Source organism: Vibrio sp. 1151_11, assembly GCF_029478525.1.
Taxonomy (GTDB): Bacteria; Pseudomonadota; Gammaproteobacteria; order Enterobacterales; family Vibrionaceae; genus Vibrio; species Vibrio anguillarum.
Genome location: NZ_SHMN01000012.1, coordinates 1 through 57,671 on the forward strand (window position 1 = coordinate 1; position 57,671 = coordinate 57,671).

56 protein-coding genes, 1 pseudogene and 1 riboswitch (1 of these 58 running past the window's edge) are annotated in these 57,671 nt (G+C 44.1%); of the genes and pseudogenes, 26 read left to right on the forward strand and 31 right to left on the reverse strand.

Going from position 1 to position 57,671, the window contains the following annotated elements; all coding sequences use genetic code 11:
- Positions 1–156 precede the first annotated feature (156 nt).
- The gene (locus EXZ60_RS10360) at positions 157–1,638 is read right to left on the reverse strand and encodes a carboxypeptidase M32 (protein WP_277435663.1); all 1,482 of its coding nucleotides are present in this window, start codon (positions 1,636–1,638) and stop codon (positions 157–159) included.
- Between the two features lie 220 nt (positions 1,639–1,858).
- Here EXZ60_RS10360 and EXZ60_RS10365 point away from each other — a divergent pair, with 220 nt between their 5' ends.
- Positions 1,859–2,497 carry a LysE family translocator gene (locus EXZ60_RS10365; RefSeq protein ID WP_277435664.1) on the forward strand — a complete coding sequence of 213 codons (639 nt, stop codon included), beginning with the start codon at positions 1,859–1,861 and terminating at the stop codon, positions 2,495–2,497.
- 67 nt (positions 2,498–2,564) lie between these two features.
- On the opposite strand, the gene EXZ60_RS10370 is transcribed toward EXZ60_RS10365, so the two are convergent.
- Positions 2,565–3,944, reverse strand: a complete 1,380-nt coding sequence (locus tag EXZ60_RS10370; protein ID WP_277435665.1) for a sodium:alanine symporter family protein — start codon at positions 3,942–3,944, stop codon at positions 2,565–2,567.
- A 123-nt stretch (positions 3,945–4,067) separates the two neighbouring features.
- Positions 4,068–4,161, reverse strand: a riboswitch (glycine riboswitch).
- A gap of 358 nt (positions 4,162–4,519) precedes the next feature.
- Between EXZ60_RS10370 and EXZ60_RS10375 the strand changes: the two genes are divergently transcribed.
- Both EXZ60_RS10375 and EXZ60_RS10380 read left to right on the forward strand, forming a co-directional pair.
- Positions 4,520–4,678, forward strand: a complete 159-nt coding sequence (locus EXZ60_RS10375) for a hypothetical protein (RefSeq protein ID WP_010319274.1) — start codon at positions 4,520–4,522, stop codon at positions 4,676–4,678.
- 19 nt (positions 4,679–4,697) lie between these two features.
- Entirely contained in the window at positions 4,698–5,432 is a 735-nt protein-coding gene (locus EXZ60_RS10380) for a hypothetical protein (RefSeq protein WP_017042490.1), read from the forward strand.
- A 68-nt stretch (positions 5,433–5,500) separates the two neighbouring features.
- Here EXZ60_RS10380 and EXZ60_RS10385 read toward each other — a convergent pair whose 3' ends face one another.
- Positions 5,501–6,607: a M20/M25/M40 family metallo-hydrolase gene (locus EXZ60_RS10385; RefSeq protein ID WP_277435666.1), complete on the reverse strand. Its 1,107-nt coding sequence runs from the start codon at positions 6,605–6,607 to the stop codon at positions 5,501–5,503.
- A 559-nt stretch (positions 6,608–7,166) separates the two neighbouring features.
- Here EXZ60_RS10385 and hppD point away from each other — a divergent pair.
- From hppD to maiA, 4 genes are read left to right on the forward strand one after another with little or no spacing between them, the layout of a single operon-like run.
- On the forward strand, positions 7,167–8,240 hold the full coding sequence (gene hppD, locus EXZ60_RS10390) for a 4-hydroxyphenylpyruvate dioxygenase (protein ID WP_013856844.1): 1,074 nt from the start codon (positions 7,167–7,169) through the stop codon (positions 8,238–8,240).
- Positions 8,233–9,363: a homogentisate 1,2-dioxygenase gene (locus EXZ60_RS10395; RefSeq protein ID WP_017042493.1), complete on the forward strand. Its 1,131-nt coding sequence runs from the start codon at positions 8,233–8,235 to the stop codon at positions 9,361–9,363. The genes hppD and EXZ60_RS10395 overlap by 8 nt, the downstream gene beginning before the upstream one ends.
- Before the next feature lie 23 nt (positions 9,364–9,386).
- On the forward strand, positions 9,387–10,400 hold the full coding sequence (locus tag EXZ60_RS10400) for a fumarylacetoacetate hydrolase family protein (RefSeq protein ID WP_277435667.1): 1,014 nt from the start codon (positions 9,387–9,389) through the stop codon (positions 10,398–10,400).
- Positions 10,397–11,047, forward strand: a complete 651-nt coding sequence (gene maiA / locus EXZ60_RS10405) for a maleylacetoacetate isomerase (RefSeq protein ID WP_277435668.1) — start codon at positions 10,397–10,399, stop codon at positions 11,045–11,047. Before EXZ60_RS10400 ends, maiA begins: the two co-directional genes overlap by 4 nt.
- Before the next feature lie 40 nt (positions 11,048–11,087).
- Here the strand turns inward: maiA and EXZ60_RS10410 are convergent, their stop codons facing one another.
- The 3 genes from EXZ60_RS10410 to EXZ60_RS10420 all read right to left on the reverse strand — a co-directional run bounded on the left by EXZ60_RS10410 (position 11,088) and on the right by EXZ60_RS10420 (position 14,447).
- The gene (locus EXZ60_RS10410; protein WP_170895300.1) at positions 11,088–12,599 is read right to left on the reverse strand and encodes a M28 family metallopeptidase; all 1,512 of its coding nucleotides are present in this window, start codon (positions 12,597–12,599) and stop codon (positions 11,088–11,090) included.
- A 188-nt stretch (positions 12,600–12,787) separates the two neighbouring features.
- A complete protein-coding gene (locus EXZ60_RS10415; protein ID WP_277435669.1) occupies positions 12,788–13,621 on the reverse strand; it encodes a CPBP family intramembrane glutamic endopeptidase in 834 nt (277 codons plus the stop codon).
- Positions 13,622–13,739: 118 nt separating this feature from the next.
- Positions 13,740–14,447 (reverse strand): glycerophosphoryl diester phosphodiesterase, encoded by a 708-nt coding sequence (locus EXZ60_RS10420; protein ID WP_017044733.1) that lies wholly within the window; start codon positions 14,445–14,447, stop codon positions 13,740–13,742.
- 165 nt (positions 14,448–14,612) lie between these two features.
- Here EXZ60_RS10420 and EXZ60_RS10425 point away from each other — a divergent pair, with 165 nt between their 5' ends.
- The 9 genes from EXZ60_RS10425 to EXZ60_RS10465 all read left to right on the forward strand — a co-directional run bounded on the left by EXZ60_RS10425 (position 14,613) and on the right by EXZ60_RS10465 (position 22,461).
- Positions 14,613–15,389 (forward strand): MBL fold metallo-hydrolase, encoded by a 777-nt coding sequence (locus tag EXZ60_RS10425; RefSeq protein WP_115339916.1) that lies wholly within the window; start codon positions 14,613–14,615, stop codon positions 15,387–15,389.
- A gap of 155 nt (positions 15,390–15,544) precedes the next feature.
- Positions 15,545–16,318, forward strand: coding sequence for a DUF3450 domain-containing protein (locus EXZ60_RS10430; RefSeq protein ID WP_277435670.1), 774 nt, complete (start codon positions 15,545–15,547; stop codon positions 16,316–16,318).
- A complete protein-coding gene (locus EXZ60_RS10435; RefSeq protein WP_064625229.1) occupies positions 16,315–17,655 on the forward strand; it encodes a MotA/TolQ/ExbB proton channel family protein in 1,341 nt (446 codons plus the stop codon). The genes EXZ60_RS10430 and EXZ60_RS10435 overlap by 4 nt, the downstream gene beginning before the upstream one ends.
- A complete protein-coding gene (locus EXZ60_RS10440; RefSeq protein ID WP_013856854.1) occupies positions 17,655–18,203 on the forward strand; it encodes a MotA/TolQ/ExbB proton channel family protein in 549 nt (182 codons plus the stop codon). Before EXZ60_RS10435 ends, EXZ60_RS10440 begins: the two co-directional genes overlap by 1 nt.
- Entirely contained in the window at positions 18,200–18,604 is a 405-nt protein-coding gene (locus EXZ60_RS10445; protein ID WP_013856855.1) for a biopolymer transporter ExbD, read from the forward strand. The genes EXZ60_RS10440 and EXZ60_RS10445 overlap by 4 nt, the downstream gene beginning before the upstream one ends.
- Positions 18,604–19,224: an energy transducer TonB gene (locus tag EXZ60_RS10450; protein WP_094147900.1), complete on the forward strand. Its 621-nt coding sequence runs from the start codon at positions 18,604–18,606 to the stop codon at positions 19,222–19,224. The genes EXZ60_RS10445 and EXZ60_RS10450 overlap by 1 nt, the downstream gene beginning before the upstream one ends.
- Positions 19,221–20,411: a hypothetical protein gene (locus EXZ60_RS10455; RefSeq protein WP_277435671.1), complete on the forward strand. Its 1,191-nt coding sequence runs from the start codon at positions 19,221–19,223 to the stop codon at positions 20,409–20,411. Before EXZ60_RS10450 ends, EXZ60_RS10455 begins: the two co-directional genes overlap by 4 nt.
- Before the next feature lie 175 nt (positions 20,412–20,586).
- Positions 20,587–21,432: a patatin family protein gene (locus EXZ60_RS10460; RefSeq protein ID WP_179217571.1), complete on the forward strand. Its 846-nt coding sequence runs from the start codon at positions 20,587–20,589 to the stop codon at positions 21,430–21,432.
- A gap of 180 nt (positions 21,433–21,612) precedes the next feature.
- Positions 21,613–22,461 carry a DNA ligase gene (locus EXZ60_RS10465; protein WP_277435672.1) on the forward strand — a complete coding sequence of 283 codons (849 nt, stop codon included), beginning with the start codon at positions 21,613–21,615 and terminating at the stop codon, positions 22,459–22,461.
- A gap of 78 nt (positions 22,462–22,539) precedes the next feature.
- Here the strand turns inward: EXZ60_RS10465 and EXZ60_RS10470 are convergent, their stop codons facing one another.
- From EXZ60_RS10470 to EXZ60_RS10480, 3 genes are all read right to left on the reverse strand, one after another.
- On the reverse strand, positions 22,540–23,910 hold the full coding sequence (locus tag EXZ60_RS10470) for an MATE family efflux transporter (protein WP_026027236.1): 1,371 nt from the start codon (positions 23,908–23,910) through the stop codon (positions 22,540–22,542).
- Positions 23,911–24,162: 252 nt separating this feature from the next.
- Positions 24,163–24,366 carry a CPXCG motif-containing cysteine-rich protein gene (locus tag EXZ60_RS10475; RefSeq protein WP_010320526.1) on the reverse strand — a complete coding sequence of 68 codons (204 nt, stop codon included), beginning with the start codon at positions 24,364–24,366 and terminating at the stop codon, positions 24,163–24,165.
- Positions 24,367–24,523: 157 nt separating this feature from the next.
- Entirely contained in the window at positions 24,524–25,390 is an 867-nt protein-coding gene (locus EXZ60_RS10480; protein WP_017042505.1) for a fructosamine kinase family protein, read from the reverse strand.
- 404 nt (positions 25,391–25,794) lie between these two features.
- Between EXZ60_RS10480 and EXZ60_RS10485 the strand changes: the two genes are divergently transcribed.
- Positions 25,795–26,136 (forward strand): DUF3802 family protein, encoded by a 342-nt coding sequence (locus tag EXZ60_RS10485; RefSeq protein WP_026027237.1) that lies wholly within the window; start codon positions 25,795–25,797, stop codon positions 26,134–26,136.
- Between the two features lie 11 nt (positions 26,137–26,147).
- Here the strand turns inward: EXZ60_RS10485 and EXZ60_RS10490 are convergent, their stop codons facing one another.
- Positions 26,148–26,660 carry an NlpC/P60 family protein gene (locus EXZ60_RS10490; protein ID WP_194661834.1) on the reverse strand — a complete coding sequence of 171 codons (513 nt, stop codon included), beginning with the start codon at positions 26,658–26,660 and terminating at the stop codon, positions 26,148–26,150.
- A 58-nt stretch (positions 26,661–26,718) separates the two neighbouring features.
- Between EXZ60_RS10490 and EXZ60_RS10495 the strand changes: the two genes are divergently transcribed.
- Positions 26,719–28,794 (forward strand): methyl-accepting chemotaxis protein, encoded by a 2,076-nt coding sequence (locus EXZ60_RS10495; RefSeq protein WP_277435673.1) that lies wholly within the window; start codon positions 26,719–26,721, stop codon positions 28,792–28,794.
- Positions 28,795–28,831: 37 nt separating this feature from the next.
- Here the strand turns inward: EXZ60_RS10495 and EXZ60_RS10500 are convergent, their stop codons facing one another.
- A complete protein-coding gene (locus EXZ60_RS10500) occupies positions 28,832–29,623 on the reverse strand; it encodes a sterol desaturase family protein (RefSeq protein WP_019282162.1) in 792 nt (263 codons plus the stop codon).
- A gap of 92 nt (positions 29,624–29,715) precedes the next feature.
- On the opposite strand from EXZ60_RS10500, the gene EXZ60_RS10505 reads away from it, so the two are divergent.
- Positions 29,716–30,447 (forward strand): tRNA-uridine aminocarboxypropyltransferase, encoded by a 732-nt coding sequence (locus EXZ60_RS10505; protein WP_277435674.1) that lies wholly within the window; start codon positions 29,716–29,718, stop codon positions 30,445–30,447.
- A 156-nt stretch (positions 30,448–30,603) separates the two neighbouring features.
- A complete protein-coding gene (nagK, locus tag EXZ60_RS10510; RefSeq protein ID WP_277435675.1) occupies positions 30,604–31,515 on the forward strand; it encodes an N-acetylglucosamine kinase in 912 nt (303 codons plus the stop codon).
- 79 nt (positions 31,516–31,594) lie between these two features.
- Here nagK and EXZ60_RS10515 read toward each other — a convergent pair whose 3' ends face one another.
- From EXZ60_RS10515 to EXZ60_RS10555, 9 genes and pseudogenes are all read right to left on the reverse strand, one after another.
- Positions 31,595–31,870: a DUF2960 domain-containing protein gene (locus EXZ60_RS10515; protein ID WP_026027239.1), complete on the reverse strand. Its 276-nt coding sequence runs from the start codon at positions 31,868–31,870 to the stop codon at positions 31,595–31,597.
- A 201-nt stretch (positions 31,871–32,071) separates the two neighbouring features.
- Positions 32,072–32,581, reverse strand: a pseudogene (gene mobB / locus EXZ60_RS10520) (molybdopterin-guanine dinucleotide biosynthesis protein B); the annotation flags it as partial.
- On the reverse strand, positions 32,578–33,165 hold the full coding sequence (mobA, locus tag EXZ60_RS10525) for a molybdenum cofactor guanylyltransferase MobA (protein ID WP_026027998.1): 588 nt from the start codon (positions 33,163–33,165) through the stop codon (positions 32,578–32,580). The gene mobA and the pseudogene mobB, both read right to left, overlap by 4 nt.
- A 268-nt stretch (positions 33,166–33,433) precedes the next feature.
- Entirely contained in the window at positions 33,434–34,489 is a 1,056-nt protein-coding gene (gene fbpC / locus EXZ60_RS10530) for a ferric ABC transporter ATP-binding protein (RefSeq protein ID WP_017044718.1), read from the reverse strand.
- 17 nt (positions 34,490–34,506) lie between these two features.
- The gene (locus EXZ60_RS10535) at positions 34,507–36,603 is read right to left on the reverse strand and encodes an iron ABC transporter permease (RefSeq protein WP_029388220.1); all 2,097 of its coding nucleotides are present in this window, start codon (positions 36,601–36,603) and stop codon (positions 34,507–34,509) included.
- A gap of 109 nt (positions 36,604–36,712) precedes the next feature.
- Positions 36,713–37,747 (reverse strand): ABC transporter substrate-binding protein, encoded by a 1,035-nt coding sequence (locus tag EXZ60_RS10540; RefSeq protein ID WP_013856874.1) that lies wholly within the window; start codon positions 37,745–37,747, stop codon positions 36,713–36,715.
- Positions 37,748–37,873: 126 nt separating this feature from the next.
- Positions 37,874–39,205 carry an MFS transporter family glucose-6-phosphate receptor UhpC gene (uhpC, locus tag EXZ60_RS10545; RefSeq protein ID WP_088728855.1) on the reverse strand — a complete coding sequence of 444 codons (1,332 nt, stop codon included), beginning with the start codon at positions 39,203–39,205 and terminating at the stop codon, positions 37,874–37,876.
- Positions 39,206–39,292: 87 nt separating this feature from the next.
- Positions 39,293–40,912: an MASE1 domain-containing protein gene (locus EXZ60_RS10550; RefSeq protein ID WP_277435676.1), complete on the reverse strand. Its 1,620-nt coding sequence runs from the start codon at positions 40,910–40,912 to the stop codon at positions 39,293–39,295.
- A gap of 8 nt (positions 40,913–40,920) precedes the next feature.
- Complete coding sequence (locus EXZ60_RS10555; RefSeq protein WP_013856877.1) at positions 40,921–41,556, reverse strand: response regulator; 636 nt, start codon at positions 41,554–41,556, stop codon at positions 40,921–40,923.
- 236 nt (positions 41,557–41,792) lie between these two features.
- On the opposite strand from EXZ60_RS10555, the gene EXZ60_RS10560 reads away from it, so the two are divergent.
- The 3 genes from EXZ60_RS10560 (at position 41,793) to cobB (ending at position 45,856) form a co-directional block, all read left to right on the forward strand.
- Complete coding sequence (locus EXZ60_RS10560; protein WP_017042874.1) at positions 41,793–43,382, forward strand: ABC-F family ATPase; 1,590 nt, start codon at positions 41,793–41,795, stop codon at positions 43,380–43,382.
- A 346-nt stretch (positions 43,383–43,728) separates the two neighbouring features.
- Positions 43,729–44,949, forward strand: coding sequence for an ammonium transporter (locus tag EXZ60_RS10565; RefSeq protein WP_277435677.1), 1,221 nt, complete (start codon positions 43,729–43,731; stop codon positions 44,947–44,949).
- A 169-nt stretch (positions 44,950–45,118) separates the two neighbouring features.
- Positions 45,119–45,856, forward strand: a complete 738-nt coding sequence (cobB, locus tag EXZ60_RS10570; protein ID WP_064625196.1) for a Sir2 family NAD+-dependent deacetylase — start codon at positions 45,119–45,121, stop codon at positions 45,854–45,856.
- A 31-nt stretch (positions 45,857–45,887) separates the two neighbouring features.
- On the opposite strand, the gene EXZ60_RS10575 is transcribed toward cobB, so the two are convergent.
- From EXZ60_RS10575 to potA, 5 genes are all read right to left on the reverse strand, one after another.
- Positions 45,888–46,925 (reverse strand): extracellular solute-binding protein, encoded by a 1,038-nt coding sequence (locus tag EXZ60_RS10575; RefSeq protein WP_096036390.1) that lies wholly within the window; start codon positions 46,923–46,925, stop codon positions 45,888–45,890.
- A gap of 125 nt (positions 46,926–47,050) precedes the next feature.
- Positions 47,051–48,085, reverse strand: coding sequence for an extracellular solute-binding protein (locus EXZ60_RS10580; RefSeq protein WP_214650446.1), 1,035 nt, complete (start codon positions 48,083–48,085; stop codon positions 47,051–47,053).
- A gap of 106 nt (positions 48,086–48,191) precedes the next feature.
- A complete protein-coding gene (gene potC / locus EXZ60_RS10585) occupies positions 48,192–48,962 on the reverse strand; it encodes a spermidine/putrescine ABC transporter permease PotC (protein ID WP_013856883.1) in 771 nt (256 codons plus the stop codon).
- A complete protein-coding gene (gene potB / locus EXZ60_RS10590) occupies positions 48,962–49,819 on the reverse strand; it encodes a spermidine/putrescine ABC transporter permease PotB (protein ID WP_026027331.1) in 858 nt (285 codons plus the stop codon). The genes potC and potB overlap by 1 nt, the downstream gene beginning before the upstream one ends.
- Positions 49,803–50,939, reverse strand: a complete 1,137-nt coding sequence (gene potA / locus EXZ60_RS10595; RefSeq protein WP_010320264.1) for a spermidine/putrescine ABC transporter ATP-binding protein PotA — start codon at positions 50,937–50,939, stop codon at positions 49,803–49,805. Before potA ends, potB begins: the two co-directional genes overlap by 17 nt.
- Before the next feature lie 319 nt (positions 50,940–51,258).
- Between potA and EXZ60_RS10600 the strand changes: the two genes are divergently transcribed.
- From EXZ60_RS10600 to EXZ60_RS10610, 3 genes are read left to right on the forward strand one after another with little or no spacing between them, the layout of a single operon-like run.
- A complete protein-coding gene (locus EXZ60_RS10600; protein ID WP_026028002.1) occupies positions 51,259–52,050 on the forward strand; it encodes a membrane protein in 792 nt (263 codons plus the stop codon).
- The gene (locus EXZ60_RS10605; RefSeq protein ID WP_069212176.1) at positions 52,043–52,849 is read left to right on the forward strand and encodes a glucosaminidase domain-containing protein; all 807 of its coding nucleotides are present in this window, start codon (positions 52,043–52,045) and stop codon (positions 52,847–52,849) included. The genes EXZ60_RS10600 and EXZ60_RS10605 overlap by 8 nt, the downstream gene beginning before the upstream one ends.
- A 2-nt stretch (positions 52,850–52,851) precedes the next feature.
- Entirely contained in the window at positions 52,852–53,514 is a 663-nt protein-coding gene (locus EXZ60_RS10610; RefSeq protein ID WP_194567426.1) for a DUF2987 domain-containing protein, read from the forward strand.
- A gap of 66 nt (positions 53,515–53,580) precedes the next feature.
- Here the strand turns inward: EXZ60_RS10610 and ttcA are convergent, their stop codons facing one another.
- The 6 genes from ttcA to EXZ60_RS10640 all read right to left on the reverse strand — a co-directional run.
- A complete protein-coding gene (gene ttcA, locus EXZ60_RS10615; RefSeq protein WP_017042881.1) occupies positions 53,581–54,513 on the reverse strand; it encodes a tRNA 2-thiocytidine(32) synthetase TtcA in 933 nt (310 codons plus the stop codon).
- A 142-nt stretch (positions 54,514–54,655) separates the two neighbouring features.
- Positions 54,656–55,603 carry a universal stress protein UspE gene (gene uspE / locus EXZ60_RS10620; protein ID WP_019282274.1) on the reverse strand — a complete coding sequence of 316 codons (948 nt, stop codon included), beginning with the start codon at positions 55,601–55,603 and terminating at the stop codon, positions 54,656–54,658.
- 127 nt (positions 55,604–55,730) lie between these two features.
- Positions 55,731–56,483 (reverse strand): FNR family transcription factor, encoded by a 753-nt coding sequence (locus EXZ60_RS10625; protein WP_010320258.1) that lies wholly within the window; start codon positions 56,481–56,483, stop codon positions 55,731–55,733.
- 88 nt (positions 56,484–56,571) lie between these two features.
- Entirely contained in the window at positions 56,572–57,252 is a 681-nt protein-coding gene (locus tag EXZ60_RS10630) for a sulfite exporter TauE/SafE family protein (protein WP_013856891.1), read from the reverse strand.
- Positions 57,249–57,419 (reverse strand): cbb3-type cytochrome oxidase assembly protein CcoS, encoded by a 171-nt coding sequence (gene ccoS, locus EXZ60_RS10635; protein ID WP_013856892.1) that lies wholly within the window; start codon positions 57,417–57,419, stop codon positions 57,249–57,251. The genes EXZ60_RS10630 and ccoS overlap by 4 nt, the downstream gene beginning before the upstream one ends.
- Positions 57,420–57,671: the 3' end of a heavy metal translocating P-type ATPase gene (locus EXZ60_RS10640; RefSeq protein ID WP_064625187.1), read on the reverse strand. The gene runs 2,121 nt beyond the window's last position; 252 of the gene's 2,373 nt are visible here — the last part of the coding sequence; its start codon lies off the right edge, out of view — the gene reads right to left on this strand; its stop codon occupies positions 57,420–57,422.

A 57,671-nucleotide genomic window follows, 5' to 3' on the forward strand; every position in this document is an offset into this window, starting at 1 on the left:
ATCATTAATTATGTTTAGAGCTTGAGAAACATCCATAAAAAAATCCAAGTGCATTAAATACACTTGGATTTTGACAGCTCTGAAGGATCGTTCAACCGATCACTTTGGCCTTAACTGATCGGCATTAGCGATTTAAGCTGCTTTTTAAGTTTGGCGCTAAAGGTATCTATGCTTTAGGTGGTCTTGGAAATATTGAGCGTTAAGCACATTTCCAGTCACTTGTTTCACCAATTCATCGGTTGTTAATAGGCTACCTTTTTGCCAAATATTATCGGCAAGCCAAGTAAATATTGGTGATAAATCACCACTGCGAATGGCGGCATCAACATCCACCGTTTTCTTCATTGCTGCCATAAACTGGGCCGCATACATAGCACCCAGCGTGTAACTAGGGAAGTAGCCAAAGCTTCCATCTGTCCAGTGGATGTCTTGCATACAACCGTTTTGGTCATTTCCTTGGGTAGAAAGGCCGAGGTAAGCCTGCATTTTGTGATCCCATAGCTCAGGCACATCGGTATGTTTGATATGACCATTGATCAAATCACGTTCAATTTCATAACGTAAAATGACATGCGCTGGATAAGTGAGCTCGTCGGCATCGACACGAATAAAGCCTTTTTCAGCGCGAGTGTAGATCTTCTGGAAATTCGCTTGTGCAAATACTCTATCTTCACTACCTGAAAAATAGCGGGCGGCTAGGGTGGCTAAGTGCTCAATAAAGGGTTCACTGCGCCCCATCTGCATTTCAAAGAAGAGCGATTGAGATTCATGAATACCCATCGAACGCGCTTCTCCTGCTGGTGTACCAGCAAGATGTTTAGGCAAGCCTTGCTCATAACGTGCGTGGCCCGTTTCATGGACAATGCCCATTAGAGACTGAATAAACTCCGACTCATTATAACGAGTGGTGATCCGAACATCGGTTGGAACACCGCCGCAAAAAGGGTGAACGCTTTCATCAAGGCGACCGTGTTCAAAATCAAACTGAAGCAATTTCATGACTTCTAAGCCTAGCGCCTTTTGCTTTTCAGCAGGGTAATGGCCAGTCGGTATGATGATCTCTTCGGCGCGCTGCTTCTCTATGACTTGATCGATTAACGTTGGCAGCCAAGTTTTAACATCGCTGAAAACAGCGTCCAATGATTGAGTGGTTGTACCCGGTTCGTAAAGGTCGAGCATCGCATCATAAGGCGTTAAACCTGTAGCATCAGCGCGGATCTGCGCTTCTTGCTGTGAGAGTGTGACCACCTCAGCCCAGTTTTTCTCAAAACCGACCCAATCATTGTTTCTGCGTTGGGTACGCCAAGCATGTTCACACTTTGAACCAGCAAGAGATTTCGCTTGCACCAAAGCTTCAGGCAGTACGTTTGCCTGCTGCCAGTGGCGTTTGAGCTCACGCAGAGTTGCTTTTTGCTCGTCGTTCAATGGTTCATTTTGTGCTTTATCAAACCATTCAGCCAATTGAGGTTGAGTATGTAAACTATGAATATGAACGGACAATTGCGCCATCGCTTCCGAGCGAGCTTGAGCGCCGCCAGCGGGCATTACTGCGGCTTGATCCCAGCCACAAATAGCCGCTAAATGATTGAAATGTGAAATTTTCTTAGAATGTTGAACTAATTGATTGAATGCATCCATGGAATTAGCCTTCCGTGACGTAAAAGAGAAGTCAGTGTAGCAACCATTAAGTGTCTAACCAAGGCCATCCAAGTCAATCAAGGTGAAAGAGCGTGACCCAAACCGACAAAGCTGAGGGGATTTCATTATTTTCTTATCCAGTGAAAACTGTTAAAGACTTTATAAAAGAGCTCAGGTATAAAAAGGCAAACGATGACATTTATTTTATACAAGGACGGGTATGTATATCCAAAACGTTGAAGCCTTTCTGATCGCAATTACTATATTAACGCTAACTCCAGGGCTAGATACGGCGCTGGTGATTCGTAACACATCACGAGCAGGGTTCACTGACGGCAGCATAACAAGTTTGGGTATTTGCATGGGGCTATTTGTGCATGCGATCTTTTCCGCCGTCGGTATTTCGGCGATTTTGGCACAATCGGCAGAGCTGTTTCATGTGGTTAAAATGATTGGTGCGGCGTATTTAATTTGGCTGGGACTATCCAGCTTAAAAGCGTTGCTGAAAAATAGCCAAGGTATGCAGGTTACGGCCATTTCACACAGTGAATTCACGCTGAAGCGGTCATTGCGTGAAGGTTTTCTTTCCAATGTGTTGAACCCTAAAACGGCGGTATTTTATCTCGCATTTTTGCCACAATTTATTAACCCAGAATATTCTCCGTTGTTGCAATCGCTTTTGATGGCTGCCATTCATTTTGTTATCGCTATGTGTTGGCAGTGCGGTTTAGCGGGCGCATTGAGCTTTGCAAAAAACTTACTCAAGAATGCGTCGTTTATGAAATGGATGGAAGGGACTACAGGTGTTGTGCTCGTTGCGCTTGGGGTGAAATTGCTACTAGAAGATGAAGCGGCTTAAGAAGTTGCTCTTTAGTCACCTAAAGTTGCCGATAAGCACTGCCACATGCTTATCGGCTGGCAAACGATTAATGTTGGGTTTGAGCATCACGCGTAAAAGGTGCTGACTGTTTTTCAAAAAACAGCTTGGTCTCTTCAAGCACAATATGGCGTAATGCGATTAATCCGATCAGATTAGGGATAGCCATTAAACCGTTAACGATATCAGCAATAATCCAAATCATATCAAGGTGCAAGAACGCCCCTGATGCCACCAAACCGATAAAAATCAGCTTATAAGGCATCACTGCTTTGGTGCCAAACAAAAACACCACGCAGCGCTCACCGTAATAGTTCCAGCCTAAAATCGTCGTAAAAGCAAAAAACATCAAACCAATAGAGACCATCATCGGGCCCAAGGTTTGCGCATTTAAGCCCACGGCAAATGCATAGGTTGTCATAGCGGCACCAGAAAAATCACTTTGCCATGCGCCAGTTAAGATCAGCGCAAGCCCGGTCATGGTGCAAATAATGATGGTGTCAAAGAAAGTACCAGTCATTGAAATCAACCCTTGTTTTACGCAAGAGTCAGTTTTCGCTGCCGCCGCGGCCATTGGCGCGCTGCCAAGACCAGATTCATTAGAAAATACACCGCGCGCAATCCCTGATTGAATCGCTAGCATGATGCTCGCTCCTAAGAAACCACCAGTAGCGGCTGTGGAAGTGAAGGCAGAAGTGATAACTAAACTGATAGCCGTGAGTAATTGATCGCTGTTGCTGATGATCACACTCAAACACGCAAGGATGTAAAAAAGGGCCATGGTAGGTACCACTTTCCCAGCCACTTTAGCAATTGATTGAATACCACCGACCGTGACAAATGCGACTAACAGCGTTAGAACCACTGCTGATATTTCGCGTGACACACCAAAAGAGATTTCAGTAGCATCTAAAATCGCGTTGACTTGTGGGAATGTACCGATGCCGAAACAAGCGACGCCGATGGCAAATAGAGCGAATAAAACCGCCAAAGTTCGCGAGCCCACGCCATATTGCAGGTAATACATCGGGCCACCAACCATTTGGCCTTTGTCATCCACTTGACGATACTTTACTGCCAGTAAACATTCAGCGTATTTGGTCGCCATACCAAACAGCGCGGCTAACCACATCCAAAATAGCGCGCCCGGCCCACCGAGCTTAATCGCTGTCGCTACGCCAACGATATTACCGGTTCCAATCGTCGCGGAAAGTGCGGTACATAAGGCGGCAAAGCTTGATACATCGCCTTGTTTACCGGCGTCTTTGTCTTTACTAAACACCATCTTAAGTGCGGTAGGTAAATGTCGAAATTGGATAAGACCGAGACGAAACGTAAAATAAATGCCTGTACCGACCAATAAAATTAAAAGTGGTGGTCCCCAGACAAAATTGTCTATAGATTCAAGAATAGATTGCAGGTTGTTCATTAGTTCCCCTTAATAAAACGACAGTTAAGGAGAAGAGGGAAAGGGCAGTAATCTGAAAAGATCCCACAAAAAGATCACAGCAGGCCAGTGGTGAAGAAACCACACCTATTTATGATTGTAACTTTCCACTCCTCTGTCCTTTTGCCTGAGAGTTTCACCCCAAATAGGGTTTGCTCCTTCGGCGACCGATTAAACGGTTCTCTCCAGAGGTTCCTCCAACTACAGTCCTCGCCAGCTCTCATAAGAGAGAGCATTAGCACCTGAAAGATTTACTTCTTCGGCGAGCCTGTTTACTCATACTTTGAATAAACTAAGGCTACTCTCCTGCAGTCTTCATCGGAACTGATGATAAGTGCGCTTACCATCAAGGCGAGATATGTTACATAAAGCGTTTTTCAAGACAAGAAAAATTGTGCTTTTGATCTCAATTTGCTGCCGTTTGGTGGTTTGTTAACCATTTATAGACGTAAACGTAGGATGAGGGGTGAAAACTTTACGCTTGTTGTCGATTGTTCTACTTTTTTCTGACTTATCGCGTGTTATAAATGATATACACTACGTGAGAGGATAGGCTAATGACACGACTCATCACCATTATTTTATTGATCGCCATTGCTTTTATTTTTATTCGTTATCGTACCAACGAAAAGTTGCAAAAAGGTGTGGTGGTTTCTTTACTCACTGCTTTTGTCATTTATGCTGCCTCAATTGTGATTACTGAATTAACTCGCTGAGATAGATAGGAGCGAAAGAGTGAACAAACAGACGGACATTGATGCACAAGACGATGTCGTAGTGATTGAAGAACGAGACAAGCGCACCTACGTCTACATCGCGTTAGCAGGGGTGTTGGGGTTAGCATTAGGTGGCTTAATCGGTTCAAGTATCACCACGAATAACTGGCAAAAAACATACCATCAGCTAGAAGAAAAATATGAACAGCTCACCCAAGATAAAAGCCAATTAGCTGAAAAAGTGCAATTAAAAGTCGCCAGTGTCGACGCTGAAGTAGCAAATAAACTTCAACAAGCATTAGAAGAGCAACAAAAGCAGTATCAACAAGAGCTGGATCAAGCGCAAAGCCAATACCAAGCATTAATGGCAGAAAATAAAGCGCTGCAAGCGAAACTTAATACACAGGAAAATGCACTAGCGCAAGTTGAGAACAAAAATTCTAAATTAAATCGGCAAGCCGATATGCAGGCAACGATTTTTGAACGTTCACGCGAACTGTTCCAACGTGAATTGAAAATTAAGCAAGAGCTAGAAGCGCTGCAAAAAGAGAAAGAAAGTTTAGTACCGAAGCTAAAAACGCTCAAAATCGATTGTGATGTCTACTTAGAAGGTAAGTCGTGGGATGCAAAATCAGACGCATGTGATAAGCAAGATGAAGCGAATTCAAGAATTAGCCAAATCGATCAGATGATCCAAGTTCACCGCATGGATTTAGAACAAATCAAAGCGTTAACGGAAAATATAGGTTTATAATTTATACAAATCCCACCAATGTTTCTTTAGCAGGCCTCGCGAAAATGAGGCCTGTTTTATCGTAAGGCTTATTCGGTCAAATACGTTGTTAGGAATTCTGCAATCTTCACCATATCATTGATCGCAATATACTCTTCGGTGGTGTGAACTTTAGCCATGCCCGTTGACAAATTGACGGTCACTAATCCTTTTTCGTTAAAGTTGTTTGCATCACTGCCTCCACCAGTACGTTTGGTTTTTGGTGCAATCCCAACCGATTCAAAGCTCTTTTTGATCGCAGCGATATGCGGATGCTCTTCATCCAATACAAAGGCGTTGTAAGCACGAGTAGATTCAATCTCAACCTGCGCGCCATGCTTGTGCGCCGCGGCCTGAAAGGTTGACACCATATGTTCAACTTGTAGGCTCAACTTATCATCATTCAATGAGCGGGCTTCAGCGATAATTCTAAGATCAGGCATGACGATATTCGTTGCGCCACCGCCATGAACAAGGCCGATATTCGCCGTGGTTTCCTCATCAATACGCAGCAATTTCATTTGGGTAATCGCATCGGCTGCGACGGCGATAGCGCTAATACCTTCTTCAGGAGCAAGGCCTGCGTGTGCGGGTTTGCCTTTGATATTAACGATGATTTTTTGCTGCCCAGGGGCGGCTTTAACGATGGTTCCTATTGGACCACCAGTGTCGAGTACAATCGCCTTAGCCGATTGAATATGAGACATATCAAAGTGTTTGGAGCCTTGTAGCCCGCCTTCTTCATGGACGGTGAATGCAATTTCAATGGTTTTATGAGGTTGTTTTTGCGCTTTAATCGTTCGAATCGCCTCCATAATGGCCGCAATACCCGATTTGTCATCGCCGCCTAAAATGGTTTCACCGTTAGAGCGAATGACGCCATTTTCAATGACGGGTGTAATGCCAATCCCCGGTTTGACGGTATCCATGTGACAGCTCAGTACGACACTGTCATCGAGTTGTCCTGCTAGGCGAGCATAAAGGTTAAAGCCATTGGAAATATGTTCAGGTACGGGCAGTTTTTGGACTGAAAAACCAAGCTCACCCAATTGTTCAGACAGCGTTTCTGCAATCTGTTTTTCGTTACCCGATTCGCTGTCAATTTGAATTAGTTGTAGAAAGTGCTCAACCAAGCGCTGTTCATTTATCATGGTCATTTTGTTATCTCGTAGGAAACAGAAGCCATACCATATCGCGTGTGGATGACGCGATGTTCTGCGATAAATCAAAGAAGCACGACAAAACAACCGAATTTTTCACTTATATATAGCCAATGGCTATTGTTTTTAACTTAATGATTCACTTGTGTTGGGCTAATGTTTTGTTCGTGTAGCTCGACATATAAAAATCATGTGTGCCTAACACCTCGCCCGATTGTGTGTTTTTTGCCGGAGGCAGTGTCGGCTTTTGATAAATGTAGCTAAAATGTTACGCTGTGCTATTTATCTTACTGAGCAACTGGTTATGATTGACTTGTGATTAACGTGGTCAATTAAGTAAAAGTGCTTACTATTCAGTCAAGTAAAAACAAATCATCTCTGTGAAATTCGCTAATTTACTATCCTACTGCTCATTAATAGATTTGTGTAACATTTTAATTACATTGACACTATTTGTTCTCCGCTAAACCGTTTTTTGTTATAGGGTTCATTTTTGCTGAAAATTACGCCATGTTCGCAATACTCAACACAAGCGTTAACAAAAAAGGAGCGTGAGATGACCTCAACATTTAACCCATTGGGAACAGACGGTTTTGAATTTGTGGAGTACACCGCGGCTGATCCCGCTGGAATCGCGCAGTTAAAAGAGCTGTTTACTTCTCTTGGCTTTGCTGAGATAGCCAAACATCGCTCAAAAGAGGCGTGGTTATATCGTCAAGGGGATATCAATTTTATCGTTAACTCTCAACCCCATAGCCAAGCTGCAGCGTTTGCCAAAGTGCATGGACCTTCAGTGTGTGGGATGGCGTTTCGCGTTCATGATGCATCTGTCGCCATGCAGCATGTGCAGGCAAATGGCGGGCGAGAATACAAAACACAAATTGGCCCAATGGAACTGAGCATTCCTGCGATTTATGGAATTGGCGATAGCTTGCTTTATTTTGTCGATCGTTATGGTAGCCAGAGCATTTATGATGTGGATTTCAAGTTCTATGCCGATGCTAATCAACGAATGACCGACGCCAATGTTGGCTTGTTCGAAATTGACCACTTAACGCATAACGTCAAACAAGGCCACATGGACATTTGGTCTGGCTTTTATGAGCGGATTGGTAACTTCCGTGAAATTCGCTATTTTGATATTGAAGGGAAGCTAACTGGGTTAGTTAGCCGCGCAATGACAGCGCCTTGCGGCAAAATTCGCATCCCAATCAATGAATCGTCTGACGATAAATCACAAATAGAAGAGTTTATTCGTGAATACAATGGTGAGGGGATCCAACACATCGCTTTATCCACTGATGATATCTACCAGACGGTACGTACTCTGCGCGAGCGAGGGATGGATTTCATGCCGACACCGGATACTTACTACGAAAAAGTCAGTGATCGAGTTGAAGGGCATCAAGAAGATGTTGATCAGTTAAAAGCGCTGCGGATCCTGATTGATGGTGCACCGATGAAAGATGGAATTTTGCTGCAAATATTTACTCAAACCGTCATTGGCCCAGTCTTTTTTGAGATCATTCAACGCAAAGGCAATGAAGGGTTCGGGGAAGGTAATTTCAAAGCGTTATTTGAGTCGATTGAAGAAGATCAAATTCGGCGAGGAGTACTCAGCGATGCATAAATGGATCACATTTCCTCATCGGGAAGGGGTATGTTCAAACCAAGCTCATGCCGACTTCCCGCAAGAGGCTATCTATGAAAGAGAAGCAGGGCGCAGTGGTTTTTTTGGCCCTGCGGCCCATTTCCATCACCAACATGCACCGACTGGGTGGAGTGAATGGCAAGGTGAGTTAAGGCCGAGAGCCTTTAATTTTAATTTGATCGAGCAAGCCAAGCAAAGTTCACCATGGAGCGTGCCGCATCTATTGCATAATGCACAATGTAAAGTCCGAGTATGGAAGCTGGCTCAAGCGATGGATCATTTAGTGCGTAACGCCGATGGTGATGAGTTACTTTTTATTCATCAAGGAAGCGCTGATTTTTATTGCGATTACGGACACTTGAGCGTTTCACAAGGGGATTATGTGTTGATCCCGCGCTCAACCAATTGGCGGCTGGAGCCAAGTGAGCCGATGTTCATTCTAATGATAGAGAATACGGATGCGGCGTATGCTTTGCCAGAAAAAGGGCTAGTAGGGAACCACGCCATATTCGATCCTGCGGTTTTGCAAGTCCCGTCGATTAATCCAGAGTTTAAAGCGCAGTATTCAGAAAAGACCACCCAAGTTCATTTAAAACGTCATGAGAAAATCAGCGTCATTACTTATCCATTTAACCCATTGGATGCAGTAGGTTGGCACGGTGATCTTTCTGTGGTGAAACTCAACTGGCGAGACATTCGGCCGTTGATGTCGCATCGCTATCATTTGCCGCCCTCCGCTCACACAACGTTTGTTGGCCAAGGTTTTGTGGTCTGCACCTTTGTGCCTCGGCCGATTGAGAGTGACCCCGGCGCTTTAAAGGTTCCGTTTTATCATAACAATGATGATTACGATGAGGTGCTCTTCTACCATGCGGGTGATTTCTTTAGCCGCGATAATATTGAAGCTGGCATGGTCACTTTTCATCCTGCCGGGTTTACCCATGGCCCACATCCGAAAGCGTTCCAAGCTGGGCAAGAGCATAAGAAAAAATTTACCGATGAAGTGGCAGTGATGATTGATACGCGGCATGCATTACACTTTAGTGAGGCGGCGCAGCAGGTTGAAAATCAACAGTACGTCTACAGTTGGAAGAGCGAATAAACGAATAAGAATAAGGAAGTGACATGAAGTTAGCTACGCTAAAAAACGGCACAAGAGATGGTTTATTGGTAGTGGTCAGCCATGACTTATCAAAATGCGTTGCTGTGCCTGAGATTGCCGAGCATTTACAGCAAGCCTTAGACCGTTGGCAGGAAACCGCACCGATGCTCAGCGAAATTTATACGGCGCTGAATGAAGGCGAATTGCTGCAAGAGATGCTGTTTGATCAAACCTTGTGTCATTCGCCGCTGCCTAGAGCGTATCAATGGGCCGACGGTTCTGCTTACGTCAACCATGTCGAGTTAGTACGAAAAGCACGAGGAGCGGAGATCCCTGAAAGTTTCTGGAGTGATCCGTTAATGTATCAAGGTGGTTCGGATGCTTTTCTTGGACCGCGTGATGATATTCAAATGCAAGATGAAGCATGGGGAATTGATTTTGAAGCCGAAGTGGCCGTGATCACCGATGATGTCAGAATGGGTGCAACCCCAAGTGAAGCGGCGCAAGCGATTCGATTGGTGATGTTGGTTAACGATGTATCGCTGCGTGGTTTGATCCCTCAAGAGCTTGCTAAAGGATTTGGTTTTTTTCAATCCAAACCGTCCTCAGCATTCTCTCCTGTCGCTGTGACACCCGATGAACTAGGCTGCCATTGGGACGGCGGAAAACTCAACCTGGCATTGCTATCAACCTATAACAATAAACCATTTGGTTGCCCCAATGCTGGCGTGGACATGACGTTTGAATTTCCACAGTTAATTGCTCACGCAGCAAAAACGCGCCCCTTGTGCGCGGGCACTATTATTGGCTCTGGTACAGTTTCCAATAAACAGGGAACCGATTTTGGCAGTGCGATTGCTGAAGGGGGAGTCGGTTATTCATGCATTGCAGAAGTGCGGATGATTGAAACCATTCGGGACGGTAAACCAAGCACCGAATTTATGAAATTTGGTGACAGGATAACGTTAGAAATGCGTGATGATAAAGGGAACAGCCTGTTTGGTTTAATCGATCAACGCGTGGTGAAAGGGTCATGAGTGGCCTCAAGTTATATGGGTATTGGCGCTCTTCAGCCGCTTACCGAGTACGCATCGCACTTCACCTCAAGGCGCTCGATTACCAGTCGATTGCTATCCATTTAGTTAAGGAGGGCGGAGTGCAACATTCAGCCGAGTTTAGCGCTCTCAACCCGAGTGAGTTAATTCCGGTACTGGAAGATAACGGACATTGCATTACTCAGTCGTTAACCATCATCGAATATTTGGATGACCAGTATCCCCAAGTACGTTTGGTTCCGCTATCAGGTAAAGAGAAATATCAGGTTAAAGCACTGGCGCAAGACATTGCTATTGATATTCATCCACTGAACAATCTACGAGTTTTACAATATTTAACGCGTGAACTGGCCGTGGATGAAAGTCAAAAAGGAGACTGGTATCGGCATTGGATAGCTATCGGTTTTCATGCTTTGGAAAAGAAATTGGCGACAGTATCAGGGGAGTACTGTGTTGGTGATCAACTGAGCTTAGTGGATGTTTGTTTAGTACCACAAGTGTATAACGCGGAGCGCTTTAATCTTGATATGGCGCAGTTTCCGATCATCAAACAAATCACTGCTGAGCTTCGTGCTCATCCGGCGTTTATTGCCGCTGCACCAGAAAACCAGCCCGATGCTGAGAGTTAATCGAAAAGCCAGCCTTGCGGCTGGCTTTTCTTTGCGCTGTTTATTGAGCATTCGCCACTAAACTTGCATTGCTGTAATTGTTGTATCCATGCAGCAAAATAGAATAGCGGCCCGGTTGAGCATTGGAGAACTGACACGTTTCATTATTGCCACTGCGATAAGGACGGCAGTCGTATTGCTGTAGATCGGCATCAGTTTGATACTTAACGTATAAATCGGCATCGCCGCTTCCCCCTGACAATACAATACTCAAGTTGCCCGCTTCCTGCAGTTCGAATTGATACCAGGTTTTGCTATTTCTGCTGGCCGATAAACCGTTCACAGGTACGCCATTTTTCAGTTGATTGCTCGGTGTAGGCGGTGTTGAGGCGTTACCCATTTCAACCACATAAGCCAATCCAAGTTTAGTAAATTTCACCGCATGAAATCCTGTTGGGTCGGAATTTTGCAGAGTGTCTTGCGGGCTATGAATATTAGGGTTGTAATCATTAAATTTGGATTCAAAAGGCATCGCAGCTGGGTAACCAACCGCATGCCAAGAGGCATGATCAGAGCAGGCATAGCCACAGGTATCAAATCCATAGGTTAATGACGGTAAATATTCATCCAATAGTTGTGTCAAATACTGGGTAAAATTACTGTCGGTGTAATCGCTCATAAACACAATATCTTCGCGTGAACCTTGGTAGTTAGTCATGTCTAACTGCATCACAGACATTACTTTTTTACCTTCGGCTTTAAAACGATTGGCTAAGTCTTGTGAACCTCGAAGGCCCACTTCTTCAGCAGCGTAAGCCATGAAAGCGATGCTGCGTTTAGGACGAAAATTTTGCTCAGACAACAAACGGATGATTTCTGTCACGCCCGCGATACCTGATGCATCGTCGTCCGCACCCGGCGCAATACTGCTTTCGTTGGTTCGAGAACCAAGTGTCGAGTCTAAATGCCCGCCAATCACCACCCATTCGTCAGGTTTTTCAGAGCCTGTAATTGTGAGCATTACCGATTTCTGGTTGTAGCCTGAATGTGTGATTTGTTCTACTTTGCTTGCGGGCAGTGACGCAGAGAGTGAGCGCCAATGATCTGCAATCCAATTCGATGCTTGAGCACCAGTCGAGGTGGTATAAAAGCGATTTTTAAACTGGGTTAAGGTGGTGATGGTACTGGTGATTTGTTGCGCTGATACTGATGGCAACCAAGCGTTAACGGTGGTTTGCTGAGTTATTTCTGGTGCACTGAAAGCGTTTAGATTCAGCGGCATTGCGCTGACACTCATCGCACTTTGTGCAGAAGGGTGGACCATATAACCACCACATCGCTGATGATTTTCGTGCATTTCATGTGAAAGCGTCGCCAACTCGCTTACTGGTACTTGCCCAACCCATACTGATGTTTGATTGATAAGATTTTCAGGTAATAGGCTTTGGGCTCCAGAGCGAAGCGCCGTTTGCGTCGCGTCACCACCAATGGAAATCCACACCTTTTCTTCTGCATAAGCGGTACTGAAACAGCCTGCTAGCGCAATCGCCAATAACGTTTGTTTCTGGTTCATTCTCTCCTCCCTGGAGTATTATTATCAACATGACGTTGACCATAAACCCTAGGCCAAAAATAGGAATAATGAGAACAATTCGTTTTATACTCAGTTGTTCATAACGGTTGTCACTAAACTATCAATAAGGTATTTCATCGACTGAAAAAAGAAAAAAGCCAGCGAAAACTTCAGCTGGCTTAAAGGTTTTAACGCGGTACCCATACTGGATAAGTGAAGAAAATAAGGTGAGCAAAATTAAAGAGAAAGTGGAAGAGTACAGCCGTCCATAAACGCCCGCTTAGATGATAGATCGCGCCGTAGCCAATACCGGCTAATGTGGCAAATAGCGCCAAAGTCACGCCGCCAGAAAAATGCGCAAGACCAAATAGGATACTAGCGAGCGCAATACCTAGCCATAGACCGAATTTTTCACTAACGGCTTTTTGTAAATAGCCCCGGAAAAATGCTTCTTCCACCACACAGGTTAAAAGCAAATTATTGAGAGCAAAGAGCCACCACCAAGTCGGTAAAGATAACTCGGGCTTAATCGCGCCAAGCGCCCATGCGACAAAAAGCAAAGCAAAAAGAGGAATCGACACTTTACCGATCGCGGCCCAACGAATGGTTTGATGGTTGCCAAGGAGTGGCGGCCAAGCGAGTAGCAAAGCAAAAAATACCATAGGTTTATCTAGGTTCAAGTAGAGACGAAAGGGGGCACTATTTGCACCAGCAACCACATTATCCAACACTTTAGGATTATTAAAACCAGGAATAGCATGCAGCAGCAGTGCAATTGCCCATAATAGCAACGCACCATGAGCAAACCATTTCCAGCGGCCTTTCAGTTGTGGAATGTAATAAGCACCACATAATCCAATGGCGACATACAGCAGGGCCATTAACGATAATCGGTCTGTGAACCATCCGCCCACTAACGACAGTGCTAGCAAGGCGAATGCTGGACGTAACTGCTTTTGAAAACTGAAGATAACGGCAAAAAGCAGCGGGATCCAAATCCATAACGATGAGTCAAGTATCATAGAGAGTACCTTAGGAAATCATCCATATTATTGAGTGATGACAGAGTGGAAGAGTGGCGCATTATGAAGAATCATTCTCAATAAAGAGATTCTACCAGTCAGCTAAACGCTTGCAGGCTTACAAAAAGCACTGTGGATCGTCACTAAAAATGGCGTCAACCGAGTTGAGATGTTTGAACTTTTTCGGATTATTCACCGTGTAGCACCAAATTTGGTAACCCGCTTGATGTAACTCGGCAATGTGTTTCGCACTGATCCATTGATAGTTAAGGTTACAGCCAAAGGCGTCAATTTCGGCTAACACTTGCTTATCTTTACGCGTTAATCGCTCGCTCAACACCGCTAATTTATAACCCGGACAATGCTGATAAAGCTCGCGCATGATAGCGTGGCTAAAACTGGAGAGAACAATCTGTTCATTCGGTAATCCACATTGATCCAGTTGCGCTTTAAGCTGAGCAGCGACTTGAGCAACATCGTGTTTATCCACTTTGACTTCAATGTTTAAACCAAGGCTGTGCTGCTTTGCGAGTGTCAGCAACGTCTCTAATGTCATGATGGGTTCGCCTGCAAATTGAGGATCAAACCAACCGCCAAAATCGAACTGTTGTAATTGCTCAAGCGTATAAGAATCAATGCGCCCTTTACCATTACTGCAACGATCAATGGTGTGATCGTGGCAAACAACCAATATGTGATCTTGAGTCGGTTGCACATCCACTTCAACCCACTTTAGGCCTAAATCAATAGCGGCTTGCACACTCACTTGCGTATTTTCAGGGTAATGGCCGGCCACTCCGCGGTGGCCAATAATCATAGGCTTCATAGCGTTATCTCCACACAATTAAAACCGGCTCAGCATAGCGCGCGCCTTCTATTTTGTCTTCAAATTGATGGAAATGAGAGACGACGCGCTTTGGACATCACTTTCGCTAATGCTATGCTTATCCAACATCAGGCAGGAGGTCTGATCTGTCAAGTAGGGATAACGGTGAAGCTACATACGATCAAAGGCTATATTCAGAATATGTATCTGGCTGAATATCCAGAACGATTATTACTGCTAGACGGTGCAAGTCGAGCAGACATACCTACGTTGCAGCACTTCATTGAGAATGAACTGAACCGTCCTTTTTCTCATCTTCATACCGTTGTGGTAACTCACATGCATCCAGATCACGCTGGGGCGGCTCATCAATTGCGTGCATTAACGGGTTGTAAAATTATCTCTGCCAATAAAGATCATGATTGGTATTGTGGTTTGGACGGATTTTGTATGCATTTAGCCGATCTTGCGCTTGCGCGTTGGATGGCGAATCGCCTAGGCCGCCCGCGGCAGAATTTATGGTATCCACGTGTCTTAAAGCCTGACATTAAGCTCAACGATGGCGACACTATTCCTCATTTTAACGAATGGCAAATCTTAGAAACTCCAGGGCATACCGACCGAGATTTGTCTGTCTACCATGCACAGCAAGGCATTGTGTATGTTGCTGATTTAATGGTTGAAGTGAAAAAGCAGTTGATTGCCCCTTTTCCTATTTTCCATCCCAATCAATATCGCCAGTCACTTGAACGGATCTTCAAGCTCAACCCTGAAACACTGCTTCTTGCACACGGCAAAGAGGGGCGTTTGAGCGAAAAAACCTACCAACACCTGCTAAATACCGCACCTATACGGCCCATCACACATTGGCGAGTGGTCAAAATAAAAGTCAAAAGTTTAATGAAGTCTGTTTGGCAATTTGGGGTCAGTAAAGGTAAATAAAGGGTAGGTGGCTTTAAAACTCATCAACAAAGAGTGTTCGCCGCATACTGTGGTTGTTTGCACCGGAAAAAATCGTTAGAATGCGATCCTTGATGATAATGAGAGCTTTTATCAACAAGGTGATAACACTTCGTTGAAGGTAATGAATAACGTCTATGAATCTTTTAAAAATCAGCTTGTCCTTGGTGGCGACTACCAGTTTGTTCGCAGTAAATGCTTCTACACTCAGTGACGCGAATGCCATCCAAAATAAAACCAATTCGGCTTCAGTCGCCAGCCAACAGAACATCAATCACAGTTCTCAATCAGCGTTGCTGATGCAAGCTGATATCGATCAGTTAAAAGAAGAAGTGAAAAATCTCACTATTTATCGTAATCACTTGGCATCGCTGGTGGAAAACCAGAATCAGGAAGCGCAAAGTTTATCGTCACAAATTGATGAGATAAAACTGACTCGCCAAGGCATCGTTCCTTTGATGTATCAGATGATCGACGGGCTACGTACCCTGATCGAAAACGACAAACCATTAAAGCGCGAAACGCGTTTAGAGCGTTTAGAAAAGCTGGAATCGATGATGGTGCGATCGGATGTCAGCGATGCTGAAAAATACCGCCGTATTCTTGAAGCGTACCAAATCGAAATTGATTACGGGACTAAACTGGGTGTTTATCAAGGCGCAGTGGTGCTCAATGAAAACAAAACCATTGAAGCTGACATTTTATACGTTGGCCGTTTATCGCTGGTGGCTCGTAGCTTAAATGGCAAACAGTATTGGAGCTGGAGCCAACATTCGCACCAATGGAGCGATGTCGATAGTGGGCTATATGCCGATTTAGATACCGCTTTCAAAATGGCCAACAATTTAATCACACCGAACTTAATGACGGTTCCTGTTTCACTTGAGTTAGTAGAGGAGCAAAGCAAATGAAGATGGTTTTCTCTCTCTCATCACTCTGTTTAACACTATTGGCTTTCAACAGCTTTGCTTCTACGGAATTAGTCAGCAACGCCAAAGTGGAAAACAAACAGCAGCAGCAGCACAATATTGAACGCGAAGCGGGTTTTAAACAAACCGAACAGCAGCTACGCCGCGCCAAAGCAGAGCTAGAAGCTCAGCGCCAAGATTTACAAGCGCAAGCGGATAAGCTAAGCACGCAATTCAGTAATAATGAAAACCGACTAGCACGTTTAGAAGAGCAGCTTCGCTTAGAAACAGGAAGCCTTGGAGAGCTGTTTGGTGTGGTACGCCAAAATGCCAAAGCATTAAGCAGTGAATTGGAATCTTCCATCACTGCGGTTGATCGCCATCAGTATACATCGCGGGTACAAGAAATTGTCGCCGCAAAATCTTTACCCTCGATGCCGCAGCTGACAGGGTTATGGCACAGCTATGTTGAACAGATTATCGCCAGTGGTGAGCTAAGCCGCGTTCAGATCGCATTTATCAATGGTGACGGTGTCACGAAAAATGTGGCCGCTTATCGTATTGGAACCTTTGGTTTGGTGACAGAGCAAGGTTATGTCAAATGGAATGGAGATAAACAAGCCGCCACCGCTTATTTGAAACAACCGGACAATGGACCTATTTTCTCTGGCCTAAATACGGGGGAAATCGAAAGCTTAGTGGTCGATCCTTCGCGTGGCATCATGCTTGAACAGCTAGCCCTTACGCCAACATTAGCAGAACGGCTACAAATGGGTGGTGCGGTCGGTAACATCATTTTGGTACTGCTTGGTATTGGTTTAATCATTGCTTTCTATCGCGGCTTCGCATTGGTGATGACTCACCACAAGATCAAAGCGCAGCTTAAAGATGTACAGAAAATTGGTAATAACCCATTGGGGCGAGTACTTAGCGTCTATAACAAAGAGCAAAATCGCAGCGTAGAAGCGTTGGAGCTGCGCTTGCTGGAAGCGGTGGTCGATGAACAAGCGCATTTGGAAAAAGGTTTATCGATGCTGAAGTTATTAGCTGCGATTGCGCCGATGCTTGGGCTATTGGGTACGGTGACAGGCATGATTGAAACCTTCCAAGTGATTACACAATTTGGTAACGGTGATCCAAAAGTAATGGCGGGCGGTATTTCAATGGCCTTGGTGACTACCGTTCTGGGTTTAGTCTCTGCGATTCCACTATTATTAGCTCATAATATCTTAAGCTCTCAAGCCGAAAATATTCGCTCTATTTTAGAAAAACAGGGGATTGGCCTCGTTGCTGCGCAAGCAGAACAAGAATGCCAAGCTTCAATGAGGAATGCGGCGTAATGAACAGCGTATTGCCAAGCGCACTGCTCAGCAATGACTGGCTAACAACCTTGCAGCAGTTTATGCAGCAAGGGGGTATCGTCTTATGGTGGCTAGCTGGGGTGGTGGCACTTTATTGGTTGTTGATCATCGAACGCGTACTGTTTGTGGTATTGAGCTTTCCTAAATATCGAAAAGGGTGGTTAGAGCAATGGCATCAACGCGCGGAACACCATTCATGGTATGCCCATGCGATTCGCGAGGGTTGGCTTGGTGAAGCACAGCAGATGCTGCGCCACAACCTTAACATGATCAAACTGCTCGTTACACTTTGCCCAATGTTAGGGCTGCTCGGCACCGTCACCGGAATGATCTCTGTGTTTGATGTGATGGCAAATCAAGGCAGTAGCGATCCTAAATTGATGGCATCTGGCATTTCATTGGCCACATTACCGACAATGGCCGGAATGGTCGCGGCCCTTGCGGGCATGTTTGTGCATGCCCGTCTTGCAAAAAAGTGTCATCTACTTGAATTAAAATTAGAAAAATCGTTAAGGAGTTTGCGATGAGATTAGGCAGACGCCAGCCAAGAAATGATGAAGCGCAGATAGACTTAACATCGATGCTCGACATCGTCTTTATCATGCTGATTTTTTTCATTGTTACCAGCTCATTTGTTCGTGAATCAGGTGTTGAGGTTAACCGCCCTCAAGCTTCTCACGCGGTGAGTCAGAAAGATGCGGGTATTTTTGTCGCTATCAATGCATCCAATGATATTTACATCGATAAACGCTTGATTGATGTTGAACGTGTAGAGGCCACTCTAGAGCATTTGCTGCTCGAACAACCAGACGCGGCGTTAGTGATTCAAGCGGATGAACATGCTTATAACGGTACGGTTGTTAAAGTGATGGATGCGGCCAAAGGGGCCGGAGTGAAAAATATCGCATTGGCGGCGGAGAAGCGTTAATGGGACGTTTACTGCTTGCTTTGCCAATTGCAGGAGCGATTTCGCTGGCGTTGTTCAGTTTTATGGCGTGGATGGTGGATAACGGTAACCAACGCGCTGTAAAACCAACTCAAGCACTGCGATTTAACATGGTGATGATGGAACAAGAACACGATTTACAGCGTCGCCAACGTAGCGTTCCGGAACCTTTAAAATTGCCTGAGCCGCCACCGCAAGCACAAGTGACAGAGTCACAAACTACCGCTACGGCCGCTACATCACTCACTAGTTTACCAGCTTTGGGTTTGGATACAGCGCTTAATGGGGTGGCGATTAGCGCACCAACCTTTGGTGATTTTGGCTCAAACCAGCAAGCAATGCCGTTATATCGTGTCGAGCCGGTTTATCCAAGCCGAGCTCTAAAGCGAGGCGTAGAAGGTTTCGTTACATTAAGCTTTACCATTGATACAACAGGAAAAGCCGTCGACATCAATGTCGTCGATGCCAATCCTAAACGTATGTTTGAGCGTGAAGCGATGCAAGCGCTGAAAAAATGGAAGTATCAACCTCAGATTGTCGACGGTAAAGCCATTGAGCAGCCGGGACAAACCGTGACTGTGGAGTTTAAAATCGCCAAATGATGAAACGTATGTTGATTGGCTTATCACTTGTTATCGGCTCGCTCTCTTTAAATGCGAGCGAATTAAGTGCGACAACAGTCCTGAAAGTGCAAAAAGCACAGCAATTTGCATTAGAAGAGAACCTCACTCAAGCCATTGAGGTACTGAGCAGTGTTGAAACGTCACGTCTTTACGATAAAGCATTTGTTGCCCGGATGCTTGGTGTGTTTTATTGGCAAAGTGGTCAGCCCAAAGCGGCAGTCAAACAGATCAAGTACGCTGTAGAGAGTGGAGAGCTGCAAGATGAGCAGGCATGGACCACCGAACGTATGTTGGCTGATCTGTATGTCAATGAACAACAATTTGAAAAGGCGTTACCGCACTACTACCAATTATTGAAATCCGTTCCTCCTTCACAGAAAGTAGACGATCTGTGGTTGCGTATCGCACAAACCCACTACCAAATTGCACAATGGAAAAAAGTGCTGCATGCATTGGATAAATACCAAACCGTGACACCACTCAATACTAAAAACCCACTGTCACTTAAATTAGGTGCGCAGCTTCAGCTAGAACAATGGAAGGCGGCCATTCCAACTTTAGAAAAACTGATCATGCTGGAGCCTGACCAAGCCAGTTGGTGGCGACAGTTGGTCGGTTTACATCTGCGTTTAGATCAGCGTCGTCAAGCATTAAACAGTCTAGCGTTAGCCAAATTACAAGGTATGGAATTAACCGATAAGGATAAACACTTGCTCGCGCAGTTGTATGCGCAAAATGGCATTCCAGAACGTGCGGCGCAAGTTCTGCAAACATTATCTGAATCTGATGCTGATCAAGACTTAACTTTACTGAAAGAGCAAGCCACTTACTGGCAGCAAGCCAAAGAATGGCAATCAGCGATCAGAACATGGACAAAAGCAGCTGAACAGGATGAGCAATATTATTGGCAAGTGGCGCTGCTGTACAACCAGCAAGGGCAATTTAAAGAAGCGTTACAGGCGTTGGATAAAGTCACCACGCGCGAGAAAAAAGCCGATGTCGCGTTAGCGCGAGTTCATGCGCTGTACAAACTCAATCAACTCGATAATGCTCTATACCAAGCCAAGCAAGCTGAAAACCTAAACCCATCAAGCCATGCCAAAGGATGGATCAAATTCCTTTCTCGTTTACAAAAAGTTCAGCAAGCGCAAACTGCTAATATCTGATCATAGCGCCTCATCTGCCCGATGATGAGGCGTCTGACCTTTTACGATTTTTGAATCGTCATTATCAAGACTGACATTGGTTCGGTTTTGCCTATCTTAGTGATAAAGAGAACCTATTATTGTCTTTCTGATTTTTTCCGTACCATAACGTTTAACGATGAAGTACAGAGAGAGAATCATGATGAAAGCGTTAGTGGTTGAAGGTGGTGCGATGCGCGGCATTTTTGCCAGTGGAGTCTTGGATAGTTTTTTACAACATCAGCATAACCCATTTGATTTTGTATTAGGTGTTTCAGCTGGAGCTTCAAACTTAATCGGCTACCTTGCGCAGCAACCGAGACGCAGTTATCACGTTGTAACTCAGCTTGCCACCGACCGTCTTTTTTTTAACCCAATTCGCTTTATTAAGGGGGGAAATCTCGTCGATGTGCGTTGGCTAATTGATGAGTCCAACCGACGTTATCCGATTGATGAAGACAAACTGTTTAACTCAGTCCCTTTCTTTGCCGTTGCAACCAATATCGAAACGGGTAAAGCCGATTATTATCGAGTGACTCAAGAAAACTTGAGCACGGCCATTGAGGCAACATCCGCGCTACCGATAGTTTATAAGCACACGCCTTGTTTCCATGGTGGTTGCTACACTGATGGAGGGGTTGCTGACTCGATCCCTGTTAAAGAAGCGTATCGCCGTGGAGCACGAGATATTACGGTTGTTTTATCACATCCACTTAGCTATATCATGTCGCCTCCTAAAAGTAAGTGGATGATGAAAAAACTCTTTTCACGCCATCCAAATATGGCTAAATCAATGCTATTTCGTGCGAAACATTACAACCAATCACTTGAATTTATTCGCAATCCACCTTCTGATGCCATCATTCGAGTAATCGCGCCACCTGAAGGGTTTCCCGTTAAGAGATTGACGATGAAGTTACCTTTGCTCAACATAGGCTATGACATGGGCTTAAAAGCCGGGCAAAATCATTTGGAGTGGCTTGAATACACACGTGCAGCCTAAAAACGCTTAGGTTTAAAAGGCTGATAAAACACTATCTACATGTCGTAACTGTCTATGTAATAAGCTGTTTTTTAGAGATGATTGAGTATGAATTTCATCGCAATTTATCTTGTTTATGGTTTTCATATGAGTGGCACGTGCTAAGTATGTACCACATTTTGATTGATCGAGCCTGATGGCATGCAACTGAAACTATCGCTACTCTCCATCGCTTTATTGAACACAATTCCTGTCACTGCAACGGAAAACTCTCAGATGTTTATTCCGGTCACAGCAGCCAATAGTTACCAACATGGCATTGATGTTGCTGAGTACTGGAAAAGTGAAAAACTGGATGGAATTCGCGCCGTCTGGAATGGACAATATCTTCATACGCGCAATGGTAATAAGATCAATGCGCCTGCTTGGTTTACTGCACCATTACCTAATAAAGCATTAGAAGGAGAGCTCTGGGCTGGACGAGGTCAGTTTCATCACGTTCAACAAACGGTATTGGATACCATACCAACCGATGAAGCGTGGCAAAGCATCCGCTTTATGCTGTTTGATATGCCCGAAGCGATCGGTGACTACCAAAAGCGATACCGCCATCTCATCCACTTATCCTCACTCATGAATGCTCCGCATATTACCTATATTGAACATTCACCAATTCACTCAGAAAAAGAGCTGCTTGGGTATTTAGACAACGTAAGTGATGGGCAGGGTGAAGGGGTGATGCTGCGAAAAATTAATGCCGATTACCAAGCTGGCCGCAGTAACGATTTACTTAAGCTTAAAAAACACCAAGATGCTGAAGCTACGGTCATTGGTTATAAACTGGGGTCTGGCAAGTACCAAGGTATGATGGGATCAGTGCTAGTGCGCTTAGAAAACGGTGTTAAGTTCTATATCGGCAGCGGTTTTTCTGATGAGATCAGAAATAATCCGCCAAAGATCGGATCCATTATTACTTTTCGTTTTAATGATCTCACTGCAGAAGGAAAACCAAGATTTGCACGTTTTATGAGAGAAAGGCCAGCAATATAAATAAGGCCAGACAATGTCTGACCTTATTATTTCATCGCAACGCCTTTTCGCCACGTTGAAATTCAGAGAATCAAGCCGTTATTTCGATGCAAAATCGAGTTGCACGCTATCGGCTTGTTGATGCATCCAGTGTAAGCGGATACCCAGCATTAAAGCAGCAGAGGATAAGCCAACGATAAATCCTATCCAGAACCCACTGGCACCCATAGGTTCGACAATGAAATCTGTCATTGCTAATACATAGCCGGTTGGCAAGCCAATCATCCAATAAGCGATAAAGGTACGATTAAAAATAGCCGTCATGTCTTTATAACCACGTAGCGCTCCTGCTGCAACGACTTGAATCGCATCCATACATTGATAAATAGCCGCAAAAATAAGCAACTGCATCGCCATGGCTACAACGGCTTGGTTTTCCGTATAAAGCAAAGCCACATATTCACGAAATAGGACCGTTAACGTCGCTGTGATAATTGCAGTAGATAAACCGACTAACAAGCCAACCTGCGAAGCGATGGTTGCCCCTTCAATATTTTTTTCGCCCAGCTTATGGCCAACACGGATGCTCACTGCCGCGCCGATACTCATCGGTAACATAAAAATTAATGATGAGAAATTCAAAGCGACTTGGTGAGCCGCCACCACCAATGAACCGAGTGGAGCGACCAGCAATGCGACCACAGCAAATAGAGTAACTTCAAAAAATATCGCTGCCGCCACAGGAAAACCAAGCTTAAATAAGCGAATTTGCGCCTTCAATTGTGGTTTATGGAATTCACCAAAGATATTAATGTGCGCCATGCGTTTAGAAGTGACGACATAAAACAGCAGCATAAAAAACATCAACCAATAGACAATTGCCGTCGCCACACCACAACCCACACCGCCTAGCTCTGGTGCGCCAAATTTTCCGTATACGAAAATCCAGTTAAGTGGAATGTTAACTAATAAGCCCGCGAAACCAATCACCATGGCGGGTTTCGTCAGTGAGATACCATCCGTGAAACTGCGCAATGCTTGAAATAGTAAATAAGAAGGTACGGCAAACATCACGGCGTACATGTACCCGTTAGTTTTTTCAGCCATCAACGGCTCAATATCCATCCACCCCAAAATCCATTGAGTTTGAAAAAGAACACCAATAATGGGAATAGAGACAAACAACGCTAGCGCTGCGCCTTGCTGTATTTCAAAAGGAATTTTCTTTTGCCGCCCTGATCCGTTGAGTTGCGCTACCACAGGAACCAACGCCATTAACAACCCAACACCAAACAGAATCGAAGGTAGCCAAATACTCGCTGCGATCGATACCGCAGCCATATCAATCGCACTCACACCACCTGCCATGACGGTATCTACAAAGCCCATTCCAGTTTGAGCAATAGAGGCAATCAACACAGGTGTTGCCAATTTGATTAAATTTGAAGCTTCTTGTTTATAACGATGCACAAATATCTCCAGAGGAAGGACAAGCAAAAATCGCGACCAATAATCAACTTATCGCGTAGGCATGGATGATAAAGAAATGTCACACTAAGCTCCATGAAAAACTGATGAAATTACCTAATGTTTATTTGGAAGGTTGCTCGTCGCGCTATATGCGGTGAAATCTATTTCAGACAAAGCTTGATTAGGCTAGATAGGGGGGCTTGGCGTGTTGCACGTAACCATTAAGAAGAGCGCTTGCCAAGCGCTCACTTTTTAAAAGATTTGTTCATCATCGGCATCAACAAACAACTCTATTTTGTCTAAACGTTCATCGACCATCATATTGAGATGAATCGCATGGCAACAGGCGGGGCAATCGTCATAAAACTCTTGGCTACCATTTGATGCATCTAGGGTGATCCTAATGGAATGACCGCAGTGAGGGCAGTTGACCATTCTTTCCGTATAATTTTTCATATCTCTTTCCTTACATCCTTGGAGATACCTTAATACTAAGTCGCTAAGTTCCTTTAAGTGGCAAATTAAGTTCAAACTTTGAATTGGCCCATAAAACAACAAAAGAGCCATTTATTAAGGCTCATTTGTTGTCTATACAGCTCGGTTATTTACACCGTTAAAAGGAGAGGATTTTCTTGATCAAACTTTCCGCTTCGACCAGATAGTGGCCACCAAATTGATTGTAGTGATTGAGGACATGATAGAGGTTATAAATATTTTTACGTTCCACATAGTCCAAACTCAAAGGTAAGATACTCTCATAGCCTTGGTAAAACTCAGGTTGAAAACCTTCAAATAACTCTGTCATTGCGATATCGCATTCACGATCACCCCAATAACAGGCGGGATCGTAGCAAATTGGACCAAATACAGAGTTTGCCACATTCCCATGCCACAAATCTCCATGCAGCAGAGATGGGCGAGGGCTATGGTTAGCTAAGCGAGATTGGACAACGTCGACCAACTCGCTGATATTGAACAACTCAATTCCTTTTTCACGCAACAATTGCAATTGCCAGCCGATACGTTGTTCCGCAAAAAAACGACCCCATTTTTTGTCCCACGGATTTGGCTGCAAAGTGGAACCAATATAATTGTCTGCATCAAACCCATACTCTTTTTGTTCTCCCCATTGATGCAGTTTGGCCAGTTGTACACCGAACTCATAGCTGTTCGTCGCGTTATCTAGGGGTTTGGTTGGTAGATAGTTTAGAACAATGAAAGCATGATTTTTACTGGTTCCAATCATCACTAGCTCGGGAACCTGTACTGTTGACGTTTCACGAAGCGAACGTAGGTTTTCACCCTCAATCTCAAACTTAGCTAAAAAGTCTCGTGTGTTCACTTTAACAAAATAGCGTTGCTCACCATCGCTGATCATGTAGCAATCACTAATGTCACCACCGCTGACTTTTTCTTTTTCAACAGGGTTAAATTCAAACATGAGCGTATCGGATAACTGCTGAATGAGAGTTTGCCACATAACGACCTCTGCCTTGATTTACTTAATAATTCGTAGTTTAGGTCATGGTTACGAATATTTCAGAAGTGCGTGACACATAATTTAGCCACTTTCCTTTTGAGGGAGCACCAATGCTCATAAATGTGATTAAGTGCAAGAATTTGCAGATGCGAATACAGAAAGAGTATTAAAAATAACGCTATATTTTCCATAAGTTGATCTTGCTTAGGTGCTAGTAACCCAATTTATAGGATGGCGTATCCTACTTTGGGGAAAATAAATGCTCGTGAAATAGATGCTTATCAAGAAATCGCGGGAAATTTGAACGTCTAAACTATCAAATCTGTGAAAATGGGCTGACATGGCTTAGTATTATTGAAGGTACAGTGATTACTAGCAATTTAGCGGTAAAGCGGAGAATTAAAGTGGTTGTAGAAACCGATGGTTATTTGGCTCTGATAGAGCATCTCTCTTTTAATATGGATGTGTTCACATCAGGCGGAGATATTGGCGCTGAAAGTGTAGAAGATGTTGTGACCGACATGGTTTCAAGCAACATCATGGCTATTTTTGAACAAAACCCTGAGCTACATTCCAGTGTTCGATTCCAGTTGCTCAAAGAAGCCGATTCTGTAGTGGAAGATCTTGGTGAAGTATTGGCGGGTGTTTGGAGTAAACCTGCGACCAATGAACAGATCCTTTTTCTTGATGAATACATCGCCTTAGTGAAGAATCTGTTCGATACTGCCGTTGCGAAGTACGACTAATTGAAGTATGACTAATCAGAGTTAGGCGGGCTTATAATCCGCCTAAATTGCCAGAATTTAGAAGCCCAATAGGGGTTATCGATTCTTGAGATCATCACACCTTTAGACGTAGAGGCGTGCATGAATTTTTTGTCTCCTAGATAGACTCCAACATGATTGCTCGTCCTTGATGTTCTAAAAAAGACCAAATCCCCGCGCTGCGCATTTTGATAATTTACCTCAAACCCCGTTTGACTCTGTGAGCGTGTGGTTCGTGGTAGAGGGATCTGCCATACATCTTTAAACGCTATTTGCACAAATGCTGAGCAGTCGACTCCGTTCAACGTTTCACCACCTAATCGGTACGGCACTCCTTGCCAGCGCTGAAAAACCGTGCCTAATCCATCGTCTTTATCTTGGACAATTGACAGAACCTCTTCTTGAGTAACATAAGTAGGGCCAGAATTGGACGAAATAGGCGATCCTACGCAACCCGTTAGCACACTAGTTATTGATAATGCGAAGAGTATTGGACTTTTAATCATTTATCATCCCAATGAAATGTAACTGAAACATTTTTGAAATATTGCATTCCTACTATGGTTGAGCCTTAACACATTCTCTAATCACTTAGTTGCATTTATCATGAATTCCTCAATAAATAATCGACATTCACTGTCGTTGATTCAAACCATCAGTGCCATTTTCATCACGATGACGTTACTGGTGGTCCTTTTATCCATCACCAGTTTAAAAAGCATCGATAAGGTAGGGCTACAGTTTTCTGGATTGTCTGAACAAACACTACCTTTGGCATTAAATAATGCAAGGTTGACGCAAAATATATTAGAACAAGTACAATCTCTCGGAGATGGCATCCGCACAACGGAATCGGCAGAATTAGAAGCGGTAAACCAGCAATTAAGCCACTTAAACCAGCAGACTGACCAACTTACTGACCAGCTTTTCTCCATCGCTACTCGTATCGGTAACGCGATTACTCAAGATCATCAAGTGTCGTTACGCAGCAAAAGTGCGGCATTTCAGCAGCTCACCTATTCTATTTTATCAACGCAGGCCTCTTTGCTTGAACAGCAGAATGCTATCGATAACGCCGCCACCGCGTTTCGTTACGGATTAAGCTCCATTGGACCGGAGATGAACCGGATCAGTTCATTTCTCGCATTAGATAACCCGGAATCGATGGATGCGGCTAACCGCTTTATTGCCAGTGCAAGTTCGATGGAAAGTACCTTCTTACTGTTAATGATGCAAAACGATCCTGAACAGGCCAAAGTGCAATTTAAAGAAATCCGTAATCGCATGGCGGGAATTGAGCTAGCCTTTGATGATTTCAAAGAGTGGCATCCTGATGTTATGGAGTTTGCAAGCCTGACGGCACCTTATGAAATGGTTAAAGCGGGTTTTGTTGAGCATGGCATTTTAGCACTGATCTTAAATAAAATTGAGCAAGCACAGCAGCAGCGACAAGAAATGGCACAAGCTGCGCAGCTAGCCAAAGACACGGTAGCACTGCTAAATACGATTTCTGCCACCGCAAGTGAGTTGATCAAACATAGTGAGAACGTGGTTCATGACGCAATGCTAATGGTTAAGCAAGTACAATATACTGGCGGCATTATTCTGGTCGCTTTGGTTTTACTTGCATGGCTAGGGTTACGCCACTGGCTAAAGCTGGGGCTGAATAACTTATTGGCCAAGCTTGCATTATTAACTCAACACGATTTTTCTCAACCCGCTCGCTTGATTGGCCCGAGTGAATTTAAAGAAGTTGCTCTACAACTAAACCAAGTTATTGAATCAACAAAATATTCAATTTCTACCGTAACGCGCAATTGTGAAGTGCTCTACCAAAATGCCGAAACCAGTCACGATGCAGCCGATAAATCCAACCGCAGTTTAGCCGCACAAAATGATTCGTTGGTTAACATGGTTTCCACAGTGAGTGAGTTGGAATCGGCGATTCGGAATATCGCGCTTGTGACCAGTGAATCTTATGAAGAATCAGTGGCTGCCAGCCAGTTTTCTACGCAAGGGGTGAAAGTTGTGGAACAAAACCGTGTTCGCTTGGAATCTCTTGAAAATACACTGCATTTAAACGATGAAGCAATGCACGAGCTTGACCAGCGCGTGAAGAAAATTCGCGAGATGGTGGATATGATCAGCGGTATTGCTGACAGCACCAACTTACTGGCGTTGAACGCCGCGATTGAAGCAGCAAGAGCTGGCGAACAGGGGCGTGGTTTTGCGGTTGTAGCCGATGAAGTACGCAAATTAGCCAGCGATACATCACAGCAAACCACCAATATCCGGGACATGATGAATGAACTCACCAATGCAACGCAGCGCTCTCGTCAAGCGGTATCGGATTCGCGCCAAGAGATGAGTAATGCGCTGCAATCGAGTCAAGAAGTCAAAACAACATTTGAGCAGATAGAAAAAGCAGTGGAACAGATTCGTGCTCGAGTTGAGCAGATAAGCGTTGCAACAGAAGAGCAAGAGCGAGCGACGGCCGATGTAAGCCAATCTATCAGCCAAGTTTCATCGCAAGGTGAGCAAACTAAATTACAGCTTGAAGCCATGGTCGAAAGTTCAGAGCAGGTGGCTGAAGTTGCGGGTGAACAGCAGGCTATGTTGCATAAATATACGCTCAACTAGCTTATCCAGCGCGGATTTCTGTATTTTCATGACGTTGTCACTTTTTTCTAAATGGTTGGGTAAGCATTTTATCCAACCACTGCTCACGCTTCTCTCGAAAGAGTGGTAGGCCGATAATGACCTGCTTATGGCCCAATTCTGGCTGCGCACGATAAGTACGAAATAGCCGATCCCAACATGACAAGAAAAAACCAAAATTGGAGTGAGTTTCTCGCACAATGACTGAATGATGCACCCGATGCATGTCAGGTGTCACCACCAACCAGCGAAGCCAACGGTCCATTTTCAACGGTAATTTTGCGTTACTGTGGTTAAACATCGCGCTCGCATTGAGCACAACCTCAAATATCAATACCGCGAATGGGCTGACACCCAAAATGATCACGCAAGTGATTTTGATCCACAAAGAGAGGATCATCTCAAGTGGGTGAAAGCGCGAGCCAGTGGTCACATCAATATCTTGGTCAGCGTGGTGCATGCGATGTAAACGCCATAACCAAGGAGAGAAGTGAAAAAGCACATGCTGGGCGTAAATCACGCCATCAAGAATAATAACTGACAGTGTAATTTCAGCCACTTGTGGTAAATCCACCCAATTAAAAAGGCCAACCGAGTCTTGCTGCGCCCAATAAGCCGCTTCAATGGCTAAAACTGGCATCAATAGCGATAAGCACACACTATTTAAACCAACCAAACCTAAATTATTCAGCCAGCGAGTGGCTTTACTTTGGGTGAGTGTTTTACGTGGGCAAGACCATTCCCACAGCGCACAAAGCATAAATACAGCGAAAAATACGCTCAAACGGATCAATTCAGGGTTCAGGTTCATGCTTAATGGCTCATATTCAATGGTCTTGTACTAGGAATCTGCTTGTACTGTAAGTACAATCGGCAGCACTTTCCAGCTTGCCGCCCTGATTTATGAGAATCCACGCATTTAACCATTTGTTCCAACATCGCTTAGCGTTATCGACCAAACCTTTTCAAGCTCGTGGTGCGAAAGTTGAACGTTGCGCCTATTGTCAGGTCGCCACGCAATACTGCTTATGCAGCCATCAACCGGATATGGATACGGATATCGCAGTATTACTGCTGGTTTCTGAAAATGAAGTATTTAAACCCAGTAATACTGGTCGACTAATTGCCGATGTGATTAAAGAAACTTACGTTTATCAGTGGAATCGCACCGAACCTCACGCGGAAATGCTAGCACTATTGAATAATCCCGCTTATCAACCAGTCGTCATTTTTCCCGAAGAGTATGTGGATGAAAAGCCTCGAGTAATGCAAAGCCCTCCCAGCGCGCACGATAAACGCAAACCACTGTTGATATTGCTTGATGGAAGCTGGCGCGAGGCAAGACGAATGTTTCGCAAATCACCTTATTTGGATGTGCTTCCGGTGATGTCTATCGCACCTAAAAGCGTATCGCAATATATGATGCGTAAATCTGATAATGAGCAGCATTTATCAACGGCTGAAGTGGCGTCATTGGTATTGGCTGAAGTGGGTGAGCATCAAGCCTCTCTGCTATTAAGCCAATGGTTTGAAGTGTTTCGGGAAAGTTACTTACTGAGTAAAACCCGCCTAAAACATGATTTGAGCAGGCCAGTCTTGAAACGTTTCATCGACCAGCAGCAAAGCGAGACGTGACTCTAAAGTTGATCGATTTGGTGATGAGTAATTGTTCAATCGAACCTATAGACCAGATAAATTGGTACTTGGTCACGGATTGTAGGCTGAGCTCTGTGGATAATGCCCAAAGTTTTATTTTTAGCTCATTGATGAGCAAATTTTAGGAGAGATTGCATGTACTACGGCTTTGATGTCGGTGGCACTAAAATTGAGTTTGGTGCGTTTAATGAGAAGTTAGAACGCGTAGCAACGGAGCGCGTTCCTACCCCAACAAACGACTACAATCTGCTAGTTGAAACCATTGCGCAGTTGGTGAGTAAATATGACGCGCAATTGGGTGTGGAAGGTAAAATAGGCCTTGGCCTACCAGGTATGGAAGATGCTGATGATGCTACGGTATTAACCGTCAACGTTCCTGCTGCAAAAGGCAAACCATTGCGTGCTGATTTAGAAGCAAAAATTGGCCGCAGCGTGAAGATTGAAAACGATGCAAACTGCTTTGCGCTTTCTGAAGCATGGGACGATGAGCTGAAAAATGAGCCTTCGGTTATGGGCCTAATTCTCGGCACAGGTTTTGGTGGCGGCCTTATCTATGAAGGGAAAGTATTCTCTGGTCGTAACCACGTAGCAGGGGAGTTTGGTCATATGCGTCTGCCTCTTGATGCATGGTTACATCTTGGCGATAACGCGCCGATGCTCGGCTGTGGTTGTGGCAAGAAAGGATGCTTAGACAGTTATCTCTCTGGCCGCGGTTTTGAGCTATTGTACGAGCACTATTATGGCGAGCACAAAAAAGCGATTGATATCATTCACGCCAATGAAGCAGGTGAAGCGAAAGCCGTTGAGCATGTTGAGAGCTTTATGGAACTACTTGCCATCTGTTTTGCCAACATTTTCACAGCCAATGACCCACACGTTGTTGCGCTCGGTGGCGGTTTATCAAACTTTGAATTGATCTACGAAGAGATGCCTAAACGCGTACCGAAATACCTGCTTTCTGTCGCGAAATGTCCGAAGATCATCAAAGCAAAACATGGTGATTCTGGCGGCGTACGTGGTGCGGCTTTCCTTAATATCAAATCATAAAATCAAACAAAAAGGGCCTATAATCAAACGGGCCCTTTTTTATATCAGTCAAAAGTTAACCCTTTAACCTAAGTTCTGTTTATTTGGTGTTAGCGCCTTTTTTACCCACACCTACGTTTTCTTTTTGTTGCAGTGTTAGCTTGCTAAAACCTAACTTTTTAAAGTGGTTATCGCGGTAATTGCGTACCGCTTTTGCGTCAGAAATCATTTCCAGCTGCTGTTCCATTTTTAAAAAATCAGTAATATCAATACCTTCTGCTTCGGCTACTGCTTCTTGAATGTTGTGATGCTTTTCGTAAGAAAAAGTCAGCGTTTTATCTTCATTTTTGTAAGTGTACAAAATGGTGCGAGCCATGATCATCTCTCTAAAATCGTCATTCCCAATTTCGGGAAAATAAACAAAGGCTGATCGCTTACTATCAACCAATTGAAAATGGGGGCGTTGGCAGCGCTGAAACATGACTAACCAACATGTAATGGGCTAGATTTTGCCTTTAAGTGGGATAATTGTCACGCTTTCACCACTGAAATAGCGCAGGATATTTCATTTACAACGCTGTACATATTCAATGACAAACGCCGCTATTGCATCGAGATCATTGATGTTCATCTGTGGTAAAGCACTTTTCACAACTTCATCCGCGGCGATAGCGATGATATTTTCATCATTTGGATATAGCCAAGGTTTACCTACTTCAGCACGGTGCAATTCAATTTTTGGAAAGGTGAGGTTTTTACACCCTTCAACTAAAATTACGTCGAGTTTATCGCAATCAAAGCGAGACAAAAGATATTCGAAATCGGGTTCGGCTTCTGGCGTCTCAGTCATCATGGCATGACGATAGCGCGATGCAACTAACATCTGGCTTGCCCCCGCTTTACGCAGCCGATGGCTATCTTTACCTGGTTTATCAATATCAAAATCGTGGTGCGCGTGCTTAAGTACGCCTAATGTTAGGCCTGCTGCCCTTAACTTGGGCAACAAGGCTTCAAGCAGGGTTGTTTTTCCTGTGCCAGAGTAGGCCGCAAAGCCAAGCAAAGGGCATGAAGGCGCTTGATATTTCATGATGTCAAAGTTCCAAATTGTGCCAGATCTTGAGGCGTGTTGAGGTTCAAAAAGCAGTTTGGCGAGTCGCTAAAGTCAACGTAATCTGTGTGGCATTCTTGATAAAGACGGGTGATTTTTCTCTCGCCACGTTCTAAAAATGCAGTCAGTGTTGGCAGCACACGTTGGTGAATAAGGGTGAATACGGGTTGAGCGAAGTGACCATCATGGGCGACTAAAATATCATGCGAGTCTTGAGCAGCATGGCAAAAACGCGCAACAAGATCGTCATTGATCAACGGGCAATCGCAAGGGACAAATCCGACCCAATCGGTTTGTGCATGGGTTAACCCTGCCTGAATTCCAGCGAGTGGACCGGGATAATCAGCCATGGTATCGGAAATGACAGGCGCAAACTGACGATACTGTGCATGGTTACGATTAGCGTTAATCGTCAGGTTAGTAGATTGCGGCTTAAGCTTATTCATGACATGTTGAATCAAAGGTTGGCCATTGAGTTCAATCAGCCCTTTGTCTTGTCCACCCATACGGCTGGCTTGCCCACCCGCTAAAATAACCCAACTTGTTTGTGTGGGAAGTAACATGAAATGTCTCTTAATTGTGCGATGAGAAGAGCGCCGTACAGACAAGTTAAACTCATTGATTGAGCATCACTCGCCCATTTTTAGTGGCGACAAACCAAGGTAAGGATGATAACCCAACTCATGTCTTGGTGCTAACTGGCTGATGATTATAACCAATCTCACTTGCGCGGGTGGATCTTTTTCATTGCTCTCGTTAAGTTGTTCATTGCTCTCACTAAGACACAAACGCCTCCATTAGTTTGGAGGCGTTTGGTCAAGCTAGGCAGTATTATGCATCTTCAGGTAGTAGGAATAACCCCACGGGGTTGATCGTCAGGTAAGGGTGATCAGCGTAACTGGGGTCAAATTGTGACGAGTTGAGTTGCAGTAACAGCTCTTTGTTGTGCCATTTAACCAACACTTCATACATCGACCCCATGTAAGCAATACTGGTAATTTGACACTGTTGGCAGGCATCACCGTCCGCGCAGAGCAAAATAGCTTCTGGTCGAACACCAATTTGATAATTTCCCGCAGGCAAAGCCGTGACACTGTCATCATTAGCGGGGATCTTATAGCCATTGATGATCAAATATTCACCATCATATTGACCCTCAAAAATATTGGCTTCGCCCATGAAGTTGGCCATGAACATCGAGGTTGGGTGCTTATACAGTTGAGTTGGTGACCCCTGCTGCATGATGTCGCCATCTTTCATCACAATCACAGTATCAGAAACGGCAAAGGCCTCAGCCTGATCGTGCGTCACATACAAAGAGGTGATATTAAAACGCTGTTGCAACTCTCGAATAGTTTCACGCATGCTGCGTCTTAAATTGGCGTCCAAGTTACTGAGCGGTTCATCGAATAGCAATACCTTAGGCTTAAGCACCAACGCGCGAGCGAGCGCTACTCGCTGTTGCTGACCTCCTGAAATTTGGTCAACGTAACGTTCCCCAAAGCCTTCTAAATCAACCAATTTCAAGGCTTCATCCACTCGCTGTTTCACTTCATCTTTACTCAAGCCAATCATTCTTAGGCCATAACCTACGTTGTCATGTAAGGAAAGGTGAGGAAACAGAGCGTAAGATTGAAACACCATGCAGATGTCACGTTGCTGGATGGAGGTACTCGTGACATCTTCACCATCAATAAAAATTTGGCCGCTGGTTGGTTTTTCGAGCCCTGCGACCAAACGCAGCACGGTCGTTTTTCCACATCCTGAAGGGCCGAGCAGTGTTACAAGGCTGCCTTTTTTGATTTCTAAATCCAAATTACCAATGACGGTTTTATCGCCAAAACGCTTGCAGACATTCTTTAAAACAACAAAGTTTTCATTTTCCATGGTGATATCTCCAATGGTTATTCTTGGTTATTGGCTTTAGAACGAGAAACACGTGCCTCGCCAACGATAAAATCAAAAATTAAAATAATAGCCAACATCACAACAATCAAAATCGAGCCATATGCGATCGCAACGCCATACTCACCATCTTCTACACGATTCAGGATGTAAGACGTTGCCACCCGTGTTTCTGGTGTCACCAAGAAAATAATGGCGCTGACGGTCGTCATTGCTCGAACAAAGCTGTAAATCAGTGTTGAGAGAATTGCTGGTCGTAATAACGGCAACAGAATATGAGTAATGGTTTTAAAGGAGTTAGCCCGCAAACTAAGTGACGCTTCATCGAGCGATTTATCAAGTTGGCCTAGCCCTGCAATACCTGCGCGAATACCTACTGGCACGTTACGCATCACCATGGAAATCACAACAATGGCCGCGGTACCGGTGAGGTAAATAGGCGCATCATTAAATGCAAGAATGTAAGATACCCCCGCAACCGTGCCCGGAACGGCGAAACAAAGCATGGTTGCAAACTCAATCACTTTCTTACCGTAAAATTGCTGACGAACAACGATATACGCAATCAACAGACCAAAGAAGGCGGTCAATGGCGCTGCAACGCCAGCATAAATCATCGTCGTGATGAGTGATGGCCAAGCACCTTCACTCATTCCCATGCCAAACAGATGAATATAGTTTTTAAGCGTTAAACTGTAATCTACACCCCAGTTCACGGTGAAGCTGCCGAAGATGATGCTGCCATAAAGCAAGATGTTAAATGCCATCCAAAAATAGAGCAGTGCCGAAACCGTATGTTTAAGTAAGGTAGGCAGCGCTTGCACATCGCCACGATATGATTTGCCGGAAATGGTGACGTATGAACGCTTTCCTATCCACAGATATTGGACAACAAAGATCGCCAACGAAAATAGCAACAAGACGGCCCCAAGTGTGCTGGCGGAAGCGTAATCTAATTGAGCTCCTGCGATGTAGAAGTAAATCTGAGTGGCTAACACATCGAAACTGCCCCCAAGTACAAGCGGGTTACTGAAGTCGGCCAGTGATTGGACAAAGATGATTAAGAAACTGTTGGCCAAAGCAGGCTTGAGCAATGGCATGACAATTTTAAAAAAAGTTTGATAACGATTAGCACGCAGCGTGTAGGACGCCTCTTCCAATGATGGATGTAGGGATTTCATCGCGCCATCTAAAATCATGAATGACATAGGAGCAAAGGCAAGCACTTGTGCCATCCAAATGCCTGTAAAACCATACAGCCAGTTTGTCTGTTGTAACCCAAACCAATCCACCATGAGTTCGGTGATATAACCGGAGCGCCCAAGCATTAAAGTCACCCCAAGCCCAACGACAAAAGGGGGAGTCACAATGGGAAGAATAGAAAAAATTCGCGCAATGAAAGCGGAGCGAGTGGCAATGCGTGTGGTATAGATAGCAAAGATCAAACCAAAGAAAGTGGCACCTATACCCACAGATACGCCAAGCAGTACGGAGTTCCAAACAATTTGTATGATCTGCGCTCGGCTCAAAATTTCAATGAATTGCCACGCAACAAAGTTCCCCATTTCATCTTGGAACATCGGTACAAAGATGGCGATACTCGGAAAGATAATAAAAATCGTGATCAAGAGAACAATCGAGATCAGAGCACCAATCACGAAGCTGTCACCGCCCAAAAACTCAAGACGAGCCAATGCCAATGTCATGACAGCACTTAAGGCAATAAATAGTGCAATGGTTGAATAACCTAAACCTTGCTGGGTATACCAAGAGCTGACCAACACGAAAAACATGCATGCCGCTGAATAACCGATATCAAAATAGTGACGGTGTTTGGCGTACTTATTACCTGCATAGCAAGGGCGAATGAGAAGTACACCCGGAAGCGCAAACCATAACCAAGAAATATTGGCACGGCTCCAACCCATAGCGGCATAAAACTCTTGCGATGTTGAATCAAACACTCCGTAATCAAGTGCAAAAGAGGGCAACAGCACAAACGCACACAATAACGTCAGGATCCAATAAAAAATCGGGTCCCTATGCGAGGTTTTTAGCGGCCGATGTGGTGCAGTGCCTGCTGTAAATTCATTCATTTTTCTGTACCAAAGTTATTTGTAGCCACACGGTGATAAGCCTGGTATTGGCTTTATAAAAAGGGCAGTAGGCACTGCCCATCGAGGCTAAGACAAGGGAATGCGTTGGCTATTCGCCCATTTTTACAACATTAACCCACTTATTAATCAATCGCTTACGTTCATCAGAGGATCCATAGGTATCCATGTCATAATCGATCAAGGTTAACTTTTTAGGGTCGAGGGCGTTGGGGGATTGTTCCGCTTGAGTGTTAGTTAAAATTTGGAAAGATTGACCTTCTTTCCATGCCAGCTCTTGTCCTTCTTTTGACATGACCCAGTCAACAAACCGTTTCGCGTTATCAAGGTTACGCGACCCTTTGATAATGCTCACACCACCAATTTCATAACCTGTACCTTCACAAGGCGAAATCAGCTCCAGCGGTGCTCCTTTCGATTGTTCGAGTGAGTAGTCATGCAAAAAACCAATACCAATCGCAATTTCACCACGCGCTGAGTTACGTGAAGGGGTAACACCTGATTTGGTGTATTGAGAGACGTTTTTGTCGAGTGCTTTGAAATAATCAAAGGCTTTATCTTCATCCCAAAGTTGAATGAAGGTGGCTAATGCGGTATAGGCAGTCCCCGAACTTTGTGGGTCAGAGATTTGAATCTCTCCTTTGTATTCAGGTTTGGTTAAATCATTCCAGCAGCGCGGGATCGGTAATCCTTTTTCAGCCAAACGTTGAGTATTCACCCCAAAACCTAAAATACCCATATAAACGGCCGAAGAGTAGTTCCCTTTGCGTTTCGCTGGATCTTTAAATCCATCCATAATGAATTCAAGCTGCGGGGATTGGTAAGCGTGTAAGAGATCCATTTCACCCGCCTGTGATTGAGGATCCAACGTGCCGCCATACCAAACATCCGCGCGTGGGTTCTTCTTCTCTGCTTCGATTTTGGCCAGCGTGCTGCCAGAGCCATTGCGAACAAAAGAGGTTTTTACGTCATATTTATCAGAAAATGCTTTAGTCGCTGTCTCGCACATGGCGTTAGTGGCACTGCAATAAACCACGAGTCGGCCTTCAGCAAATGCTTGAGGCGCGGCAAGCGAAGCACCGAGAATGCAGGTAGCAAGTACACTGCGAGGTAATCTATCTTTCATGTCTGTTTCCTCTTGTTATTTTCATTACTTAACGTAGACGTAGGGCAGCGTTAAGTTTCATCACATTCCTGTGATTTCGTTTTTGCTGCATGACACAGCGAAATCAGAAAACAACGTGAGGAAAGGTTATGACATAGTGACGGCATTCCCTGCACGCTGCTGCGCTTTTAAAAAGGGCAAAATCAGTAATCCAATCAGTGCGGCTGAGAGGGTAATGACACTGAAAAATCCTTCCCAACTAAATTGTTCAATAATGACAGCCAATGGGTAACTGGCTAACGCTGCACCAAGATAGCCAAATAAGCCGACAAAACCGGTCGCGGTTCCAGCCGCATCCTTGTGCGAACATTCAGCGGCGGCCATTCCTATCATCATTTGCGGACCAAAAATAAAAAATCCGATGGAAAAGAAGCAGCCCGACAACACCACAAAGTTGTCAATCGGTGTTAGCCATAACGCGGCCACTGAAATGAAAATGCCTAGCGCAAAAATCAAGTTCATCGGCGCTCGATTGCCTTTAAAAAATTTGTCCGAGCCCCAACCACCAAATAGCGATCCTAAAAATCCTCCGACTTCAAACATCGATACGGCAGCGTTGGCCGAAAAAAGCTCATAACCATGTCGTTCAGTGAGGTATAAATTACCCCAATCATTTAGCGCGATACGCACCACATACACCAGTAGATAGGAGCTACATAACAGCCAAACGTACTTATTCCCTAGCACGTAACGACTTAAAATTTGGCGAAATGGAAGACCTTTACCCTCAGACTCATGGCGCTTTTCTAATTCATCGTTACGCCACTCACCCACTGGGGGTAACCCTAACGTTATGGGCTTATCTTGCATGCGAAAGCAGAGCACTAAACCAACGATGATCGCCAAGCAACCCGGTGCAATAAATCCGTACCGCCAACCAAAAGTCACAGCGATAAAACCAATGCTGATCGGAATGAGCGCGCCACTTAAATTGTGGCAAGTGTTCCAGATAGACCACCAAAACCCACGTTCAGATCGGGAATACCAAGTAGTGAGCAATTTAGCGCACGGCGGCCATCCCCAACCTTGGAAAAAAGCGTTCAATGTCCAAAGCACGGTAAATGCGGCTAGGGAAGAGCTCAAACCAAACAGCACATTAACTACGCCTGTTGCAACCAGCCCCAAACCCATGAAGTAACTCGGTTTTGATTGGTCGCTGACCATGCCAGAAACAAACTTTGACAAACCGTAAGTCATGTAAAAGAGCGTACCAAGCAGACCAACATCGGAATGTTCAAGCCCGAGATCAGTGAGCATCGCAGGCATGGCAAAATTGAGACTTTTGCGTGTGAAATAAAACACCCCATAGCCGACGTACATCGATAACATTAAATGCAAGCGCCAGTAACGATAGGTTGCATCAATGTCCTGTGGTTCTATAGGTGCTGATGTCGGTTTTGAAATCAGAAAACCCAGCATGCTATGTTTCTCCCTAGTGCTAAGAGATGGTATCGGAGTGATTCACCAAATGAATGAGACAAAGTTATAAGTGACTAGGAAATTTTCCTAGTTTGTTGATGTTGTGAGCGGTTTTGTGGGCAAGTTAACAGTTATGCGCGTCCCAAGCGGTATTTGGCTACGCTGCGATTCAATTAAAAATGTGCCACCCAGTGCGCTGACGCGTTCTTCGATGCCGAGTAAGCCTTGGCCTTTGCTGCGCCAATCGGAAGCTAAACCAATGCCATTATCACGCAGCTCGACACTGAACATGTCACCGGGAACAAGGCTTAATTGCACGGCTGATGCTTGTGCATGTTTGCACACGTTATTAAGCAGCTCTTGAATAATTCGATACAGTGTAACGGCCGTAATGTCATCTAAACGCTCTGCAAAAATTCCGAAATTCAGACGAAAATCGACGTGTCGTTCCGCAAATTTCATTTCACTTGCAAGCTGCCGAATTGCGCTCTCAAGCCCCAATTCATCAAGCGCATGAGGGCGAAGCTCGGTTAATAATTGACGTGTCGATGAGTGAATTCGTAGCGCGAGCGTGTTGATCGTCTCAGCGATGTTGGTTTGTTTTTCATTTTGTGCCAAGCGACTAGCGAGCATGGATTGGATCTGTATCGCGGTGATATTTTGGCCAATTTCATCATGCAGTTCGCGTGCAACTGATTTTCGGATTTGCTCTTCAACCTTGACTAATTGCCGAGCCAGTTGCTGTTTGTTCGCGAGTTCGATTGCCAGCTTTTGGTTAATTTTAGCTAAGCGTTGCGCCAAGAAATATTGACGGCTAATCGCGATACCAAGCCCTAAACCAACAAAAGCCTGCGTCGCTATAAAACTTTGTAGTTCAATATCGGATTCAAATGAACCTGTCATTTGCCGTGCCGTAGCAAGCAAAATACTGTTCATTAGACTAGCCAATACGCCGCCTTGCCAACCGTATTTATAAGCCATAAAAATATTGGGAAGCAGGAAAATGAGCAGGGCGATCGGTTTGAGCTGCTCTAGCAAGGTTAACTCCGCGATCAATCCGCCACTAAAAAAAAGCAAACACCACAGCAACGCAGAGGGGCGAAGTGTTACGTCTTGATGAATAAGATCGGGTGACAGTGGTCTCCAGATCTGCTGATGTAAATAATCGTACAGGAGAAATAAGAACGGAGTGAGCAGTATACCGCCGGTCAGAGCTGAAACGGTCGCTTGTGCCACGTAATGCAGTTCGAGGTTGAGCGGTTTGACCAACAGCAAAACCGAGCTTCCACATAAGATGCCGTAAACGACCGTCAACCCGGTAAGCGCCAACAGTTTTTTCCAATAAACGTGTAGTGATGTCCAGAGAGATTGAAAGGCAATCGCCAGCCAATAAGCGATCAATGCAAACAGCAGTAATAGATATTCATGAGCTGCGATAGCCAACACATGCCCGAGCAACACCACTATAGCCATTTCGCATAAAGTGATCCCAAGCCAAAAACGACGTGGTGCAAGAGCGAGTGTGGCCAGCTTTAAGCCTGTGGGCAAAAACAGACCAGCCAGCAATAAATCAGGAGTTAAGTAGCGGCTGATGTTCCATAAACAAAACCAACCAATTGAATACAAAACGCATGCAAATGCATAGCTAAAGCCAGAGGAGAGAGACAACCGAGGTAAAGCTTCAGAAAATCGATGATGAAAATGCATAGTCGCTTCTATAACGTCTCGTTAACCAACAGTTGGTGAGTAATAGCAAAGCGGATGAGATCCACATTGTTGGTAAGCCCTAGTTTGCTTAAAATATTTGCCCGATGCACGTGAATCGTTTTGTGGCTAATTGATAAATCGTAACCAATCTCTTTAACGTCTTTGCCTAAAATCAGGTGATCAAACACCTCTCTTTCGCGTTTAGTTAACCCTTCAAGGACAGATGGCGTACCTGAAGCATTGCTTAGGTTAATTAAGGCATCGGCACACAAATAGCGATCACCATTAGCCACGGTACGAATGGCACTCACTAACTCTCCAGGCCCACAACGTTTTGATAAATAACCACAAGCGCCAGCTTCTAGCGCTTTACTGACAAAGGACGCTGAATCATAAATAGAGAGAATGATGGCTTTAAAGTCCGGCTGAGCGCGGCGCAGTTTCTCTAACAACACAAGCCCACTTTCGTCGGGCATTGAAATGTCGATAACTGCCACATCGATAGAAGCGTTCACCAGCGCACGAAATGCTTCGCGCGCGCTACCATACTCACTGTGGACATGAATGTCTGGTTCAACCGATAACAGTTGTGCAAAACCAGAGCGAACCATGAGGTGGTCATCCACCAAAGCAACTGAAATCATACGGGTATCCTATAGGTTTGCAGTGATAGTCGCAGATGTATCAATAAGTATCAAAAACCAGCGCAGGGGATGTGATTGCTCTCTCGAAACTTATGATCAGTGGCAGGTAGGCATTAAATGAGCGAGTTACTCGCACTACGAGGGCAGTGAAACAAAAACATCGCTTGCAGTTCGAGCCTTGAACAAGTAACGTTGCGCAGTTTTTTATACAATTCACATTTATTAAGGTACTGGTTTTGATCTCCACCGCGAATATCACTCAACAATTTGGCGCAAAGCCTCTGTTTGAAAACATTTCCGTTAAGTTTGGCGAAGGTAATCGCTATGGCCTGATTGGCGCTAACGGTTGTGGTAAGTCAACATTTATGAAGATTCTAAGCGGAGAGCTTGAACCTTCGAGTGGTAACGTTAGCTATGATCCTAACGAACGCGTGGCGAAACTGAATCAGGATCAATTCGCTTACGAAGAGTTCACGGTTATTGACACGGTAATCATGGGCCACAAAGAGTTGTGGAAAGTTAAACAAGAACGTGACCGTATCTATTCTCTGCCTGAAATGACCGAAGAAGATGGCATGAAGGTTGCGGATCTCGAAACTGAATTCGCGGAAATGGACGGCTACATGGCCGAGTCTAAAGCCGGTGAATTGTTGCTTGCGGTGGGCATTCCTCTTGAACAGCACTTTGGTTTGATGAGCGAAGTGGCACCAGGTTGGAAACTGCGTGTGCTACTGGCGCAAGTTTTGTTTGCTGAACCACACATCATGCTGCTTGACGAACCAACCAACAACTTGGATATGGATACCATTCGCTGGCTAGAAGATACGCTAAACCAACGTAACTGCACCATGATCATCATCTCGCACGACCGTCACTTCTTAAACAGCGTATGTACACATATGGCTGACTTGGATTATGGTGAACTACGTCTGTACGCGGGTAACTACGACGAGTACATGACAGCGGCATCGCAAGCGCGTGCTCGTCTGCTCTCTGATAATGCCAAGAAGAAAGCACAGATTGCTGAACTGCAAACTTTCGTTGCACGCTTTTCTGCGAACGCATCTAAAGCGAAGCAAGCAACGTCACGAGCTAAGCAGATTGACAAGATCCAATTGGACGAAGTTAAAGCGTCTAGCCGCCAAAACCCTTTCATTCGTTTTGAACAATCGAAAGAGTTGTTCCGTAACGCGTTAGAAGTTGAAAACCTTAGCCAAGGTTTTGAAAACGATCTGTTCAGTAACTTCAACGCCATTTTTGAAGTGGGCGAACGCGTAGCGATCATTGGTGAAAACGGCGTCGGTAAAACGACACTGCTTAACACCTTAGCGGGTGTACTTGAGCCTCGTAGCGGCAGCTATAAATGGTCTGAAAACGCGAACATTGGTTACTACGCTCAAGATCACGCGCACGATTTTGCCGAAGATATGAACCTGTTTGACTGGATGAGCCAATGGCGTCAAGAAGGGGATGACGAGCAAGTGATCCGCAGCTTCTTAGGGCGCATGTTGTTTGGCCAAGATGACATCAAGAAATCCGTTAAGGTCATATCTGGTGGTGAACAAGGTCGTATGTTGCTTGGTAAACTAATGATGCATAAGCCAAACATGCTGTTGATGGATGAGCCAACCAACCACATGGACATGGAATCGATCGAATCACTCAACACGGCTTTGGAGAACTACAAAGGGACTCTGTTCTTCGTATCTCACGACCGCGTATTTGTGGACTCACTGGCAACGCGCATCATTGAAATCCGTGATAACAAACTGACCGATTTCAAAGGCACTTATGCTGAATTCTTGAAATCTCGTGGCGTAAACTAATCCACAGTTTACTCTTAAGAAAAGGCTTCCTGCGGGAGGCCTTTTTAATGCCTGCAATCTGGAACGAGCCAAAAAATAGAGTGCATTAAAATGGAGCGCACGTTCCAATTTGGTGCGCTTTTTATGAATGCGTTTATTCTTCCATCATGCAACAACTCCCTTGATATTTATATAATTCACTCTATTTCAATAAGTTATTTGATATTGAAAAGTTATTGATTCATTTGTTTATTTTGGAATGTATTTTGCTTTAAGGCTGTTCAATACCAATAACTCACTATATTGGTGAGAAAATAATCAAGTAGCACAGGATTGGTGCACAACATTTCAATGGAGAATCACTAAGATGACTCAAACCGTAAGTCAGGTTCAAGGTACCGTACAAGCCCTGACTCAAAGTTCTGATACGCTATTTTTGCTGCTCGGTGCAATCATGGTGTTTTTAATGCACGCTGGATTTGCCTTTCTTGAGGTGGGGACTGTGCGTAAAAAGAACCAAGTGAACGCGCTGGTAAAAATTCTCGCCGATTTCGGTATTTCTACGATCGCCTATTTTTTTATCGGTTATTGGATAGCCTACGGCGCTCATTTCTTTGCTGATGCACAAACCCTTGCCCAAGGGAACGGCTATCATCTAGTTAAGTTCTTTTTTCTATTGACGTTTGCCGCCGCTATTCCTGCTATCGTTTCTGGAGGCATTGCCGAGCGCGCTCGGTTTTACCCCATTCTCATTGCTACTTTTTTCACAGTTGGGTTTGTTTATCCGCTGTTTGAGGGAATGATTTGGAATGGCAATTATGGCGTGCAAAGCTGGTTTGAAGCTCAATTCGGTGCTGCTTTTCACGATTTCGCTGGTTCGGTGGTCGTGCATGCGGTCGGAGGATGGATTGCACTCATCGCTGTCATGTTTCTAGGAATGCGTAAGAGAAGAGTACGTGCAGGAAAGCACACCAACTTTGCTCCATCCAACATTCCGTTCCTAGCACTGGGCGCGTGGATCCTTTGTGTGGGCTGGTTTGGTTTTAACGTCATGTCAGCGCAAACATTAAATGGAATTAGTGGATTAGTCGCGATGAACTCTTTAATGGCCATGACTGGTGGTATTTTAGCAGCGTTAATTGTCGGAAAAAATGACCCTGGCTTTATCCACAATGGTCCTCTAGCGGGATTAGTCGCGGTGTGTGCAGGATCGGACTTGATGCACCCACTGGGTGCCTTAGTGACGGGAGTAGTTGCGGGTGCTTTATTTGTTTGGTTGTTCACTCAACTGCAAAACCGAACGAGAATAGACGATGTATTAGGTGTATGGCCATTACATGGTGTTTGTGGTGCATGGGGCGGGATTGCCGCTGGGATTTTTGGCCAATCATCACTCGGCGGCCTAGGTGGTGTCAGCCTCGCCGTTCAACTACTAGGAACCTTATTGGGTATTTCAGTGGCAGTATTAGGCGCTGCAATCGTTTATGGCTCTCTCAATGTATTGACTGGATTGCGTTTATCTGAAGAAGACGAATTTAACGGCGCGGATTTGGCTATCCATAAAATCTCCGCCATTAACGAAGATTGATTACATATAGACCGAAGTCGCGGGGTACTTCGGTCTATTTCGTAGCTCGGTTTATGTCACAGAAAATAAGCAATCAATGGCTATTTTATACTATGGTCTAACCCTCAAAACTACTGTTGTTATTGCATCGGTGCTAAGCTAGCAAAAAAGCGGGCAATAAGGACATAGTATGAATTTCCCTTACAAGAATATCGTGATCCTCACGGGGGCAGGCATTTCAGCGGAATCAGGCATCAAAACATTTCGTGCTCAAGATGGGTTATGGGAAAACCATAAAATAGAGGATGTCGCGACCCCTGAAGGTTTCGCACGTGATCCCGATCTCGTACAGGATTTCTATAATCAGCGTCGTCGAAAACTCCAATCTGAATCAATACAACCTAATGCCGCCCACATCGCGCTTGGTAAATTAGAGCAAGAGCTAGAGGGAAACGTAACGATTATTACGCAGAATATTGATAACCTTCATGAGCGGGGTGGTAGCAAACAGGTGATTCATATGCACGGTGAGCTGCTTAAAGCACGCTGCAGCGTTTCTAACCAAGTAATAGAGCATAAAGACGACATTATGAGCGGAGAGCTTTGTCATTGCTGTCAAATTCCAGCTCAAATGCGACCTCATATTGTTTGGTTTGGCGAAATGCCACTGCGCATGGGCGATATTTATTCAGCACTCGAGACGGCTGATCTTTTTATCTCTATCGGTACATCGGGCGTTGTTTATCCTGCTGCAGGCTTTGTTCATGATGCCAGAATGCATGGCGCGCACACCATTGAGATCAACTTAGAACCGAGTGCCGTTGAAAGTGAGTTTGAGGAAAAACGCTACGGTAAAGCCAGTATTGAAGTTCCGCGGTTAGTGGAAGAGATATTAGGGTTAGAAATGCCAAAAAAGAAACACGCCTAGAGTAGGCGTGTTATCTAAACATTGAATATGATCAATTATTTACTTTAAGCTTCTGGAAGTATTCGTCGTACAACACATTCGCTTCTCCCACCTCATCTTGCCAAAACCCGCTGTCCATCACAGATTGTGGAGGGAAGATATTAGGATCATTGGCGAAAGATTTGGGTAACAGTGAATAGGCTGTTTTAACGGGAGTTGGGTAACCAATTTCTAATGCGATTTTTGCTGCATTCTCAGGGCGCAATAAGAAATCAATCATCTTATGAGCCGCATCAACGTTTTTGGCCCCGGCCGGAATGGATATGCTATCCATCCAGAAAATCGCACCTTTTTCTGGCCAAATAATGTCAATTGAAGCGCCTTCTTGGCGGGCCATATACGCCGAGCCATTCCATAACATACCTAAAGAAACTTCACCCGCTAAAAAAGGGTTTGCCGGAAAGTCGGAGTTGAACACTAACACGTTTGGAATCAGTTTTTTAAGCTCTTGATAGGCTGCTCTAATTTCGTCAGGATCCGTCGTATTAGGTGAGTAACCAAGCTTACTCAGTGCAATATGGAACACCTCACGAGCATCATCCATCATCATCAACTGACCTTCCCATTTGGCATCCCATAAGTCGCCCCAGTTTTTGATCAGTGATTTATCAAGCATATCGGTATTAATACCAATCCCCGTTGCGCCCCAGATATAAGGGATAGAAAATTTGTTGTTTGGGTCGAACGATTTATTGAGATAGTTAGAATCAAGATCAGCAAAATGAGAAAGCTTAGCGTGGTCAATCTCCTGCAACATGCCTTCTTTACGCATTTTAGAAACAAAGTAGGTGGATGGCACGACAAGATCGTAACCGGAACCTTGAGTCTTTAACTTGGCATACATGCTTTCATTAGACTCATAGGTTGAGTAAATGACTTTAATTCCTGTCTCTTTGGTGAAATCTTCGAGAACGTCGTGGGGGATATATTCAGACCAGTTGTAAAAATAAAGCTCTTGATCTGCAGCCATTGCAGGCGTAGTGAATAGAGTTGCTGCGCAAATAGCGCCAGCATACAGTGTGCTTTTCATTACGTTTCCATTTTAGTCGGTGCCAAAGCTTAACTAGGCAAGGGTGCGTGATACGAAAGTGCAAAGTATACCAGTTTTAACGAAAATAGGCAGCTAGTGCTGCCTATTTCATACTTTTTGCGGAATTATTGACCCGCTTTTAACTTCATAAAGTAATCTTCATACTGCACGGTTTTTTCACCAACGGCAGATTGCCATTCAACACGATCTAAATCATCTTGAGATGGGAAAAGAGCAGGGCTGTCTTTAAATTTCTCATTAGACGCTTTCACGCCGGTTAAATAACCCGTGTCGCGAGAAATTTGTTCTGCAATTTCTGGACGTAGCAAGAAGTCGATCATCTTATGTGCGGCTTCTACGTTTTTGGCACCAGAACTGATAGCAAAGTTGTCAACCCAACCGATACCGCCTTCTTTAGGGAAAACAAGCTTAATTGGCAAACCTTCTTTTTGCGCCGCTGCTGCAGAGCCATTCCACAGCATACCTAAGCCAACTTCACCAGAGAGGTAAGGAGCGGCAGGGTTATCTGAGTTAAAAACCAATACATTAGGCATTAGTTTTTGCAGCTCAGCGTAGGCCTCATTAATTTGCTTTTCATCCGTAGTGTTACCTGAGTAACCTAACTTACGAAGGGCAATGTGAAATACCTCACGAGTATCATCCATCAACATTAGCTGGCCTTTCAACTCTGGGTTCCATAGGTCACCCCAGCTTTGGAAATCATTGGGATCGTACATATCGGTATTAACCGCAAGCCCAGTGATAGCAACCACATGTGGAATTGAATAATCATTATTTGGATCGTAAGGTTTATTCAAATAGTTGTTATCAAGGTTTTTAAAGTTGCTTAATTTAGACTTATCAATCTTTTGTAACATACCTTCATCGCGCATTTTAGAAACGAAGTAGGTGGATGGAACAACAAGATCATAACCTTGGTTGTGTGTTTTTAGCTTTGCATACAAAGTTTCATTCGACTCATAAGTTGAATAAATCACTTTGATGCCGGTCTCTTTAGTAAACTGCTCCAGAAGACCACTGTTAATGTACGGCCCCCAGTTCATGAATACTAGTTCCTTGTTTTCGTCCGCTGTTACTGCTCCAGAGAACAAAGAAAGCGCACATGCACTACCAGCTAATAGAGTAGCCCATTTTTTCATTGACGTTAGCTCCAAACCAAACGTTGCCTATTTTTAGGCGTTAGATAGAAAAACAGAATGACGATTTGTCATTCTGTTTCGCGTAATGTATTACAAGATGTCGATTCTACTTCACTTTTTCCCTTGCTAACAACTGTGATGTGATTACTAGAGCCAATGAGACAACTAACATCACGGTCGCCAGAGCGTTAACTTCTGGGGAAATGCCAACTTTAACCATAGAATAAATCTTCAATGGTAAAATTTCGTAAGTAGGGCCGGTTACAAACGAGCTAATGATCACATCATCTAATGACAGTGTGAAACTCAGCAACCAACCAGCCGCAACCGCCGGTTTCGCTAATGGCAAAATGATTTTGGTCAAAATCACCCATTCGCCAGCACCGAGATCTTTGGCAGCTTCGAGCATCTTTACATCAAATCCGTTGAGACGACTGTAAACAGTCACAACAACGAAAGGTAAGCAGAATGTAATGTGTGCAATCAACAAAGTCAGAAAACCTAGCTGAGCACCTAACACTAAGAATAGCGCAAGTAGCGAAATTGCCATGACAATATCTGGGGACATCATCACAACAAACAACATACCATTAACTGCACGTTTACCTTTAAATTGATAACGAAAAAGGGCTACAGCAGTTAAACTGCCAATCAGCGTCGCTGCTGTGGCTGAAAAAACCGCTACATTCAGCGAGTGCCATGCGGCCTGAACTAAGCTGTCGTTTGCAACTAGCGCGTGGTACCACTTAGTAGTGAAACCGCCCCATTTAATACCAAATTTGTTGTCATTAAATGAGTTTACAATCAGCACTATGATCGGTAGGTATAGAAATACATACACTAAACTCATAAAGCTAAATCTAACTGTTTTGCCCATTAGTCTAGCTCCACTTTCTTATTCAATAACTTACCAGCACGATAGTATGCATAAAGCATTACAGCCATCGCCAGAGTCAAGGCAATGCTGGTCGCGGCGCCAAATGGCCAATCACGAGCATTCAATACTTGGCTCTTAATCACGTTACCAATCAGCAGGTTTTTCGCGCCACCGAGTAAGTCAGCAATGTAGAACATACCTAATGCTGGCAGTAACACCAATAAGCAGCCCCCGATGATACCCGGCATGGTCAATGGCAATACTACCTTCAGTAAAGTTTGAAGCTTATTTGCCCCTAGATCTCGCGCGGCTTCAATGTAGGTATCGTCCAATTTTTCAATAGCAGAATAGAGCGGAAGAATCATAAAAGGCAGCAAGATGTAAACCAAGCCAATCATTACCGCTGTCTCGGTGTACATAATACGCAGTGGTTTGTCTATGATGTCTAAAGCCATTAAAGCTTGGTTTAAGATGCCTTGCGTGCCCAGCACTATTTTTAATCCGTAGGTACGGATAAGAGAGTTGGTCCAAAAAGGAACAATCACCAAAAACAGCATAATTGGACGCCATTTTTGTGGCATTTTTGCGACAATGTAAGCAAATGGATAACCAATAACCAAGCAGAGAAGGGTAGCCACAATTGCCATATAGAAAGAGTGCATGAGCACTTTGGCGTAAAGTGGATCCAATAAGCGTGTATAGTTATCAAGCGTGAAGGTCATTTCAATTAAGTTGGCTTCATCGCGAGTCAAAAAGCTAGTACCAATGATCATAACGTTAGGGATTAGCACAAACAGCACTAACCACCCAACAATCAATGTGATAATAGCATTTTGAAGATTAAGCTTCTTGCTCATCATCAAGTACTACCTCCCAGCTTTCAACCCAAGTGATAGCGACTTTCTGGCCGAGAGAATGGTCCACATCAGGATCATCTTCGTTAAAGAATTCGCTAACCGTCACGCGCATGCCTGATTCTTCCAGTTCGACTACAGATTCTAGAGTCATGCCTTTGTAGGTACGTTCTGTCACGTGTCCAACAATGCCTTTTTCTTCTGACTCTTTAATCTCTTCGATGCGAAGATCTTCAGGACGCAGCAAAACTTGTAGTTTGTGTCCGGGTTGTACATTTTGATCGTGGTAAACCACCGCTTCAACACCTTCGATATGTGCACGAATACGCTTATCATCAATTCGTTCAATCGTTTCAGCATTAAATACGTTGATCTCACCGATGAAGCGAGCAACAAATAGGTTTTTAGGGTCTTCGTAAATTTCACGTGGAGAGCCATCTTGCTCAATTTTCCCTTCACGCATAACAATAATGCGATCCGACATTGATAAGGCTTCTTCTTGATCGTGCGTAACGAAGATAAAGGTGATCCCAAGCTGACGTTGAAGCTGCTTAAGCTCCATTTGCATCTGCTTACGCAGTTTATAGTCAAGCGCGGATAAAGATTCGTCTAGCAACAGAACCTTAGGTTTATTAACAACGGCACGCGCGATAGCGATACGTTGTTGTTGACCACCAGAAAGTTGACTTGGTTTACGCTGGGCCATCGCGTCGAGACGTACCATCCGCAGTGCTTCCATCACACGGGGTTCAATGTCCGCCGTTGGCACTTTTTGCATACGCAAACCAAACGCGACATTTTCAAATACTGTCATATGTGGGAAAAGTGCATAGCTTTGAAAGACGGTGTTAACGTGTCTCTGTTCAGCAGGAACTTTTGTAACATCTTGATTATCAAGAGTAATTGAACCTTGATCTGCGGTTTCAAAACCTGCAATCATTCTTAGTACTGTTGTTTTACCACAGCCAGAAGGACCAAGTATCGTTAAGAATTCGCCATGATTAACATCAAGGTTTAGGTTGCCAATGATTTCCTTACCATCGAAACTTTTACTGATACCAGAAAGACGAACTACTGGTTTTCCTACTGATTTTTTTACGTTCAACGTCTGTTTTTCTCCCACCTTGGTCTATAGGGATGCCTATCTTACGACCTGTCGCTATACACAATTGAGGCGCGCATCATAATCACCAAAAGAGTGAATTCAAAGCGTTTTCTTATATTGATACAGAAAAAGTTTTGTAGGTAGCAGTAAAGATTGATTACCATACAGAACTAACTAACTGTTCAATGCTTTCAAGTGGTTAATTATCAACCAAACACATAATAATGCAAGATCAGTTTAGGCTTCTGATTTTGGACTAGAGTGTATTGCAGTATAATGACAATAACTTTGTGACCCAAATACAGGCAACTTGCTTTTCCGTTGCCTAGGACATTTTATGAATAATGATATTGAAAAAGATTTCAATTTAGGCGGTAGTGTAGAGCATGCGCTCAAGGGAGATTACGAGCTAAAAGTCAACGCCGTGCTCAAAGAGGCATGGGATTGTACGATCAAGCAATTTATCTCCTTTTCTCCTTCCATCGTGATTCTTTTATTTGTGCAGCTTGCGATCTTCTATATTGCTTTAAAATTGCAACTGGGTGATCCATCACTAATCTTGGATGCGTTAGAAACACCAGAAGCTTTCACAGGCAATATTGTACAAGCTATTTTTGTGGCTAATTTTAGCTATGAGGTCGTTAGTGCACCTATTTATGCTGGCGTGAGCTTAATGGCGATGAGTCATGTCGCTGGGTTAAGAACACAGCCAAGACATATAGGTAAGGGATTACAGTTCACCATCCCAGTGATTTTAGCAACGCTATTCAGCTTATTACTGCAAGGTGTAGCAGGAATGATTTTCCCATTGCTATCAATGTATTTGAGTATTGCGTTTAGCCAATCCATCTTATTGATCTGCGAAAAACGGGTTCCACCTATGCAATCACTGCTATTATCCTTACGCGCAGTCAATAAAAAAATCGTTCCTATTGCCGTGATTTATTCCGTGATCATGCTAATGTTCGTTGCCGCCGCGCTCTTTTATGGGATAGGTTTCATTTTTGTATTACCTTTCTTCTTCCATGCTAAAGGGATTATTTATCGTAATATGTTCGGCATCAAACTAAAGATCATAGCGACTAATCAATCCGACAATAATCCAAATTCTCAGGTGTTCAATGCGTAAAATAATCTTACTTACCGCCATCTTGCTCGTGGTTGTGAGTTGCAGCGTTTATTACGTCAAGCAAACCTCAACCGAGACGACTTATAAAAGCGACATTCCATCTTTACAAGGTGCTAGAGCTGTTGGAAAAGCGCCTGACTTCTCAGCCATCAATGATGTGAATGAGAAAAAGCATGCTTTTTTTTCTTTCTTAAAACCAGGTATCGCGTGGGAAAATAGACGTGTTTTGCAAGAGCGTGAGATATTAGAGAGGATTGCACAGCATCATTTAAGCAATCAGATAGCCAAAAGTGACTATAGTGAGGCGCAAAAACTCTCTAAGCGATATGAAGTACCGATTCCTGCAGAAGGCATCACTAGCGCATGGCTAGAAAACATGCTGCATCGAGTTGACGTTTTACCCGAAGCGTTAGTCTTGACCCAGGCAGCGAATGAATCGGCTTGGGGAACCTCTCGCTTTGCAACTGAAGGAAACAACTATTTCGGTCAATGGTGTTACAGTGTAGGGTGTGGGTTGGTACCTTTGCAACGAGTGGAAGGTATGACTCACGAAGTGGCGAGTTTTGGTTCTGTTCAAGAGTCAATCCACGGTTACTTCATGAATGTTAACCGCAACTCCGCTTATCATGATTTACGAGAGATTCGTTTTCGATTAAGAAAAAATAATGCCGATTTATTGAGTGCCGACAGTGCCATGGAGATGACCAATGGCTTACTGAAATACTCAGAGCGCGGAGAAGCTTATGTGCAAGATCTTCAATCTATGATGCGTCACAATCAGCCTTTCTGGACAGAATAATAATGAAAAAAAGAACACTTACCTTATTACTGACAACGCTATGCCTTGCTAACGCATTTCCCGTTAACGCTCAAGAGTATATGTTTACATACTCCAAGTTGTTTTCAGCAATGAAAAATAACGTGAAAGAAGAGTACCCCAATGTCAAAGTCGCTTATTATTTCCTTAATGCCAATACCAAGCAGCTCTGCCCAATAGAGAAGGCTTGGATGGAAAAAGAGAAGCACTATGAAGCGTTGAAAGTCAGTAGCAACCACGAGCTACTACTTCCTTTAGACGATCATTTACGGCAAGCGAATCCGTTAGTGTTTGTCGATACTCCTGAAGATATGCGTTGTGACTTTTCGACTGTTGTTATGGCAAAAGAGCAGTTCAAAGGGGAAATATCTTACCAACAGGTCGCCATCTTATTACCCCAGATGCAAAAATTACTGGAAGAGCTCGGCGGGATGTTTGCGAGTTGGTTCACACCCGATGTTTCTGGTGTCACACTCGAATTTACCAATAATTTGAATTCGGTCATTCAGTTGAGTAACGGCGAAACCATTAACATAGAAAATGGCAAAGCCCAAGTGGACCTCAGTCAACTGGGTGAAGGTGGATCGATGCAGTTGCCACAAGAAACGGTTCGCGTGTTACCTTATCTTCCCAAAGCGAAACATTAGACATGTTGGGCTAATATCAATAGGGCTGCATTCGCAGCCCTTACTCGTTTTATCTTTGTAGGAACATCAAAGATTGGTGACATCCAACTTCAACCTAGGATCAAACTCCATCACGCTATCCTCATCTTCGAGCGCTAGGATTGGCATCTCTTCTTTATCAAAACCAATGTCGCCGCCATTAATAACGCCTGAATCACGGTTAATCGACTTAAAGTCAAACAACTTGAAATCAGCCAAATGGCTAGGCACTACATTTTGCATTGCACTAAACATGGTCTCGATGCGCCCAGGGAACTGTTTATCCCAGCCATTTAGCATTTGCTTAATGTTTTGACGTTGCATGTTTGGCTGAGAGCCACATAGATTACATGGAATAATCGGATACTCTCGCATGTTCGCATATTTGATAATGTCTTTTTCACGACAGTAGGCGAGAGGGCGAATTACCACATGTTCACCGTTATCAGACACAAGTTTAGGTGGCATTCCTTTGATCTTTCCACCATAAAACATGTTCAAAAATAGCGTTTCTAGAATGTCGTCACGGTGATGGCCTAACGCAATTTTCGTCGCACCGAGTTCTTTGGCTGTACGGTACAAAATACCGCGGCGTAAGCGTGAACAAAGTGAGCAGGTGGTTTTCCCTTCAGGGATCTTATCTTGAACAATAGAATACGTGTCTTCTTCGACAATTTTATATTCAACGCCTAGTTGCTCTAAGTACTGCGGCAGAATGTGTTCAGGAAATCCGGGCTGTTTTTGATCAAGATTCACGGCAATAAGCTCAAAGCTAACAGGGGCACTTTTCTGAAGGCTCATTAGAATATCCAGCATGGTAAAGCTATCTTTACCGCCAGAAAGACATACCATAATACGGTCGCCATCTTCAATCATATTAAAGTCAGCAATGGCTTGACCCGTATTACGACGGATACGCTTCTGAAGTTTATTGAAATTATATTGTTGAGCTTTGGTGCGCTCTTGAATTTGCTCAGTCATCAGTGTCTGGTCTTTAATCTTTAAAACAAAATAGAGTGCGTATGATACGGATAAATAGCGCAGATGCCAGATCTAACAAGTAAGGAAGATAAAAAATCCCCCTCGTCTATGACAAGGGGGATCGATGATAGATCGGGCCATTTTAAATAGAGGTTTTAGGATCTAAAGGGCTCACGTAGCCATGCGGCTTTAATGCTAAAACATCACAGTTAATTTTATCAATGACTTGTTCTGCCGTGTTGCCAATAAATACCGCAGATAACCCTGTACGCCCCGTCGTACCAAGAATAACCATCGCCGCATTGAGCTTTTCAGCTGCTTGAGGAATGACGTCTTCAGGCAAGCCTTGTTCTACAAGTGTTTGAGATTCATCTATACCATGCTTTTGTCGCAATGCTTTCATTGCCATCAAATGGTGACCACGAACAGCATCAGTGTAGGTCATTGGATCAAACTCGGGCAGCTCAATGGTAATATTCGCTGGCGTAATAGGGTATGAATTCACCAGATAAGGCGTCGCACCTAAACGAGTGGTGAGGCTTTTTAGTTGTTCAACCATGCAATCATTTAAATCAACATGAGCCGGATTTTCTGATCCCACATGTACCGAAGCGATTATATTCGCATTCTGTGGCCAATCTGAATTTTTGACCAATAGCACTGGAGTTGGGCATTTACGCAATAAGTGCCAATCTGTCGGTGTAAAAATAACGGATTCCAGGACATCATGCTTACGCGTCCCTTTGATCAGAATGTCATGTTCTCCGTAAAATATCTCAGCAATAATCGCTTCATAAGGGCGGTTATGCCACACCACTTTCACTTCAAATTGGATCGAACTATCAATATACGGTTCAGCTACTTTCCTCATCCATTGCTCGCGCTGATGGATAACACCACGTCGCATAGCATCACGTTCATCAACAGAGAGCATCGACGTCATGTCATAAGAGAAATCATAAATAGATAGAAAAAATGTAATGTGGCTAGAAGACGTGCTTTGCTGCGCTAACTGTATGGCTCTGGCAAGGGCGGGTTGTTCATCGTGGTTGATGTCAGCAACTACCAGAATCTTGCTATAAATACTCATATCGACTCCTTAATTATGGAGGAGGGCGTTAGAGTTACTTTAGCTCATAACCAGCGAGAATTTTAGAAAAAAAGAGAGTTTTTAACAGAAGTATGACGTAGCTCATTTAAGAGCTACCTCATTGAAGTTACTTAGTTTCTTTAGATACGCCTGCCAGTTCCATCAGTTGGTCATGGTCAAGGATTGTGATGTATTTGCCTTTAACGCTAAGGATTTCAGACTTCTGAAAACGGCCGAGTAGACGACTGATCGTTTCAACAGTGAGACCAAGGTAATTACCGATATCACCACGAGTCATTGTCAGACGAAACTCTCTAGGGCTAAAGCCGCGCTGAGAGAAACGAGTCGACAAGTTATAAAGAAAAGCCGCCAATCTTTCTTCTGCATTCTTTTTAGATAGCAGAAGAATCATCTCTTGGTCGCCCTTAATTTCATTACTCATCAAGCGCATAATTTGCTGACGTAACTTAGGCATTTTACCCGAAAGATCATCAAGAATTTCGTAGGGTATTTCACATACCATTGATGTTTCTAGAGCCTGAGCAAAACTAGGATGAGAATCATCAGTGATCGCGTCAAAACCAACTAAATCACCCGCTAAATGAAACGCAGTGATTTGTTCATCACCTTGCTCAGTAATGGTATAACTTTTAATTGTACCTGAGCGAATAGCGTAGAGAGACTTAAGGTCGTCACCAGCTTTAAATAGCTCTTGGCCCTTTTGGATAGGTTTTTTACGCTCAATAATTTGATCAAGTTGATCAAGTTCAGATTCATTGAGAGTAAAAGGAATACAAAGCTGGCTAATGCTGCAATCTTGACAGTGAATTGCACAACCACCAGATTGAATGCGCTTTGCCGCTGGCTTATCAGAAATCATAACAACCTTTCACTTTTTGATGTACATCAATATTTTAGCACCCATTACCCCTAAAGGATAGCGAAAAAAGATGCCATAAATCAGACAGCTACCACGTAGATGATAAAATACTCACTGCTCCATAACCCGTGTATAGACCATAGAGTATGATAAAAATCGCAGCAAAATGACGAAATATGAATGATTGTTGAATGTTCTTCAAACGGGTCGCTCCGTAACCAACAAGAAGCATCGCAGGTAAGGTTCCCAAACCAAAAGAGGCCATAACCAATGCCCCTGACAGCGCACTACCGGACACCACAGACCAAGTCAGTACCGAGTAAACTAGCCCACAAGGTAACCACCCCCAGATAAACCCAAAAGGGAGAGCGAACCACGTTTTCCTAAGCGGGAGCAATGATTGCCCAAAAGGCGAAATAAAACTCCAGATTTTTTGCCCAACCTTCTCCAGCTTCAACAGGCCAAACCACCAACGTCCAACATACAATCCAAGTACAATCATTAGGCCTGCCGCAATGAGCCGCAACCAAATCAACGCATGATTAAGTGTAGAGAATTCGGATAGCGAGGCGGCGAGGCCTCCTAATAAACCGCCAAACAGCATATAGCTGGCAATACGCCCAAGGTTGTAAAAAACAAGCAGTATTGGGAGTCGATCACTGCGCTTTTCACCTAAGGTCAAAAGAGAAGCAATCCCGCCACACATTCCCATACAGTGGCCAGCTCCAAGTAAACCGATAAAGAAAGCACCAATCCAATCTGCGGTCATTTTTTCTCTTCTTTTGATGAGGTAAGTTCATCTTCATCAAACAAAATATTGTGTCCTTGGCGTTCTAAATCTTCAAACTGTTCGCTTTTTACTGCCCATAAAAAGATGATGACGGCGATCGTAACCAAAACGATCGCTATGGGGATCAATATATAAAGACTTTCCATCTACTTATCCCTCTTTTTGAGTAGTCGAAGAGAATTAGATACCACAATAATCGAACTCGCCGACATGCCCACAACGGCAATGTAAGGAGCAACCAGCCCCGCAACGGCGAGTGGCAAAACAATAATATTGTATCCAAGTGACCACGCTAAATTTTCCCGAATGATTTTGCGAGCTTTTAACGCTAAGCTTCTGGCTTCCAATAATCTGTCGAGTTTATCACCAAGTAAAACCATATCAGCAGATGCTTTTGC

Excerpts from the sequence above, each read along its gene's own strand:
- EXZ60_RS10540 (WP_013856874.1), bottom strand. The coding sequence starts at position 37,747 with ATGAAAGATAGATTACCTCGCAGTGTACTTGCTACCTGCATTCTCGGT.
- EXZ60_RS10415 (WP_277435669.1), bottom strand. The coding sequence starts at position 13,621 with ATGATACTTGACTCATCGTTATGGATTTGGATCCCGCTGCTTTTTGCC.
- EXZ60_RS10440 (WP_013856854.1), top strand. The coding sequence starts at position 17,655 with ATGAACAGCGTATTGCCAAGCGCACTGCTCAGCAATGACTGGCTAACA.
- EXZ60_RS10515 (WP_026027239.1), bottom strand. The coding sequence starts at position 31,870 with ATGGCTCGCACCATTTTGTACACTTACAAAAATGAAGATAAAACGCTG.
- EXZ60_RS10400 (WP_277435667.1), top strand. The coding sequence starts at position 9,387 with ATGAAGTTAGCTACGCTAAAAAACGGCACAAGAGATGGTTTATTGGTA.
- EXZ60_RS10490 (WP_194661834.1), bottom strand. The coding sequence starts at position 26,660 with ATGATTAAAAGTCCAATACTCTTCGCATTATCAATAACTAGTGTGCTA.
- EXZ60_RS10385 (WP_277435666.1), bottom strand. The coding sequence starts at position 6,607 with ATGACCATGATAAATGAACAGCGCTTGGTTGAGCACTTTCTACAACTA.
- potC (WP_013856883.1), bottom strand. The coding sequence starts at position 48,962 with ATGGGCAAAACAGTTAGATTTAGCTTTATGAGTTTAGTGTATGTATTT.
- hppD (WP_013856844.1), top strand. The coding sequence starts at position 7,167 with ATGACCTCAACATTTAACCCATTGGGAACAGACGGTTTTGAATTTGTG.
- EXZ60_RS10505 (WP_277435674.1), top strand. The coding sequence starts at position 29,716 with ATGAGAATCCACGCATTTAACCATTTGTTCCAACATCGCTTAGCGTTA.
- EXZ60_RS10500 (WP_019282162.1), bottom strand. The coding sequence starts at position 29,623 with ATGAACCTGAACCCTGAATTGATCCGTTTGAGCGTATTTTTCGCTGTA.
- EXZ60_RS10550 (WP_277435676.1), bottom strand. The coding sequence starts at position 40,912 with ATGCATTTTCATCATCGATTTTCTGAAGCTTTACCTCGGTTGTCTCTC.
- EXZ60_RS10435 (WP_064625229.1), top strand. The coding sequence starts at position 16,315 with ATGAAGATGGTTTTCTCTCTCTCATCACTCTGTTTAACACTATTGGCT.
- EXZ60_RS10625 (WP_010320258.1), bottom strand. The coding sequence starts at position 56,483 with ATGATTTCTGATAAGCCAGCGGCAAAGCGCATTCAATCTGGTGGTTGT.
- EXZ60_RS10605 (WP_069212176.1), top strand. The coding sequence starts at position 52,043 with ATGCGTAAAATAATCTTACTTACCGCCATCTTGCTCGTGGTTGTGAGT.
- uhpC (WP_088728855.1), bottom strand. The coding sequence starts at position 39,205 with ATGCTGGGTTTTCTGATTTCAAAACCGACATCAGCACCTATAGAACCA.
- EXZ60_RS10565 (WP_277435677.1), top strand. The coding sequence starts at position 43,729 with ATGACTCAAACCGTAAGTCAGGTTCAAGGTACCGTACAAGCCCTGACT.
- uspE (WP_019282274.1), bottom strand. The coding sequence starts at position 55,603 with ATGAGTATTTATAGCAAGATTCTGGTAGTTGCTGACATCAACCACGAT.
- EXZ60_RS10475 (WP_010320526.1), bottom strand. The coding sequence starts at position 24,366 with ATGAAAAATTATACGGAAAGAATGGTCAACTGCCCTCACTGCGGTCAT.
- ccoS (WP_013856892.1), bottom strand. The coding sequence starts at position 57,419 with ATGGAAAGTCTTTATATATTGATCCCCATAGCGATCGTTTTGGTTACG.
- EXZ60_RS10430 (WP_277435670.1), top strand. The coding sequence starts at position 15,545 with ATGAATCTTTTAAAAATCAGCTTGTCCTTGGTGGCGACTACCAGTTTG.
- EXZ60_RS10465 (WP_277435672.1), top strand. The coding sequence starts at position 21,613 with ATGCAACTGAAACTATCGCTACTCTCCATCGCTTTATTGAACACAATT.
- fbpC (WP_017044718.1), bottom strand. The coding sequence starts at position 34,489 with ATGGAAAATGAAAACTTTGTTGTTTTAAAGAATGTCTGCAAGCGTTTT.
- EXZ60_RS10630 (WP_013856891.1), bottom strand. The coding sequence starts at position 57,252 with ATGACCGCAGATTGGATTGGTGCTTTCTTTATCGGTTTACTTGGAGCT.
- EXZ60_RS10395 (WP_017042493.1), top strand. The coding sequence starts at position 8,233 with ATGCATAAATGGATCACATTTCCTCATCGGGAAGGGGTATGTTCAAAC.
- EXZ60_RS10535 (WP_029388220.1), bottom strand. The coding sequence starts at position 36,603 with ATGAATGAATTTACAGCAGGCACTGCACCACATCGGCCGCTAAAAACC.
- EXZ60_RS10410 (WP_170895300.1), bottom strand. The coding sequence starts at position 12,599 with ATGAACCAGAAACAAACGTTATTGGCGATTGCGCTAGCAGGCTGTTTC.
- EXZ60_RS10445 (WP_013856855.1), top strand. The coding sequence starts at position 18,200 with ATGAGATTAGGCAGACGCCAGCCAAGAAATGATGAAGCGCAGATAGAC.
- EXZ60_RS10365 (WP_277435664.1), top strand. The coding sequence starts at position 1,859 with ATGTATATCCAAAACGTTGAAGCCTTTCTGATCGCAATTACTATATTA.
- EXZ60_RS10455 (WP_277435671.1), top strand. The coding sequence starts at position 19,221 with ATGATGAAACGTATGTTGATTGGCTTATCACTTGTTATCGGCTCGCTC.
- EXZ60_RS10360 (WP_277435663.1), bottom strand. The coding sequence starts at position 1,638 with ATGGATGCATTCAATCAATTAGTTCAACATTCTAAGAAAATTTCACAT.
- EXZ60_RS10600 (WP_026028002.1), top strand. The coding sequence starts at position 51,259 with ATGAATAATGATATTGAAAAAGATTTCAATTTAGGCGGTAGTGTAGAG.
- ttcA (WP_017042881.1), bottom strand. The coding sequence starts at position 54,513 with ATGACTGAGCAAATTCAAGAGCGCACCAAAGCTCAACAATATAATTTC.
- mobA (WP_026027998.1), bottom strand. The coding sequence starts at position 33,165 with ATGTTACTTCCCACACAAACAAGTTGGGTTATTTTAGCGGGTGGGCAA.
- EXZ60_RS10610 (WP_194567426.1), top strand. The coding sequence starts at position 52,852 with ATGAAAAAAAGAACACTTACCTTATTACTGACAACGCTATGCCTTGCT.
- EXZ60_RS10480 (WP_017042505.1), bottom strand. The coding sequence starts at position 25,390 with ATGTGGCAAACTCTCATTCAGCAGTTATCCGATACGCTCATGTTTGAA.
- EXZ60_RS10450 (WP_094147900.1), top strand. The coding sequence starts at position 18,604 with ATGGGACGTTTACTGCTTGCTTTGCCAATTGCAGGAGCGATTTCGCTG.
- potB (WP_026027331.1), bottom strand. The coding sequence starts at position 49,819 with ATGAGCAAGAAGCTTAATCTTCAAAATGCTATTATCACATTGATTGTT.
- EXZ60_RS10420 (WP_017044733.1), bottom strand. The coding sequence starts at position 14,447 with ATGAAGCCTATGATTATTGGCCACCGCGGAGTGGCCGGCCATTACCCT.
- EXZ60_RS10375 (WP_010319274.1), top strand. The coding sequence starts at position 4,520 with ATGACACGACTCATCACCATTATTTTATTGATCGCCATTGCTTTTATT.
- EXZ60_RS10575 (WP_096036390.1), bottom strand. The coding sequence starts at position 46,925 with ATGAAAAGCACACTGTATGCTGGCGCTATTTGCGCAGCAACTCTATTC.
- nagK (WP_277435675.1), top strand. The coding sequence starts at position 30,604 with ATGTACTACGGCTTTGATGTCGGTGGCACTAAAATTGAGTTTGGTGCG.
- EXZ60_RS10555 (WP_013856877.1), bottom strand. The coding sequence starts at position 41,556 with ATGATTTCAGTTGCTTTGGTGGATGACCACCTCATGGTTCGCTCTGGT.
- EXZ60_RS10370 (WP_277435665.1), bottom strand. The coding sequence starts at position 3,944 with ATGAACAACCTGCAATCTATTCTTGAATCTATAGACAATTTTGTCTGG.
- maiA (WP_277435668.1), top strand. The coding sequence starts at position 10,397 with ATGAGTGGCCTCAAGTTATATGGGTATTGGCGCTCTTCAGCCGCTTAC.
- cobB (WP_064625196.1), top strand. The coding sequence starts at position 45,119 with ATGAATTTCCCTTACAAGAATATCGTGATCCTCACGGGGGCAGGCATT.
- EXZ60_RS10580 (WP_214650446.1), bottom strand. The coding sequence starts at position 48,085 with ATGAAAAAATGGGCTACTCTATTAGCTGGTAGTGCATGTGCGCTTTCT.